The organism is Rhodopirellula islandica, from assembly GCF_001027925.1.
Lineage (GTDB): Bacteria > Planctomycetota > Planctomycetia > Pirellulales > Pirellulaceae > Rhodopirellula > Rhodopirellula islandica.
Window position 1 is genome coordinate 230,687 of sequence record NZ_LECT01000006.1, and the last position, 57,671, is coordinate 288,357.

48 protein-coding genes (2 of these 48 running past the window's edge) are annotated in these 57,671 nt (G+C 56.9%); 32 read left to right on the forward strand and 16 right to left on the reverse strand.

Annotated elements, in window-relative coordinates; genetic code table 11:
• From RISK_RS02335 to RISK_RS31265, 4 genes are all read right to left on the reverse strand, one after another.
• Positions 1 to 2,938: the 5' portion of a hypothetical protein gene (locus tag RISK_RS02335; protein WP_047812614.1), read on the reverse strand. 131 nt of this gene lie to the left of the window's left edge; the window shows 2,938 of its 3,069 coding nt (coding positions 1-2,938); it begins with the start codon at positions 2,936 to 2,938; its stop codon lies beyond the left edge, outside the window.
• Positions 2,939 to 2,965: 27 nt separating this feature from the next.
• Positions 2,966 to 5,164 (reverse strand): C1 family peptidase, encoded by a 2,199-nt coding sequence (locus RISK_RS02340; RefSeq protein ID WP_047812615.1) that lies wholly within the window; start codon positions 5,162 to 5,164, stop codon positions 2,966 to 2,968.
• Between the two features lie 33 nt (positions 5,165 to 5,197).
• The gene (locus tag RISK_RS02345; RefSeq protein ID WP_047812616.1) at positions 5,198 to 6,421 is read right to left on the reverse strand and encodes a S8 family peptidase; all 1,224 of its coding nucleotides are present in this window, start codon (positions 6,419 to 6,421) and stop codon (positions 5,198 to 5,200) included.
• An 86-nt stretch (positions 6,422 to 6,507) separates the two neighbouring features.
• Positions 6,508 to 6,801: a hypothetical protein gene (locus tag RISK_RS31265; RefSeq protein ID WP_150122467.1), complete on the reverse strand. Its 294-nt coding sequence runs from the start codon at positions 6,799 to 6,801 to the stop codon at positions 6,508 to 6,510.
• A gap of 85 nt (positions 6,802 to 6,886) precedes the next feature.
• Here RISK_RS31265 and RISK_RS02355 point away from each other — a divergent pair, with 85 nt between their 5' ends.
• Positions 6,887 to 7,492, forward strand: a complete 606-nt coding sequence (locus RISK_RS02355) for an RNA polymerase sigma factor (RefSeq protein ID WP_047812618.1) — start codon at positions 6,887 to 6,889, stop codon at positions 7,490 to 7,492.
• The gene (locus RISK_RS02360) at positions 7,489 to 10,053 is read left to right on the forward strand and encodes a serine/threonine-protein kinase (protein ID WP_053061042.1); all 2,565 of its coding nucleotides are present in this window, start codon (positions 7,489 to 7,491) and stop codon (positions 10,051 to 10,053) included. The genes RISK_RS02355 and RISK_RS02360 overlap by 4 nt, the downstream gene beginning before the upstream one ends.
• A 183-nt stretch (positions 10,054 to 10,236) precedes the next feature.
• Here RISK_RS02360 and RISK_RS02365 read toward each other — a convergent pair whose 3' ends face one another.
• Both RISK_RS02365 and RISK_RS02370 read right to left on the reverse strand, forming a co-directional pair.
• Positions 10,237 to 11,400, reverse strand: a complete 1,164-nt coding sequence (locus RISK_RS02365; protein WP_047812620.1) for an AAA family ATPase — start codon at positions 11,398 to 11,400, stop codon at positions 10,237 to 10,239.
• A complete protein-coding gene (locus RISK_RS02370) occupies positions 11,397 to 12,359 on the reverse strand; it encodes a methyltransferase family protein (RefSeq protein ID WP_047812728.1) in 963 nt (320 codons plus the stop codon). The genes RISK_RS02365 and RISK_RS02370 overlap by 4 nt, the downstream gene beginning before the upstream one ends.
• Before the next feature lie 344 nt (positions 12,360 to 12,703).
• Between RISK_RS02370 and RISK_RS02375 the strand changes: the two genes are divergently transcribed.
• From RISK_RS02375 to RISK_RS02385, 3 genes are all read left to right on the forward strand, one after another.
• The gene (locus RISK_RS02375; RefSeq protein WP_047812621.1) at positions 12,704 to 13,303 is read left to right on the forward strand and encodes a sigma-70 family RNA polymerase sigma factor; all 600 of its coding nucleotides are present in this window, start codon (positions 12,704 to 12,706) and stop codon (positions 13,301 to 13,303) included.
• Between the two features lie 15 nt (positions 13,304 to 13,318).
• Positions 13,319 to 13,576, forward strand: a complete 258-nt coding sequence (locus tag RISK_RS02380; RefSeq protein WP_047812622.1) for an anti-sigma factor family protein — start codon at positions 13,319 to 13,321, stop codon at positions 13,574 to 13,576.
• Between the two features lie 130 nt (positions 13,577 to 13,706).
• Complete coding sequence (locus RISK_RS02385) at positions 13,707 to 14,420, forward strand: Crp/Fnr family transcriptional regulator (RefSeq protein WP_047812623.1); 714 nt, start codon at positions 13,707 to 13,709, stop codon at positions 14,418 to 14,420.
• A gap of 25 nt (positions 14,421 to 14,445) precedes the next feature.
• On the opposite strand, the gene RISK_RS02390 is transcribed toward RISK_RS02385, so the two are convergent.
• From RISK_RS02390 to RISK_RS02405, 4 genes are all read right to left on the reverse strand, one after another.
• Positions 14,446 to 15,231 carry a glycosyltransferase family 2 protein gene (locus tag RISK_RS02390; protein WP_047812624.1) on the reverse strand — a complete coding sequence of 262 codons (786 nt, stop codon included), beginning with the start codon at positions 15,229 to 15,231 and terminating at the stop codon, positions 14,446 to 14,448.
• Between the two features lie 160 nt (positions 15,232 to 15,391).
• Positions 15,392 to 15,952: an anti-sigma factor family protein gene (locus RISK_RS33480; protein ID WP_083434726.1), complete on the reverse strand. Its 561-nt coding sequence runs from the start codon at positions 15,950 to 15,952 to the stop codon at positions 15,392 to 15,394.
• A 241-nt stretch (positions 15,953 to 16,193) separates the two neighbouring features.
• Entirely contained in the window at positions 16,194 to 17,921 is a 1,728-nt protein-coding gene (locus RISK_RS02400; protein WP_053061024.1) for an LTA synthase family protein, read from the reverse strand.
• Between the two features lie 173 nt (positions 17,922 to 18,094).
• The gene (locus RISK_RS02405; protein WP_047812730.1) at positions 18,095 to 18,946 is read right to left on the reverse strand and encodes a DUF547 domain-containing protein; all 852 of its coding nucleotides are present in this window, start codon (positions 18,944 to 18,946) and stop codon (positions 18,095 to 18,097) included.
• 406 nt (positions 18,947 to 19,352) lie between these two features.
• Between RISK_RS02405 and RISK_RS02415 the strand changes: the two genes are divergently transcribed.
• Positions 19,353 to 20,528: a methyltransferase domain-containing protein gene (locus RISK_RS02415; RefSeq protein ID WP_047812731.1), complete on the forward strand. Its 1,176-nt coding sequence runs from the start codon at positions 19,353 to 19,355 to the stop codon at positions 20,526 to 20,528.
• Between the two features lie 95 nt (positions 20,529 to 20,623).
• Positions 20,624 to 21,691 (forward strand): arsenosugar biosynthesis radical SAM (seleno)protein ArsS, encoded by a 1,068-nt coding sequence (gene arsS / locus RISK_RS02420; protein ID WP_047812732.1) that lies wholly within the window; start codon positions 20,624 to 20,626, stop codon positions 21,689 to 21,691.
• Between the two features lie 151 nt (positions 21,692 to 21,842).
• Here arsS and RISK_RS02425 read toward each other — a convergent pair whose 3' ends face one another.
• Positions 21,843 to 22,322, reverse strand: coding sequence for a hypothetical protein (locus RISK_RS02425; protein ID WP_047812627.1), 480 nt, complete (start codon positions 22,320 to 22,322; stop codon positions 21,843 to 21,845).
• Positions 22,323 to 22,704: 382 nt separating this feature from the next.
• On the opposite strand from RISK_RS02425, the gene RISK_RS02430 reads away from it, so the two are divergent.
• Positions 22,705 to 23,379 carry a hypothetical protein gene (locus RISK_RS02430; RefSeq protein ID WP_047812628.1) on the forward strand — a complete coding sequence of 225 codons (675 nt, stop codon included), beginning with the start codon at positions 22,705 to 22,707 and terminating at the stop codon, positions 23,377 to 23,379.
• A 117-nt stretch (positions 23,380 to 23,496) separates the two neighbouring features.
• Here RISK_RS02430 and RISK_RS02435 read toward each other — a convergent pair whose 3' ends face one another.
• The 3 genes from RISK_RS02435 to RISK_RS02445 all read right to left on the reverse strand — a co-directional run bounded on the left by RISK_RS02435 (position 23,497) and on the right by RISK_RS02445 (position 26,252).
• Positions 23,497 to 24,051, reverse strand: coding sequence for a sugar O-acetyltransferase (locus tag RISK_RS02435; RefSeq protein ID WP_047812733.1), 555 nt, complete (start codon positions 24,049 to 24,051; stop codon positions 23,497 to 23,499).
• A 280-nt stretch (positions 24,052 to 24,331) separates the two neighbouring features.
• The gene (locus tag RISK_RS27835) at positions 24,332 to 24,808 is read right to left on the reverse strand and encodes a PepSY domain-containing protein (RefSeq protein WP_053061025.1); all 477 of its coding nucleotides are present in this window, start codon (positions 24,806 to 24,808) and stop codon (positions 24,332 to 24,334) included.
• 169 nt (positions 24,809 to 24,977) lie between these two features.
• Complete coding sequence (locus RISK_RS02445) at positions 24,978 to 26,252, reverse strand: SGNH/GDSL hydrolase family protein (protein ID WP_047812629.1); 1,275 nt, start codon at positions 26,250 to 26,252, stop codon at positions 24,978 to 24,980.
• A 416-nt stretch (positions 26,253 to 26,668) separates the two neighbouring features.
• On the opposite strand from RISK_RS02445, the gene RISK_RS02450 reads away from it, so the two are divergent.
• The 3 genes from RISK_RS02450 (at position 26,669) to RISK_RS02465 (ending at position 31,483) form a co-directional block, all read left to right on the forward strand.
• The gene (locus RISK_RS02450; RefSeq protein WP_236695963.1) at positions 26,669 to 28,204 is read left to right on the forward strand and encodes a TolC family protein; all 1,536 of its coding nucleotides are present in this window, start codon (positions 26,669 to 26,671) and stop codon (positions 28,202 to 28,204) included.
• 544 nt (positions 28,205 to 28,748) lie between these two features.
• Positions 28,749 to 30,077 carry a sensor histidine kinase gene (locus tag RISK_RS27840; protein WP_053061026.1) on the forward strand — a complete coding sequence of 443 codons (1,329 nt, stop codon included), beginning with the start codon at positions 28,749 to 28,751 and terminating at the stop codon, positions 30,075 to 30,077.
• Complete coding sequence (locus tag RISK_RS02465; protein ID WP_047812631.1) at positions 30,062 to 31,483, forward strand: sigma-54-dependent transcriptional regulator; 1,422 nt, start codon at positions 30,062 to 30,064, stop codon at positions 31,481 to 31,483. The genes RISK_RS27840 and RISK_RS02465 overlap by 16 nt, the downstream gene beginning before the upstream one ends.
• Positions 31,484 to 31,610: 127 nt before the next feature.
• On the opposite strand, the gene RISK_RS02470 is transcribed toward RISK_RS02465, so the two are convergent.
• Entirely contained in the window at positions 31,611 to 34,700 is a 3,090-nt protein-coding gene (locus RISK_RS02470) for an efflux RND transporter permease subunit (protein ID WP_047812632.1), read from the reverse strand.
• 97 nt (positions 34,701 to 34,797) lie between these two features.
• Complete coding sequence (locus RISK_RS02475) at positions 34,798 to 36,333, reverse strand: efflux RND transporter periplasmic adaptor subunit (RefSeq protein ID WP_047812633.1); 1,536 nt, start codon at positions 36,331 to 36,333, stop codon at positions 34,798 to 34,800.
• A 345-nt stretch (positions 36,334 to 36,678) separates the two neighbouring features.
• On the opposite strand from RISK_RS02475, the gene RISK_RS02480 reads away from it, so the two are divergent.
• The 21 genes from RISK_RS02480 to arsA all read left to right on the forward strand — a co-directional run.
• On the forward strand, positions 36,679 to 37,032 hold the full coding sequence (locus RISK_RS02480) for an ArsR/SmtB family transcription factor (RefSeq protein WP_047812634.1): 354 nt from the start codon (positions 36,679 to 36,681) through the stop codon (positions 37,030 to 37,032).
• Positions 37,033 to 37,142: 110 nt separating this feature from the next.
• On the forward strand, positions 37,143 to 37,688 hold the full coding sequence (locus RISK_RS02485) for a rhodanese-like domain-containing protein (protein WP_047812635.1): 546 nt from the start codon (positions 37,143 to 37,145) through the stop codon (positions 37,686 to 37,688).
• Positions 37,676 to 38,500, forward strand: coding sequence for a sulfite exporter TauE/SafE family protein (locus RISK_RS02490; RefSeq protein ID WP_047812636.1), 825 nt, complete (start codon positions 37,676 to 37,678; stop codon positions 38,498 to 38,500). Before RISK_RS02485 ends, RISK_RS02490 begins: the two co-directional genes overlap by 13 nt.
• A gap of 31 nt (positions 38,501 to 38,531) precedes the next feature.
• Positions 38,532 to 39,956: an MBL fold metallo-hydrolase gene (locus RISK_RS02495; RefSeq protein ID WP_047812637.1), complete on the forward strand. Its 1,425-nt coding sequence runs from the start codon at positions 38,532 to 38,534 to the stop codon at positions 39,954 to 39,956.
• Between the two features lie 52 nt (positions 39,957 to 40,008).
• Positions 40,009 to 40,782, forward strand: coding sequence for a DUF1641 domain-containing protein (locus RISK_RS02500; RefSeq protein ID WP_047812638.1), 774 nt, complete (start codon positions 40,009 to 40,011; stop codon positions 40,780 to 40,782).
• 1 nt (position 40,783) lies between these two features.
• Positions 40,784 to 41,968: an NAD(P)/FAD-dependent oxidoreductase gene (locus RISK_RS02505; RefSeq protein WP_047812639.1), complete on the forward strand. Its 1,185-nt coding sequence runs from the start codon at positions 40,784 to 40,786 to the stop codon at positions 41,966 to 41,968.
• A gap of 58 nt (positions 41,969 to 42,026) precedes the next feature.
• Entirely contained in the window at positions 42,027 to 43,100 is a 1,074-nt protein-coding gene (locus RISK_RS02510; RefSeq protein ID WP_053061027.1) for a cytochrome-c peroxidase, read from the forward strand.
• A gap of 76 nt (positions 43,101 to 43,176) precedes the next feature.
• Positions 43,177 to 44,310 carry a DsrE family protein gene (locus RISK_RS02515; RefSeq protein ID WP_047812640.1) on the forward strand — a complete coding sequence of 378 codons (1,134 nt, stop codon included), beginning with the start codon at positions 43,177 to 43,179 and terminating at the stop codon, positions 44,308 to 44,310.
• A 1-nt stretch (position 44,311) separates the two neighbouring features.
• Positions 44,312 to 44,935, forward strand: coding sequence for a c-type heme family protein (locus RISK_RS02520; RefSeq protein ID WP_083434729.1), 624 nt, complete (start codon positions 44,312 to 44,314; stop codon positions 44,933 to 44,935).
• 35 nt (positions 44,936 to 44,970) lie between these two features.
• Positions 44,971 to 45,513 carry a rhodanese-like domain-containing protein gene (locus RISK_RS02525; RefSeq protein ID WP_236695964.1) on the forward strand — a complete coding sequence of 181 codons (543 nt, stop codon included), beginning with the start codon at positions 44,971 to 44,973 and terminating at the stop codon, positions 45,511 to 45,513.
• Entirely contained in the window at positions 45,513 to 46,673 is a 1,161-nt protein-coding gene (locus RISK_RS02530) for an FAD-dependent oxidoreductase (RefSeq protein ID WP_047812641.1), read from the forward strand. Before RISK_RS02525 ends, RISK_RS02530 begins: the two co-directional genes overlap by 1 nt.
• Positions 46,673 to 47,803 (forward strand): efflux RND transporter periplasmic adaptor subunit, encoded by a 1,131-nt coding sequence (locus RISK_RS02535; RefSeq protein ID WP_047812642.1) that lies wholly within the window; start codon positions 46,673 to 46,675, stop codon positions 47,801 to 47,803. The genes RISK_RS02530 and RISK_RS02535 overlap by 1 nt, the downstream gene beginning before the upstream one ends.
• Positions 47,796 to 51,143: an efflux RND transporter permease subunit gene (locus tag RISK_RS02540; protein WP_047812643.1), complete on the forward strand. Its 3,348-nt coding sequence runs from the start codon at positions 47,796 to 47,798 to the stop codon at positions 51,141 to 51,143. Before RISK_RS02535 ends, RISK_RS02540 begins: the two co-directional genes overlap by 8 nt.
• A 5-nt stretch (positions 51,144 to 51,148) precedes the next feature.
• On the forward strand, positions 51,149 to 51,391 hold the full coding sequence (locus RISK_RS02545; protein ID WP_150122468.1) for a hypothetical protein: 243 nt from the start codon (positions 51,149 to 51,151) through the stop codon (positions 51,389 to 51,391).
• A 29-nt stretch (positions 51,392 to 51,420) separates the two neighbouring features.
• Positions 51,421 to 52,533, forward strand: a complete 1,113-nt coding sequence (locus RISK_RS02550) for an efflux RND transporter periplasmic adaptor subunit (protein WP_236695965.1) — start codon at positions 51,421 to 51,423, stop codon at positions 52,531 to 52,533.
• Positions 52,530 to 53,741: an ABC transporter permease gene (locus RISK_RS02555; RefSeq protein WP_047812646.1), complete on the forward strand. Its 1,212-nt coding sequence runs from the start codon at positions 52,530 to 52,532 to the stop codon at positions 53,739 to 53,741. Before RISK_RS02550 ends, RISK_RS02555 begins: the two co-directional genes overlap by 4 nt.
• Positions 53,738 to 54,484 carry an ABC transporter ATP-binding protein gene (locus RISK_RS02560; protein WP_083434730.1) on the forward strand — a complete coding sequence of 249 codons (747 nt, stop codon included), beginning with the start codon at positions 53,738 to 53,740 and terminating at the stop codon, positions 54,482 to 54,484. Before RISK_RS02555 ends, RISK_RS02560 begins: the two co-directional genes overlap by 4 nt.
• A complete protein-coding gene (locus RISK_RS02565; protein WP_053061028.1) occupies positions 54,481 to 55,230 on the forward strand; it encodes a class I SAM-dependent methyltransferase in 750 nt (249 codons plus the stop codon). The genes RISK_RS02560 and RISK_RS02565 overlap by 4 nt, the downstream gene beginning before the upstream one ends.
• Positions 55,231 to 55,432: 202 nt before the next feature.
• Entirely contained in the window at positions 55,433 to 56,272 is an 840-nt protein-coding gene (locus RISK_RS02570; RefSeq protein WP_047812647.1) for a c-type cytochrome, read from the forward strand.
• 325 nt (positions 56,273 to 56,597) lie between these two features.
• The gene (gene arsD / locus RISK_RS02575; RefSeq protein WP_047812742.1) at positions 56,598 to 56,969 is read left to right on the forward strand and encodes an arsenite efflux transporter metallochaperone ArsD; all 372 of its coding nucleotides are present in this window, start codon (positions 56,598 to 56,600) and stop codon (positions 56,967 to 56,969) included.
• Between the two features lie 35 nt (positions 56,970 to 57,004).
• Positions 57,005 to 57,671: the 5' portion of an arsenical pump-driving ATPase gene (gene arsA / locus RISK_RS02580; protein ID WP_047812648.1), read on the forward strand. It continues 1,115 nt past the right edge of the window; 667 of the gene's 1,782 nt are visible here — the first part of the coding sequence; the start codon lies at positions 57,005 to 57,007; its stop codon lies off the right edge, out of view.

Below are 57,671 nucleotides of genomic sequence, written 5' to 3' on the forward strand. Positions count from 1 at the left end.
CCTCTTGTTCAAAGAGCGTCAAGAGATCCGTGTCGTACTGCTCTGCTGAGGCATCCCGACGCCGCCGAGCTTCCCGCAAATAGCTCTGAAGCTTCTTGCCTGCGGCAAGCTTTTTCTTCAGGGGAGCGTCCGGATCCGTGTTTGCGATCAAGTTGACAGGCATCCCCGCCGGGAAGGGTCCCACGCGAATTTCTCCGCCGCGTCCGGAGAGAAACGTTCCAACGCCGAAGATGAACACCACGCCGATCAGAAGGCTGGCGACACCTGCGTAATTTGCTTGGCGACGCTGTAGATTTCGAAGCGGGAGCTTGCTGTGTATCACCCAGTAAGACGCGAACGCCAAGAGCATTGCGAACAAAACCACTTGGCTTTCGACCCAGTAGAACCGCCATTCAAGAATCTGCTCCCATCGACGGATCGTCCAGAAGAACTTGACAAGTCCAACAAGGACGCCGATGGAGGCGAACGCCAAGGCGGCAGCGACGATCCACTGCACCGCGGAGATTGCCGGTTGTAGCCACTGCTTTTTTCGTTTGAGACGATGCAAGAAGGCGCGGATGGAATCATTCAGAATCAGCAGCACGCCGATGGCGATTGCAAAGAGTGCCGGAACCCAAGGGATCCACGCCAGCACAGTTGGTGGCCAACCGGTGAAACCCGCCAGTGTCGTTGGAATCTGAAAGTTTCGGATGTGCAGATAGGAATCCGCTGACGTCCGCCAAATCAAACCTTGGTCATTGGCATAGTCCGCGGCGGCAACCGACTGATCAGAACGCAGCGCATTGCGGTCGTGGTCTGCTCTGCGATGCGGCCAAAGTAGTTTTTCGATCGCATCGTCAAAGGCGGCGACCCTCCCGGCAACCGAGGGGTCGTTGTTGAAATCGCCCAGTCCATTGTTGTGAAAGAAGGGGGCTGTGGCCCATGCCCCAATCAGTGTGGGGACTCGGTAGTACCCGGGGCCACCGGACGGCGCAAGGTAGGACTTGTCGACTTGTGCAAACGGATCGCGGTAGTCGACCAAGCCGACGGTCTCGAGACCTTTGTAGGTCTCGGATGCGAAGTCTTCCCAGATGTTGCCGTGGATCGCGTTGGTGGCCAGCGCGCGAGCCGAGTTGGTGCGAAGCATCGTGACGGGAAGGCGGATGTCAGCGGAGAGATAGTTTTCTCTCCAGAACTCAGGTTGTTCGACCGCTCGTTCTGCCCAGCGTTGATACTGGACCGGGAGTTTTCCATCGCCCCGAGTGAGTCTCCAGCGATCGTTCATGGTCAGCGAGAGAACCTCTCTTTCGCTGACGAGTGGTGCGTTCCCGGCCTCCGCGATCGCTTGGTCGATCAATGCTTCCAGGCTCGGGTCATTCCCCGGTTGAATGCTGGAGTGGCACGCAATGCAAGTTCGTGCGAAGACTTGTCGTCCGGATTCCAACGCAGGGTCACTCGGGACGCCTGTGCCGAGTACCAATTCCTTCCCATCGGTTTCGGCATCCTTGGCAGCTCGGAGTCGGGTGGGATCGCTGCTTTTGAGAAAGAAGGCGGTCATCGGGTCGACACGCAGCAACGTGCCATGCCAGTTCACGGAGTTGGCTTCCGCGTCGGCCAGTTTGAACGGTTCTTGTTTTCGAAAGCCGAGAATCGTGTTGTGGCGTCGAATCCAGTTTTGATGGTAGGAACCGATGTTGAAATAAACGCGAGCCAACGCAACCCACGAACCGACGCTGTCGCTTCCGTCCACCAAGACCCTTGGAACCGATCTTGGATTGCCTTCGAATTGCGGGCTGGCGTCGCGAAACTCCTTTGAAAAGATGGACGGCGGGTACTCCGGTTCGCCCCAAACCCCGGCGTAATGCTCCGACTCGGGGCCGATGGTTTCGGACGGGTTGTGAAGTGCTCGCCGGACACGCCATGACAGCCCGTAAATGGCATTCATCGTGTTGGCGTTGTTGATGTTGTCCGCTGCGATCAGGGAGGTGTCGATCGTTCCGGGAAGCTGCGAGTCCAAGACATGGTAGAAATAGTTGTCCGGTTCGAGTGTGTTGCCGAACGTCTCGCGCACCCGCAAGAACTGGTTTCCAATCGTGCTGGAGAGGTTTTCCCAAGCGGGGGATTCGAAGTCGCTGGGTGGGTTCAACGGGTGCGGCGCGACGTGACAAAACGCGCAGGACATGCCCACTCGAAAGGGCCGGATCGTCTTGGGGTGAGCGGCATATTCGAGGTCCGTGTAGTAGCGTTCCGCATCCCATCGCCGCCGAGCAGCACCGTCGAACTCGGGGTTCGGAAAGAGCCTGAGACCAACGACCCCACTGGAATAGCCATAGACTCGTGGATCAGGTCCATCGGCAGGGTCATAGCCCGACTTGGTCCCGTGCTTCGGATCGTCGGTTGAGGCAGGTGAGTCGGAGGTTCTTGCAGAGGCGGTTTCCTGCTTGGACGGGCCAGCGTAACCAATGGCTTGATCAAGATGCCGGTCGTAGTAGATTCCGTGAGCGAGTTTGGCTTCGCGGTCGGTGGAGGAACGCATCCCAGGTTCGTTGACCATGCCGGCGCGAGCGAAGCGATCGCTTCGATGACGGCTGTCGATGACCTTGAGGAAATCAATCGTGGCATAGCCGTTGCGAGCCAACCAGTCCCAGAAGGCTTCGTTGCCACCGGTCCACAACAACCAAGCGTTGCGTCCTTTGATCTCCTCTGGTGACAGATCGAGGTCGACCACATTCCCGTCAGCATCTTCCTGCTTGTCCATGCCGTGGAAGTAGTCGCGTTCGGCGAGCGGGAAACGATCCAGTGCGCCTTGACGGTTAGCGGGATACCCTTCGAGTTTCGGTTCGTCTGGAGGAGCCTCGCGAGAGCATCCGGTGGAGAACGTGAGGCTTGCCAAGGCGATCAGAACCCAAGTCGTCGCGATCATTCGATCACGTTGACCCTTGCATGCAATTGGTGTCATGTGCGTCACCTTCCAGGGGATCTTTGGTTATTGATCGTGTAAGTCAGTCACCTTCGGATTGGCTTCCTTGCCCCTGATCTGAGAAATGCATTTCGTCAGCAGACCGATGTTGTTGTCGAAGGAACCGTGGGTCTGTCGGATGGTGTCTGATGTCCCGTGTGAACCCACGCGAGTCACCACATCGGTTTCGGTGTGCACGGTGATGTTCTTGGTCGGAATCAATGGCAGGAAGTTTTCTTGCCAACGCTGGACATCTGGGTTGACTCGATCGCCTTCTCGGCGCGACATCGGAATGTGCCAAAAGTCGTTTGGCACCTGGGCGGGATCCGTTTGGTGGAGGTATTCCAAACCCAGCAATGGTTCCTTGTGGTTGATCTCGAGCGCACGAGAGACGAGATAGAGCAAGGACTTTCCATAGCGAGAGATGTTGTCGTCCCGTTCGAGTTTGTCCGACAACACGTGCAAGTAGAAGTCATCCGGTGACAGCACCTCTCGTTCAAAGGCGCGGCCGAAATGGTCGTTTGCGAAATCAGTTGTGCAGGCGGGAGCGAAGAGTCGGCAGGATTGAACCGACATGGATCGCGTTTGCAATCGCCGCAACAAATGGCCAATCGGAAGTGATCCGGCTGAATGCCCGATCAAATGAAGTTCTCCTCCGCCCAGTTCTCCGAACAGTTTCTCGATGGACTGTGCAACCAAGTACATTCCTCGATCACGTGCGATCGCCGCTTGGGCATTCTGCTTCATTTGCGTCCAGATCGGCTTGACGAGCAACTGTTGGCACGCGACTTCGATCGCGCGGTCTGTGGCTTCACTGACCTGTTCGCGAATTGCCTCTCGCCAGCCCAACGAATCCGCTCGGGTGGGCGGACGAAAGAATCGTTGCAGGCTGTCTTCCAAGATGCCGGTGATGGAATCCCGAAAGCTGGTCCGCCAGGTGATGAACAGGGGGTAAATTCCATTGGCAAGGAAGTAAGGTGCCATCTTCTCGATCCGCCGCAGAGAATCGGTTTCGCTGTTCAGGCCGCCATGAAAGAAGACCATCAGCTTGAGCGTGTCCCCAAATTCTTCGCCGAAGTTTTGAAACCAACGCTTGGGCAGTTGGTGGACGATTTCCTCGAGGGCTTCTCCGACCGATTCAAAACCCACCCGTCTTCGCAGTGGGCGACCATCGTTCTCAAGGACAACCGTGAGACCGTAGGCTTCTTCCCGGCTGAGTGGTGAGACCGTGCGTTCGCCGGAATCACTTCGCCCCCAGAACCAACCTGGGTTTCGAGTGGTGGCGAGCGACAGCGAGTCCTTGCGATAACTATGCAGCGTCATCGCTTGCATGACACCGGTGTTGGTGGTTTCATCGTCGACATGGTCTGCCGCCACGGACGTCGGCGCGCCCATGACTGCGACCCAAGCATCGAGCGCGGAGTGCGCCCAGTCGTCGTAGGGCAAGATCGCGAAGCCGTAGTACCCCCAGTCTCCGCCCCAGGAATTTTGGACGATGAACCCGCGCGACTCGTAGCCGATGATCGCGAAGGAGTGAGCGCCGATGTGAGGGGCCATTGGGGCTCGACGGATGACCGGCAATTTGTCTGGCGAACTGGAGAGCTTCCATCCCCCATGCACTTTTGCCGAAGCGTAGACCGCACCGACTTCGTAGATCGCAGCTTGCAAATCATTGATCGAGAGACGGTCAATGCGGTAGTAAGCCCCCAAGGGCCGCGAAGCCGCGTCGGCTTGCCAGAGGCTCCTCGCCTCTCCCGTGGGTGGCTTCTTCTCCGGCCACAACGATTTCAAGCACGCACCATGTTTGTGGTAACCTTTGACCGCCCCCCGGCAACTGCTGCCTTCATAGTCTTCGCCTTCCCATTCATCGTAGGTGCGTGCCAGGTGGTAGAGCTGGTAAGGGCTGACCGCTGGCGAGATGGCCTGATCCAGGTCGATTGCCAACAGACCGCGATCGCTGCGTGGCAGTCGCAAGACCGTGTCTCGCCAGATGACAAAGTTGATGACGGCGGCGAGCCCGAATCCTGTGCAGGCACCCTCGGTTCCCTGGTCGTCGACCAAGGCGGAGAAATAGGGCAGCGCCAGCGCAATGTCACGCTCGGTTGGCCAACGACTCGGCAGCGATATCAGCGGTGGCTGATAGGGGCGGTCGCGATGATCGATGCGATCGGGGCGCGCATCGAGCACATAGTCGGTGGAGTCCAGGGAGATTTCATTGCGAGGCATGGCGTGAAGCCCTCGTGCAGATCAAGGGAGAGTTCAGGGGGCGACAACCAATCCGGTCCCAACATCAGCTGCCAACAGTCCAGTCGGAATCGAGGCATTGCCGACTAGTTTTCCCATCAGATCGCCGGCATGGATGCGACCGGTTTGTTGAAGAGCTTTTTGAGCCCACAGCGCCGCCACGCCAGCGACATGCGGTGTCGCCATGCTGGTTCCATTGAGCGATCGAAGTCCGCCACCTGGCCAAGCAGAGACAACATCCACGCCAGGGGCCGCGACGTTCGCTCCCGTATTGGAAAAGCTGGCGACTTCAAATCCCGAGTGATTGGAATTGCGTCCAATCGCGGCCACGGAAAGGAAGCCATCCGCGTTGGATGGTGGTGCGGCAGCGATCTCGTAGGCGGGATTGCCGTCGCGAGCGCTTTCATTCCCGGACGCCGCCACAACGATGCATCCCGACGGACGGAATGATTGCTGAGCACGGATGGTGTTGGCGAGGCTGTCATACAACCGAACGTTGGCTCGGTATCCCTGCAATGCAATGCTGGTCGCTGCCAAGGTTGGGATCCCGCGAGCGACAAGGTTCTCGCGATATCGTTGGAAGTCCGTGCCAAGCGACATGGAGATCACATTGGCACCCTCTTCCATTGCCCACAGGATGCCATTGACGATCCAGTTGGTGGCTCCGCCGGATTGCCCAAGCACTTTGCCAACCAACAACCGACTCACGCCCGGGGCAACGCCAATGCGTGTGCTGCCAAGATTGCCACAGACGGTCCCCGCACAGTGGGTTCCGTGACCGTGGTTGTCACCGTCGCCCTCTCCGGTGAAGTCACGTTGAGTGATGGACGTGGCGGCGAATGCCGGGTGCCCTGCATCGATGCCAGTGTCCAATACCGCGACGGTGATTCCTTCACCAGTGAAGGCACTGGACGTTGCCCGCACGGCTTCGATGCCCCAGGTCGCACCGCCGGACGAGGCGGATGTTTGGGGATCGAGTCCATTCACGGCGACCGATGCCACTGGTTCAATCAACCGCATCGGCATCACGGGAGCGATCGCTTGGACGTTTCGCTCCTGACTTCGTTGGACCACTTCTGGCATCGTCATCTCGTCCGTGTCGATCGAGATTCGATCTTCCAACGAGGCTTCCGAGATTGTTGCCGGCACCGAAAAGGGATCACCCACGCGAGGTGCCATGTTTTTCAGCACCACGTAAGCGTCCTTGAAACTTGCTGCTTGCCCCTGATCACCGTTCATTTTGCCTGTTCCCGTTTGCGTGATTGAAAGGCAGCCCAGGCACAAGTGACACGCGTCCCAATCGAAAGACCGAAGCGGACGGATGTTCACCCCGCAGAGGGGTCTGCTACCCACTCACTGTACGCTTGGGATACGAGATGGTCAAACTTTTTCTGATCGAAATTCGTTTTTCGATGTGCAAGCAAAAGCTGCTGGTTCACGCCTTGGTTATCAACATGGAAATGCAGCAGGTTCCAATCGATTTCAACCGTGGTTGAGAGAACCGAACGACGATTCGTCCGAGAAAACGCTTCGGAACGCTTCCTGCAAAGCGTCGAGTTCAACGATCCAAACTCGCCAATCAGGAGTGATTTGATGGTCCAATGTTCGATGTGCTGCACGAACATTCACTGGTCGATGAGTCAACTTTCGGGATTTGCATGTGACAAATCTCGAAACGCTGTGTTTGGCTGGTAGGAGAAAAGAATGTCGCAAGGTCCGGAAACACGAGCGTCGCTGATTGGCAAGCTGAATGAGCCGACTTCGGAAGAAGTTTGGACGGAGTTTGTCACGATCTATCGGCCGCTGGTGGTTCGGGTCGCCTTGGCGAAAGGGTTGCAGCACGCGGATGCGGAAGATTTGACGCAAGACGTTTTCGCGGCGGTGCGACGGTCGCTGACCAAGTTCGAGTCGCGTGGTAGCGGTTCGTTTCGTGCTTGGTTGTTCCAAATCACTCGCAACTTGGCCCTCAATCATCTGACGCGTTCCAAGGGACCGGTCGGATCGGGTGACAGTCATGTTCAACAGTGGTTGATGCAGCAACCCGAACGAGAGAACGAAACAGCCACCTTGTTCGACCACGAACTGCGTCGTCAGCAATTCCAACTCGCCGCTGATCGTGTGCAACCGCATGTGGCACCCGCGACGTGGCAATCCTTTTGGATGACGGCCGTCGAGGGCAAATCCATCTCCTGTGTCGCGGAATCGCTCGGGAAGTCCGAGGGATCCGTGCGAATGGCAAAGTGCCGCGTGTTGGCTCGTTTGCAACAAGAAGCTCAAGCAATTTCTGGTCAGTGGGAGACGGAAGCATGATCGCACGCATTCGAGATGAGAAGCACGACGGTGGGCTTCACTACGATCGGGAAACGCTCAACGATTATCTCCACGACCGCTTGGACGCGGACACGCAAGAGGTCACCCAGCACATCGAGGTCTGCGAGCAATGTCAGGCTCACGTGGAGCGTTTGGTCACCGATGACGTGACGTGGGAGGAAGTCGGCGAGTTGCTTCGGGAGCCGATTGCGAACGGCGGCGAACACCGCTCGGACGACTTTGAATTCGAGCCCGAAGCCAAGGATCGCTCGAGTTGGATTCAGTTCCTTCAGCCTTCCGACGCGCCCGGATCCATCGGCCGTTTTGCACGGTTCGAGGTTCATCAAATCCTTGGCCGCGGCGGGATGGGAATCGTCATGGAAGCGACGGACACCTCGCTTGGCCGGCGCTGCGCGGTGAAGGTTCTCGCACCTGAGTTGGCCACGTCCGCCGCCGCCCGCAAACGTTTTTCGCGGGAAGCCAAAAGTGCCGCGGCGGTGGTTCATCCGCATGTGGTTCCAATTCAAACGGTCGACGAACACGAGGGACTGCCCTACTTGGTCATGCCGGTTGTGGATGGCCCGAGCCTGCAACAACGAGTCGATCGCGACGGCCCGTTGTCCTTGATCGAAACCGTCCGCATCGCGTCGCAGATCGCCGATGGCTTGGCCGCTGCACATGAGCAAGGTTTGGTGCATCGCGATATCAAACCCGCCAACGTGTTGCTGGAAAATGGCGTCGAGCGAGTCCAAATCACGGACTTCGGTTTGGCTCGAGCGGTAGACGACGCCAGCATGACTCGCAGTGGCGTGATCGCGGGAACGCCGCAGTACATGTCTCCCGAACAAGCCCACGGGGATTCGATCGATCATCGCAGCGACCTGTTTTCGCTGGGTAGCGTGATCCACTTCATGCTGTCTGGTCGCAGCCCGTTTCGAGCGGAAACGACGATGGGAGTTCTCAACCGGATTGGCAACGACCAACCAAGATCGCTTCGACAAATCAACCCAGATGTTCCCGAGTGGCTTGATACGATTGTGGCGAGATTGCTGAGCAAAGATCCCGACCTACGCTACCAAAGTTCTTCGGAAGTCGCTGAGTTGTTGATAGCTTGGCAAGCTCATTTGCTGGATCCGGCCAACGCCAGAGCACCTGAGTCCGCACCGCATGCCAAGACGCTGGCAAGTCGTTCCGGCATCGGCGGGCGTTTCAATGGCAAGCTGCCTTGGGTTCTTGCCGCCGGGATGTTTGGTTTCTTCGCTTGGGCCGCGACCGTCATCATCCTGCAGACCGACCAGGGAACACTCCGGATCGAAAGCTCCGCAGACGCAAACGTGCCGATTGTGATTCGCAAAGGAGGCGAGGTTGTTGAGGAATTGACCGTGACCAGCGACGGTGCATCCGTCGAAGTGAAGGCGGGCGAGTACGTGATCGAGATCGCCGGTGAAGCGGACGGGTTCGAGGTGTTGGACCAGTCCGTCGTCATTCAACGTGGACAGACACAGGTGGCAAGGATCGCGTTGCTTGCATCAGAAGCCTCCGATCGACCCAGCGCGGGCGACTGGCGAATGGAAGGCAAAGAACCGCCCAAGATCTCTCCGTTCACTCGGATGGAATATGACCACGGAAAAGTCTTGGTTGAATTCGAGTCCAAGACCTATCAGCTGTCAGGTGTGGATCAGTTCACCATCGCAAACCTTGTTCTGCAATCGCGAGCACTTTACGGTCGTAAATGGAAAAAGCGATTGAGTGAGGACTTGGTCGAGTTGCTTTGGGAAATGAATCACTTTCCTGGGGACACGGTGGATCTTCACCTGAAGGATCTAGAAACAGGCGAAAGGAGGACAATCGGAGATGCGAAAATGACTGAGGAAAATCGAAGTGAGCTGTATCGGGACAACGAGCACAATCAACCGGAGAATGACGGCGATGTTAAGTCAACCGACCCACTCGAGAATCGGTTCCCAATGCACTGGGGAGGCGGTCCTGCTGGGTACCAAGTGCTAGTTGATCAGTCAGTCAAACACTCTGGTGAGTTCAGTGCGTCGTTGGAAAGCACCAGTCAATCGTGGCAGCCAAGTTTCGGGACGATCGTCCAAGCGATTCAAGCTTCCGAGTACACCGGAAAGCGGATCCGTTTCAGCGGTTTCATCAAGACAGACAAGACGGAGGCTGCCGGCTTGTGGTTGCGAGTCGATTCTGCCGAGCGTGGGACAGTCGCGTTCGACAACATGCAGTCTCGCCGAATCGAGGGAACCAATGACTGGCAGGAAGTGCAAATCGTTTTGGACGTTCCCAAGGATGCATCGGTGCTGACGTTTGGTGCGATTCTCTCTGGGGCTGGTCGCCTTTGGGTGGATGATTTGTCGATCACGGTTGTTGATCAGGATGTTGAACCCACGCGGCCACCAATGAAGGGGAAGAAACAGGAAATTCAAGTCGCTGAGGGGCTGTCTGAAAGCCCGCTGAATCTTGATTTTGAGTTGGGGGTTGGTTTGGTCCTCATTCGATCCGGCACGAAGAGTGTTTTCGAGCGAGTGTCGGAGGTCTTTTCAGGATAGAATGATTTTCGGGCAGATTTTGAACCGAAGTGATGTTGGGTTCAGTTGAGCGTCGGACCTACGAGTTCCCGCAAAAATGTAGAACAATTGTCCCCAATTGTTCCACGACGCCCGTCAATTCGCACCCGATCTCACCGAATCAACAAAGCGTTCTGCCGCGTCATCCACCCACAAAGGCAACGCCTACCGCGCCGGCCACTTCCATCCGTGCTGGCTCAGCAAGTCGGTTCCTTCGACGATGGTTTCACCCGTCTCCTTGTTCAGGCGCACCGGCACACAGATGTCATCCCGTTCCAGTTGGGCAACGAGATGTTGATTATGACTGACGACAATGACTTGGCTTCGCTCGGCGGCTCGGCAGATCATGTTTGCCAGCGGTCCGATCAGGTCCGGGTGCAAGCTGGTTTCGGGTTCGTTCAGCACCAACAACTCCGGTGGTCGCGGTGAGAACAATGCGGCCAGCAATAGCAGATACCGCAGCGTGCCATCGGACAATTCTCTCGCCGTGAGACCACGCAGCATGCCAGGCTGAGTCAGCACGACTTGCATGCCGCTCTCGCCGGATTGCACGTGAAGTTGCGATCCAGGGAAGGCTTCTTCGATGGCTTGTTCGACAATGTGGCTGTCGCCGATTTCACGGATCGTTTGCAGTGCCGCGGCCAAGTTGGATCCATCGTTGGCCATCACCGGAGTGAACGTCTGAGGCGATGGCAGTCGAGCGGGCGCGTGCGAGTCACATCGGAACGTGTCGTAAAACCTCCATCCCCGCAACTGCTCCTTCATCACGATGATCTCGGGAGCCGCGAAAGGATCGGCGTACTCGGTCATCAGGCTTGTCCCGCGAGACAAATGCAAATCGATGTCTTGCCATTTGCCTTTCCCCGATCGGCATCGCAAGTTCGCTCCTTTGCGATCAACGCACAGCGATCTGGCGTCCGGCGTCGGCCCCGTCCAGATGCATTCGCGTTTGATCTCAGGGTCACCATCGAACATGGACTGGGAGGGAACCGGGATCCCAAGGTCGATGCAGTAGCTCATCGGATCGGCGGAGAAGGCGAGTTTCAATGCGATGGGTTTTCGACGCAAGGTTCCTTGCAAGGGAACCTCACCCCGTTTCATTTCGTTGGGGATCGTCTCTGGGCCAGCCCAAAGGACCGATTCAAATCCGCCTTCTTCCGCCAACGATTGGTTGAGGTTGCCATTGGCTGCGGAGGCGATCAAACGCAGCGAACGATACAGATTCGTTTTGCCGCTTCCATTTGGTCCGGTGACCACCGTCAACTCACCCAGTCGCACGGTCAGCGAGCGGATCGAACGGTAGCCGGCGATTGCAATGCGGTGGATCAAGAGAAAGGCACCGTGGGGATCCAGAGTCGGACGTGTTTCTGGTAGCGATGATAGTCTGCCCCGAACCGAATCTGAAGATCGCGTTCTTCGACGGGACGCACAAAGACGTGCCAGACCACTGCCCCGCACAGGGCGTAAACAATGACAGGAAGGCTGCCGAGAAACCATCCCACCGCGATGCCTTGAACGATGCCCGCGAGTGCCATCGGGTTGCGCACGTAGCGGTACGGACCGGCGATCACCAAACGAGGTGCGGTGGCCGTGGGCAGAGGCGTGCCATCGCCGCGAATCGCCATCGTGATGCCGCTCCATAGCCCAAGCGACGATGCAACAAGAAACAAACCACCGGACAATGGTGACTGCAGCGGATGTTGAAACACTTGCCATCCGAGTCGAAGTTGCAGTTCAACGATTCCCAGCGGCAGCACCCACAGAAACGTCCCCCAGAAGATCACGGTTTGCACCAGAGTCAACGCGGTTGCCACAGCGGAACTCATCGAAGCAACGCGAATCGTGGCGGGAGATTGCGACGTGTTTCCATGGATCGTTGCCATGGAAAGCGACAACCCAGCCATGCAAACCATCATCGCCGATGCGATCCAAGCTTCTCCGGTTTGCAGGCTGGTCGCGATGCACACCAAGGTTGGGTACCAAGTGATCGCTGCAACAATCCAAACCAAAGTGGTGGCCGAAGACGCTTGACGCCACACGCAAATCGCGGCCAAGAGTGAGCCAGCGATGATCAACACGAAGTCCGCCATCCAAAACGAAAGCAGTGCACCATTCGGCCAAGCGGCGGGCTGAAACCACGGGATGCTGGCCGGATAGACAAGCAACAAGATCCACCACGCCAGCGTGCCAATGGCTTGCACGACGAGATAGGCGGAGACAATCCGAACGGGAGTGTCTCTCACCGTTGTTTCGCGGTTGCTCGGTTGCCGATCGTCACTGTTGGTCACGTTGACTCCGACGGACGAGAAATGATCCCATGAGAAGTTGTTCGCCGAATGGAATGGCTTGACGCAGCCGTGTCCAGGGATGTCGCTGGAACTCAAACGTGCTGAGCAGGTTGGCAGGAGTCTTTCAGCGTTTGGACCGTTTTGGTAATCGCTGTTGTTCCCACGTGCAACCGGGGCGAACGCCCAAACGGCTCGCGTGGTTATGCCCGCTCATGTCTGCCGGCCTGCTTGGCCGGACGTGGGAAGGCGTTGACCTGATCAGGCTTAGTTGTGAAATTGCTCACAGAAGCATGGGACGTTTCTGCTAGGATCGTCCGAAGTGTTTTTCTCGTGTTTGGAATCGAATGGAACAATCTGAATTGCCCGATCCCAACCTCAGTCGCGATCCGTCGGCTTGGGTGAACGAGTATGGCGACGCTCTGTTTCGCTATGCTCTGTCGCGGCTGCGCAATCCGGAATTTGCTGAGGAGGTTGTGCAGCAAACATTCCTGGCTGGGTTGGAGCATCAGGACCAGTTTTCGGGTGTGGGATCACAGCAGGGATGGCTGATGGGGATCCTGAAGCGGAAGGTCATCGACTTCGTTCGGCAACGGAACCGGTCCGCTCAGCCTGAGGGGCAGGCTGATCCACCGGACACACGTGATCAATGGGACACCTTTTTTGACCGCAGTGGGAAGTGGAACCCAAATGTCCGGGAAACCTTGCTGGAACCACTTGATGCGGTTGATCGGCAGGAGTTTTGGCCCGTTTTTCAAACGTGTCTTCACTCGCTACCTGACCGTCAGTCTCGGGTTTTTGAGCTGCGAGAGCTGGAAGGACTGGAGACGGAAGAAATTTGTAAGGAATTGGAGATCAGTGCGTCGAATCTATGGGTGTTGCTGCATCGCGCACGTCTTCGTCTCGCCAATTGCATCAAAGTGCGTTGGCTTCAAGAAAAGGTTTAGCCGAACTGGGCCGTCATGTTGTCGTGCAAAGAAGTCTCCCAACTCGTGTCGGAATCGCTCGACCGTCCCTTGCCCATTGGGCAGCGGATTTCGGTTTGGATTCATCTGCGCATGTGCCGGCTTTGTTCCGCCTTTCGCCGTGACCAGATGGTCCTTCGAGAGCGACTTTCCGAGCAACCCGAGCCTTCGCCTGATCAAGAGATGTCCAAAACGGTGGAGTTGTCCGCCGCCGCGAAACAACGAATCGTGGACGCCATGAAATCGCGAGGTTAGGCACTCAGCGGGGAATTTCTTTTTTCTGTAAGGAAACGCACGTTGGCTCGTCTATCGAGGAACTTCGCGAGCATCAGGTCATAGCGTGTGACTTGGTCGGCCGAAGCAACTTGGTGGAGAGGGGACCAGCGTGCCGCAGCAAATCTGGCATTTGAAAACGAATGAGCTGTTCACAAAGCTGAAACCAAGCCAATTGGAGCAACTCGAATCGCGATGTCGGTCGCGAGCATTTTCCGCTCGGAGTCCTGTCTATCTGCCGAGCCAGGCCGCGGACTGCGTATTCTTGCTGGCCAGTGGGCTGGTCAAGGTTTGCAACCTGACCAGCGATGGAAAGCAGTCCATTCTGGCGTTCGTTGAGCCGGGTGAGCTGTTTGGTGAGCTGGTTCTTTTCGAAGCGGAGCAGCGGGAGGAATACGTCGAAGCGGTGGAGAAGTCGACGGTGGTGATGATCCCTGCCACCGCGATTCAAGAGTTGATGGTCGCCAATCACGATGTTTCGATTGCTTTGACAAAGATGATCGGATTGCGTCGGCATCGCGTTGAACGGCGTTTGAAGAACCTGTTGTTTCTTTCCAATCGAGATCGCTTGGTTCATCTGTTGCTGGATCTGGCGGAGCAATTTGGGATCCGCAATTCAGAGGGCATTCACCTTCGCATCAAACTCGCTCACCAAGAAATCGCGAATTTGATGGGCAGCACTCGCGAAACCGTCACCATCTTGCTCGGTCAATTGAAGTCGGAGGGGATGGTCGACTTGGGACGGCAACGCATCACGTTGATTCAAGCTGATCGATTGGCAGAGTCCGTGCACCGCAAAACGCCAACGCACATGGGGGCGTGCTGAGCGCGGGGACGAAATGCGAGCGGTCTCAACGTTCGGTTGAGCAGGGCATCGCGGATTTCGGGAGCGACACCCGTGGGAAGCTCGAACGCTGCAGGAAGCCATGTTTCGCGATTGTGAACAGGATTTTGTATCCCGCTTTGAAGGTGCCGCTCCAAGTGCCGCTGATTTTGCTGGTCCCAACTCGAGTGCGATATGGCACTGGGATTTCAAGCGAACGCAGCCCAAGCCTCGAGGCTTTGATTTGCATTTCGATTGTCCAGCCAAAGTTTTGGTCTTGCATCTGGAGTTCACCGAGACGGCGGTAGTCGATCACGCGAAAGGGGCCAAGATCGGTGTGCCGAATGCCAAACAGCACTCGCATCAAAAAACAGGCGAGTTTGTTTCCGAAAACACTCTGGGGAGGCATGGCGCCTCGTTCGCGTTCGCCCAGCAGTCGGGATCCAAGAACGAAGTCCGCGTCCGCGTCTGCGATCGGACGGACCAATTCCGGCAAGCGATCGGAGTGGTCGCTGTAGTCCGCGTCGACGAAGGCAACCGATTGGGGGTTCGCTTTGCCTTCACGGACCATGGCGTCCAGTTTTGCCAGGCCCTGGAGGCAGGCCGCGCCGTACCCGCGTTGCGGTTCCCGCACCACCAACGCACCGGCTTGCTCAGCAATGACGGCCGTTTGGTCCGTGCAACCGTTGTCGACCACGATCACGCCGGCGACGCAGGGCAAGTCACGCAAGACCAGTCCAATGGATTCTTCTTCATTGAGTGCTGGGATGACGACCCAAACCGATTCTCGCAGGTAGCGGTCGAGCTCGTTCATCTTCTCAGCTTAGGCGATGGGGATGTGTTTGATTGCAGATCGCTTCATCCTCGCAGGCGGGCAAGTTGAGTTCTGTGAGGTCCGTCACACTCATGCTGAATGGCATGAACCGAGGAACGTGTGCAACCTTTGGACCACTGACCTTTGTGGTCTGCGAGTGTCAATCTAAGTTGGAAGCAAGCAGGGATCTGTGAGTTTGGGAACGGATGGCTGGATTGTTTCGATTCTGTTTTTTTGCGATGGGCGTGCTGGTCGCTTGCATTGCATTCAGTTCGGCTTGGCAAGCGGAACACTGTTGGAGATGAGCGTTGAGCTGGTTGTGTCGGGCGGGTGGAAGTTGTTTGGCAGCGAACTGAGTCATGGAAGCCTGGAATTCGCTGCATCGAATCCCTTCGAAATGAAACTCTTGAATTGGTTTTTCTGACCGGAATGAACGGACGGATTCACGGGCGGTCCCAACGCTGATCGCGAGCAGCAGCACGGTGGCGATTGGAATGCCAATGCCAACTCGGGTCTTGCGCCATCGTGCGGCTTCGAGTTGATTTTGCAAATCGCTGAGCGTACCTGTTGCGCATACGCCCCATTGGGAAGACGACTCGGCGTTTGGGCGGGCTCTGTCTTGGCGGGCCATGAACTCATTCCTCAATGGTGTGGGGTGTGGCAGGGAGCCTTCCTGAGAGCGATCACTCTTCCAGCGGCTGTTGCAATCCTCGCCGCGCATCGAACAGGCGTCTGTGCAGAATCTCACAGGAGCGAGGGACTTGGTTCATGCGTGGCTGCGTAGCATCGACAATGAGTCTCCACTGTGTGTGGTTTGCTGACCGCATTGCGGTGGAAGTGGTTCTGACCGCGGTTCGTCATGAGGGAACCTTCTGAATGGCCAGGAGAGCTGCTGCTCATCGTTCGCTGGGTGGCGAGGATTTGCATTCCGGGCGTGGGGTTGGCCGACCGAAACCGTCGCTTCAGTGCGATTGACAGCGCGTTCGCCGAGGGAGGATGGAAGCACGTGTCGATTTCAGATGGAACCGAATCAGAAACCCCATGGCCAAGGCCACAAACCAGGGACCAAACTCGATCCAGGTGACGACGAAATCAAAGAAGGCTGCTCCGGTGTAAGGGGAACGAAGCACCGCGGTCGTTGGGAAGTGAGCGTCCAGCCAGAATCTCAGGTAGTAGAGGAACACAAGGCCGCTGAGCGCGAGCCACACACGGCTTCGGGTGAACGGCAGCAGGGGCAGAGCCCATGTCCAATACCAGGGGTTCAGCGTCGGGCAGAGCAACCAAAACCAAGCGATGGTCAGGAACGCGGACTCACAGAAACTCTTGGGATTTTGGGGCGTCGATCGCCATGCCAACGTGACGGCGATGATCATGAAAATCGTCGCCGTGATGGCACGTGAGATGAGGAACGGAACCTCAGCAGGAGCCAGGTTGAGTTGTGCGCTGACTGAGTCCACCATCGATTCGCGAGCCGATTCGGGGATCACAGTGAACCATGCGGTTTCATGTGGCCCTCGTTGTGCCGTTGGTTTCAGGTTCTCGATGACGATTAAAAACAGGAAGTCGTTCATTTCCCATCGCCGAAGAAACGTCACGACGCCGAGACTGGGATCGTGAGCTTGTGATTCACCGGCAGTCGCTGGTTGGGAGGGGACGATTGGCGAAAGCAAGGCCAGGGTTGTGATGATGAAGGTGGCTGCGGGAACGAGCGTGAAACGCCAGCCTCGTCGACGGACCAAGGCAAGCAGGATCAGGGGTGCCAGAACGATGGGGTACAATTTCGCACCGACCGCGAATGCCAACACAACGCCCGCGAGCACGGCGTAACTCAACCGTCCTGGATCGATCAATCTTCGGCCGGATTCAGGGACCGCTTGGCAGCCGAGGCAGCGGACGAACATGTACACGCTCAGTGTTGTCAGGAACACTGCGATGGCATCCAAATGCCCACTGTTGGCCACCTCCTTCAAAAGCAACGGGCACCAGGCATAGATCACACACAGCCCGGTGGGGAGTGCTAGTTGACGCAGGAGTGCTATCACGACCAGCAAGGTTGCCAGGTCGAATCCGATGAACCATGCCTTCATGACAAACAATCGCGTCAGCAGCGACGAGGAGGAAGGCGTCGTGAGATTGGCCGCGGCAAACACCGCTTGACTGGTGGGAGGGTAGATCGTCGGCAGTTCAGAGAAATGCACTCGGTGCAAAATTTCTGCTATTGCTGGATCTTCCTCTCGCATCTCGGCCAGTCGCCGGAGAGCGTTCTCCTCTTGGGGCGAAGATTCGGTAAGCCGGACTTGTTGAGGGCTGTAGCGAAAAGGACTGACACCGGCAGTGCTGACCGCACCGTCCCACAGGTAGCGATAGATGTCGACTTCTTGAATTGGCAGTGAGAACAGCATCACGACACGGAACACGATCGCGGAGCCGATGATGAGTTGGAGGGTCCGTGGATCCGACTGGGGGCGCCACGCAATCCGAATCGCTCCGAGGTAGCACGCAAACCCAACCGCGAACAGGCAAAGCACGGCCACGATCGGGCGATCGGTCGGGATGCTGTCAAAGTCGAATTGCCAGCTCAGGATCGCGATGATTCCGTAAAGGCAAGTCGACCACCCTGCGAGGATGACCAACAGGCGAAAGTCCTGCTTGGATGTTGCCTCCTCCGTTTGTGTTGATTCGCCCGTCAATTTTGTGCTCTGAGTTCTTGCGCTGAGGAACCGTGCCAGGTCCGTGAGCCGCCTCGTCGGATTGGCGAGGCGGCGAGAAACCAAGTTGGGGTGGGACGGCGTGGGGCATGCTTGGCCCGGTGTGGTCCCGAGCGGACCCCACACGCGTCAGTGGATTCACCCGAGCCAAATGGTCAACGGCGTGCGTTGGATGAGGAGGCTTGGTCGTTCAGTCCCCAGTCATAGTCCAAGTACCGGACGGTCCCGACGCCTGCCGCCGCCGCGGTGGCTGCCTGTTGAGACGGAAGGTAGGGAGAGATCCTGCGCAGTTGGGCCGCTTGATCGCTGCCAAAGTCGCTGCCGAACCAGTCGAGGATGGAAGACAACCGAAACAGTTGCTGTGCCGGATCGTACTGAAAGTTGTTGGGGTTGGCGAAGAAGACTTTGGTGTTGGTAGTCAATTGTGCTTCCAGGCGAGTGGCGGTGTACGCTTCGTTCAGCAGTCGCGGGCAACCGCGAGATGCACAGACGATTGCAAAGTGGATCCGCGGTTCACCCATTTTGCGTAGCACCTCGTGCTCCATTTGGTTCAGCGAAAACGGCTGGCCTCCAACCGTCAACAGCAGGTCATTCCAAATGTTGTAACCAAACAGTTTTGCGGTGTGATTTTTGATGCTGGTGGTGGGGTATTCTCGGAGAATGCCTCGGACGGTCACCGCGTTGTAGGCATTGATCCAGAATGCCAACTTGGCGGGAACACTCGCCTGCGCGTTGGGGTTGGCGGATGACAAATGAGAGAGGAACGCATCCAGGGTTTGCATGTCCTCCGCAGATTGTTTCCAGGCCGCGTAGTTGACCTCGCCCTTCTCATTGACGTATTTCTTCAGCAAGGCATCCCATTGGCTGGGAGTGATTTCGTCCATCGAGATCTGCTGCCGTGCCGGAACGTTTTGTCCGACGTTCACCTTGGCTCCAGCCAAGCTGTTTTCGGTGGACAAGATCGTCGCCATGGTGAAGAAGGCGAACAACAGCACTGACTTTTTCATCGGAAGGACTCCATTCATTGAGGGGGCTGAGGCGAATTCCAAGATCGCCATGTCCCGTGGAATGACGACTGGAATCCAATGTCCGCCCCACAATGGCATCGGAATCCCCGTGTGTCTGTGAGAGTCACCACACTTCGATCCAACAGGACGGTCGGGGATGCTTTGGATGGCATGTCGTCGCCGAGACCGATGGGGCTTTTGTTGTCAGGCCAGACGATGCACCCACCGAAGACGGGGTGAGTTGGGAGGTCCTCGATGGGCTGGGGTTGCGATGAACCTGAGCGACCGTAGGAAATCTTTTTCTGGATCGTGTAAGGAAGTTCGGGCGTCACCGTCTTCCTCGGCGAATGGCCTGCTCTTGTTGAGCGTGGCAACTGCAACTCGCATCCGAAAGGAAGTCGGCACGATGAAAGCGACATTGTTGGACGCAACCCAGGGCACCGAGTCATCGGTGTATGAGCGGTACGCCGCTGCTGCTCAGGCTGTCGAGCCAGCGCTCTGCTGCCCGGTGACCTACTCGGCTGATTTGCTGAAGGTGATCCCTGAGGAAATTATCGAACGAGATTATGGTTGCGGTGATCCGACACCGTATGTTCGGTCAGGAGAAACGGTGTTGGATTTGGGCAGCGGGGGTGGCAAGTTGTGCTACATCGCGGCTCAATCCGTGGGCGCTAGGGGACGAGTCATTGGGGTGGATTGCAACCGCGAAATGCTGGGGCTTGCTCGAAAGCATGCACCAACTGTGGCGGAGAAAATCGGGTATGCCAACGTGGACTTTCGTTATGGTTTGATTCAGGACTTGGCACTGGATTTGGATCTGTTGGCCGACGAATTGTCAGGCAACCCGGTCAGCGATCCGGCGGGCTATCTCGCTCTTCGTCACACGGAAGAACGCTTGCGTCGCGAACGACCACTGGTCGCTGATGAATCGGTTGACTGTGTGCTCTCCAACTGTGTTTTGAATCTCGTCCGGCAACAAGATCGTCGAGAATTGTTCCGCGAGATCTTTCGTGTTTTGCGGAACGGTGGGCGGGCCGCCATCAGCGACATCGTCAGCGACGAATCCGTGCCCGAACGATTGCAGCAAGACCCAGAGCTTTGGTCGGGTTGCATCACCGGAGCGTTTCGAGAAGACGAATTTCTGAAAGCGTTTGAAGAAGCTGGCTTTCACGGCATCGAGATCGTCAAGCGACAAAGTGAACCGTGGCGAACGGTGGAGGGAATCGAGTTCCGTTCGGTGACGGTCGTGGCCTACAAGGGAAAGCAAGGTCCCTGTTGGGAGCGTGGGCAAGCGGTTGCGTATCGCGGGCCCTTCAAGAAGGTGCAGGATGATGATGGTCACACCTACTTTCGCGGGGAGCGGATGGCTGTGTGTGACAAGACGTACCGCCTGCTTCAGCAAGAACCGTATGTCAACATGTTTGACGCGATCGCACCTCGTGAAGAGGTCGCCTTGGAAGATGCCCCGCCGTTCGACTGCGGACGCAACGCACGCCGTCATCCGCGAGAAACGAAAGGGTTGGAATACCACGCCACCACGGAAGAGACAGGTGACTGCGGTGGGGAAGACCGTTGCTGTTAGTTCGTGCTGATGGCTGTCTCCCGGTTTTCGAACCAGGGCTCATTGCCGCCGTTGATTGTCCCAAGCGAAACGTCTCGTTCACCAAGGAAAATACCATGCAACTGTCACTTTTACGAAGCAAGAGCGAACTCGCCAACGCAGCGATGCAGCGAGAAATTCTGGAGGGAGAGGGGACGCCTCGGCAGCCCACCTTCAACCAGAAAATGCAGGCCAGCGGATTGGGGAAGCTTCGCGCCACCAGCATCGAAGTGCTGCAAATCAATGTTGGGAAATTGTGCAACCAAACTTGCACTCATTGCCACGTGGATGCCGGTCCAGACCGTCGCGAGAGCATGTCACGAGAAACGGCGGAGCAAATCATCGACGTGCTGGCCAGCCATGACATCCCAACGCTGGATATCACCGGCGGCGCTCCAGAAATGAATCCCCATTTCCGTTGGATCGTTGAGCAGGCTCACAAGCTCGGTCGACGTGTGATTGACCGTTGTAACTTGACGATCTTGATGGCCAACGGATTCAAAGATTTGCCTGAGTTCCTGGCCGATCATGATGTGGAGGTGGTGGCTTCTTTGCCCTGTTACCTGGAAGAGAACTGTGACAGTCAGCGTGGCGACGGTGTGTTTCGACGATCCATCGATGCCTTGCGCCGTCTGAACTCACTGGGGTATGGCATTCCTGGATCACGCCGGAAGTTGTCGCTGGTTTACAACCCCATTGGGCTCGCCTTGCCACCGCTGCAAGATGAATTGGAAGCAACGTATCGACGTGAACTGAAGTCTCGCTACGACATTGTGTTTTCAGAGTTGCACACGATCACCAATTTGCCCATCAGCCGATTCTTAGATGACCTGTTGAAGCAAGGCAAACTCGACGAGTATCTGCAGACGTTGATTGATCAATTCAATCCGCTGACGGTCGATGGGGTGATGTGCCGATCGATGGTGTCGGTGGATTGGCAAGGGCGACTGTTTGATTGTGATTTCAATCAGATGTTGAACATTGAACTGGAACCGGGGATGCCCGGGACCATTCACGATTTCGATGCCGAACGGCTCACGAGTCGGACGATCATGACCGGGCGCCATTGCTTTGGGTGCACAGCGGGTTGCGGCTCAAGTTGTCAGGGGGCGGTGTTGAAACCGCAGTCGGAGTTTGCTTCTTGATTGACTCACTTCGAGCGTCCCGGGGATTTGCAAAGCAGGCTTGGACACCTCGGTCCCCGCTGGTCCAGAAACCGTCGGGGACACTGTTCAACCCAACACACGATCGCCTCTGACGATCGCGTTTTAGGGGGCCATTGCAAGCGTGCGGCACTCAGCGGCGTTGGCGATAAACTCGATTCGCAGAGCAGTTGCCACCGGAACAAGTTGGTGCCGAGTAGGTCTGGTATCGGGCACCTTGCCATGAAGTGGCGGGCACGGACGAGACAGGCACACCCTGGGTGGCCTGATAGCTCGGGGCGTAACTGGTGTGAACCGAGTTGACTGTCGCCGAGATGGGCGTCGAAACGGGGGTCGAGTAGTGGATCGTTGGCTGGGCAATGGAGTGGGATGTGACAACGTTGCCACCGCAGTTGCCCGATGCACAACCTGATCCAACCGCAATCGGTGTTGCTTGAGTCGACGTGTACATTCTCGTCGTCGAAGGTGTGGAATACATCACCTGGGGCGACACCGTCCGTGCCGCGGCACAGGCGGCTCCACAGGACCCGCTTTGTGCACTGACATCACTGCTCATGGCACAAACCAACAGAGCCGCCAAAGCGACCATCGAGTACTTCCATCCAAATTTCATCTTCGTTCCTTATCGACAAGGGTTCCTCTGGGACACAGCTCCATGTCCCGTGACTTAACTGATGCGGATTCTGGTTCGCCATCCGCCGCGAGGATGTGAGTGATGTCACAGTTCTTGAATCTTTTCTCAGCGAAAGAACCTCTCTTTCGGGTGGGTCGTTGATGCACCGGAGAAGATGGGGAAGCAGGCTTTCACGCGTCCTGGAAGCATGTGCCGACGACTCGACGTACTTCCCCCCCTCTGAACGCTCGCTTTCTACCTTTTTCTATCCTGAAGGACGGAGTGCGAAAAAAAACAGGATTTCCGTGTAAGGAATCCACGGGCTCTTCGTCATCGACGCAGGCAAGAAACCCCTTCCTTTCACAAGTCAAAAAAGAAAGCCATGAACACAAGTCACTCGCTCGGCAACGGAATTCAGATCCGAGGCATCCTGATCGCAGCGTTGGCGTTGCTGCCAGCCACGATGGCAGCTCAGACCGCGGCAGCTCAGTCCGGAACCCGAACCGCTCCGCCTCGCGCCGCGGGAAGCGGGACAAAAGTCGCCGGGAATCACGCCGCAGGAAATGCGGTTGGTTTGCAAGGCTACTGCCCTGTTTGCGTGATCAAGATGAAACAGTGGGTCAAGGGTGATCCGCAGTTCTCGGTCAAACATGATGGAAAGACCTACCTCTTTCCAAGCGAAGAACAAAAGAAAATGTTCTTGAGCAACCCAGCTCAGTTCACCCCTGCGCTGGGAGGCGATTGTGTGGTGGCCTTGGTCGAAATGCACAAACGGGTTCCTGGCAACGTGCAGTTCTCCAGCATGCACAATGATCGCCTCTACTTGTTCGCCAATGAAAAAGCGAAGGCGATGTTTGAGGCCGACAAGGCCAAGTACGAGAACGCGGACCTTGCGTTGGACGGGAAATGTTCCGTTTGCAAAGTGGAAATGAATCAGGACATGGCAGGGAATCCAGCTTTCACGAGTTTCTATCGTGGGATGCGTTATCAATTCCCAGGCGAGAAACAACAGCAGATGTTCAACCAGAACCCAGCCAAGTACGACGTGACCAAATAGGTGACGCACTGGTTGATCGGTGGTGGATCCATTCATCGTTTAAGTGAACGGTGGATGGATGGATGGATGGAGGCATGGAGGTCGATCGTCGCGATTCAACGCAGAGAGAAGATCGTGCTAAGTGATTGATCGGATCAGCTTGGCTGGATTGCCAGCGACCAGGGATCCAACCGGCACGTCTTGGGTCACCACGCTGCCGGCACCGATCACGCTGCGGTCGCCGATGGTGACGCCCGGACATAAGATTGCTTTCCCGCCGATCCAAACGTCGTTCCCGATGGTGATTGGTTTGCCATACTCTTGGGTTCGTCGCAGGTGTGATTCGAGAGGATGCGTTGCCGTGTAGATGTGGACGCCAGGAGCAATGAAGACAAAGTCTCCGATCCGCACTTCGCAGACATCCAGGATCACGCAATCGAAATTGAAGTAGACCTGCTTGCCGAGATGGATGTTCGTCCCGTAGTCGCAGTGAAACGGAGGTTCCAACCAGACGGAATCGCCACCGCTGGCGAACAGTTTCTTCAGAATGCTGCGGCGAAGTGCTTCTTCGCGAGGCGAGCTGTGGTTGAGCTGATGGCAACGTTCGCGAGCGACCATGCGGGCTTCCGCCAACTCAGGGTCGTTCGGGTCATACAGCTCGCTGGCGAGCATTTTTTCTCTCTCGGATTTCATCGGGGCATGTCTGTTTTCGAGGGAGTTTTTTTGGGGGATGGATCCCTTCCCGGCGGTGTTCGCTTCGCTCGACCGCCGGCTACCCTCTGCATTCCCTCCGGGAAGTCGCAATGACAGCATTGGGTAGTGGACGAGGCAACGAGTCCCTTGCGTGGGGAAGGATTCGTTGCCTCGTCCACTACGGTTCGCGTCCTCAGAGAAGGACGCGTCGAAAACGTTGGCAATGAAATCGATATCTCCCGGGAAAGAAGGTGTGTGGCCTCTTTCGAAAGAGGCCGTGTCAGTCATCGATGCGATCCGCGATGATTTTGGCTGTGATCGGATCAACATGCAATTCTCGCTTTTGCCCATTTCGGAACGCTTCGATTTCCCAGTAGCGGCGTTCGAACGAGACTTCGTGGATCGGTTGAGTGTTGCTGTTCTTTCTTACCGTTTTGAGCAACTTCGACAGCGGCATCGCGCCCGCGGGTGGCGGTGTGTCGGGATCGTCGTGATGTTCAGAAAGCACTTTGCCGCTGTAGGGATCGACCATCAATTCAACGGACTCGTTACCCTTGTGCGTTTCGACTTCCCAATTGCCGTCATCCCTCGAGAGTTCCGTGAACGGACCGTATCCATCTTTTTCTAGATTCTGGACAATTTCGATCACCGAGAGCCGCGTGCTGCCAGCGAATTGTCCGTTGACAACGTTGGTGGTGGTCAAGCCGAGCGGGACGAGCATTGTGGCGACGAGAGAACTCAGCAGTAGCAATTTCATTTTCTGACTCCTTGAATGGGAAGTGAATTCCAGCGACTGCGAGAACAGGGGATTCCGGTTCTCCAGTCGACGGAAGAAAATGGTATGCAAGCTGAATGAAGTGTGGCTGAAGCGAAGTTAAAGTTTGCTTCAGCTTCCTTGGCAGGCTGGTTGAGCTGCCGATCGCGGCTCACTTCAAGTCGCCGATCAACATCACCGAGGAGGCATACCAGGTGTGGTCCTGGTACTTGTCGGGCTTGGCATCGAAATCGCCTCGGTTGCGTTCAAAGAGGATTTCGCGTTTGTCGAGTTGCTTCGGTGTCAGTTCGATTTTGACGGTGTGCTGGCCTGGTTCCAATTCTGAGCCAACGTTCAGGGTTGCCATGCGGTGGTAGGTGCAATAGCCATCGATTCGATTGCGGGTGACTTCCTTGCCATCGAGAAAGACGCGGACTTCGCCGCCGTCCGGACCAAGGAGGTCGAACACTCCCGCGTTGGTTCCCTCAAACACAAATTCCAAACGGGCACCGGGTTCGTTGGCTTGATAGAGCTCGGGCATGTTTCGTTGAAAGCGTTGGGCCAAGGAGTGATCGGAGGGGAGCTTGGTCCAGTTCCCGGTCAACATCTGGGGTTGGATCGCCACCATCTTGGCTTGTTCCCAGTTGTCCTCGCGGAGTGGGTTTTCGATCGCATGAGGCTTTGCGTCTTGGCTTGCTGCGGTGATCTGTGGCCAACAGCGGGCGATTGCCTCGGTGTAGAGACGATGCCCCGTTTCGACATGGGGGTGGACGCCATCGGTCGAGAAGACCATCGGTTCCGTGGCCATGTCGGCAGGCTTCGGAGCTTTGAAAATGAGTTTGCCCGCTGATTCCAAACGCGCGACTTCGACGCCGAAGTGAATGGATGGGATCGAATAGTGATCGGCCAAATCTTCCATGGCACTGGCGGCGCGAGGCATCTTGCCAGCTTTCAAATCAGGCAGCATGGGCTGCGTGAGCGTGTAAACAAAACAGATGTCCGTCGAAGGGTTGGCAGCCCAGGTTTGCCGGATGATGCCTTCCATGGAACGGTGGATTCGCTCCGGCGCAGCTCCGCCATCGTTGACGGCGAACTCCACGAACAGCAAATCCGGGTCGTGTTGCAACGCATCCCGCTGCAGACGAAACACACCCAGGTCCGATCCCGTTCCACCAATCGCGGCATGGATCTCATTCACGGTGGCGTTGGGGAATTGTTCTTGGAGCCACTCACGCGATTGAATCCGCCAACCGGGAGCGGCTGTGATGCTGCCACCGAGGTAGGCCACGCGAACGGTCTCGCCTGCCTCGACTTTGGCGATGAAGTTTGGCAGCCCAGCCCGTGGATGACATTCGACTGCTTCGCGAAGAGGGAAGTCCCCGTGGGCCTGGACCGCGGGGACAGAGAGAAACGTCAGGAGACCGAGGAGGCGAATGATTGGGGGCATCGACAAGGTGGGGGCAGGAGGGAGGAATGACTGGAGGGCGTCAAAGGCAGGTTGCACATCTTACTGGAACGGAATTCTGCTCGCTGGTGATCGCTCATCTCAGCCGGGTGGAACGCACTGGAACCACATGTGGAAGCAGCCAGGGCAGGCTTAGGAGGCCGTGTTCACGCAGCTCTTGGCAAAATTTTCTAGCTGCAAGGGTTTTTCTAGCTGGAACAGCTGCTTCAGCTGCATGGGTTCGCCGGGCCTCTCAGGGGTGTTTCAATCGTTTCGATCGTCCTGTTGCAAAGGTTCGCAGCGGTTCAACCGATTGATCCCAACAAGGCATTCACAACAAACACAACGAAAATCCAACCAGCATGGAAGCGGGGGCGTTTCGCTGGTTCTCAATCACTCTCTTGCTGTGCACGGATGCCATGACCAAGCTCACCTTTCCAATCACGCTCTCATGCCTGCTGGCGATTTCTGGTTGTGCGGGAGTGAACGTCCCGTCCAAGCATGTGGTCCGTCAGGCGAACATCGAGCCTCTGCCTTCGCAGGTTGTGTCGGTGGATGATGCCGCACCACCCTCGGTCGAAACGGTCGCGTACTTCGACGACGAACAGGTTGATGTGAGCGGCGAAGGTGATGCGGACTCGCACACTGGCGATCCGCCATCGTTCCCGACATTTGTCATTGAGCGGGCTGAGCCATGGGAAGCCGAGGGCATGTCCAACGAGGGCGAGGTCTCCGATGCGGCGGTCTACACACTCGCTGACATCGAAGCGATGGCCTTGGGCAACAACCCTGCCATTCAATCGGCCCACGCAACCACCAGCAAAGCGGCTGGTTTGCGTTCGCAGGTTGGGACTCGCCCCAACCCGACGCTGGGATACTTTGGGCAGCAGATTGCTGACCGGGGCACCGACCAACACGGCATCTATGTCGAACAGGAATTTGTGCGAGGCAACAAGTTGGGGCTCAACCGAGAAGTGCTCGGTCACACCCAACGAGCTCAGGCGGCTGAGGGTGAGACGCAGCGGTACCGTGTTTTGACGGATGTTCGCGTGCGTTTTTTCGAAGCGATCGCCGCCCAACAACAAGTCGACGCGACGCGGCAGTTTGCTGGTGTGGCACTTCGTGGTGTGCAGGTCGCCGAAGACCGTCAGAATGCGGAAGAAGGCACGTTGATTGAAACGCTGCAAGCACGAACGCTGCTGAGCGAAGTCACGTTGGCGGCAGAACAAGCTGAGGTGGCATACCAGGGTGCATGGAAAGACTTGGCCGCCATCGCTGGGCTGCAAGTGTCGACGCCCGCCAGATTGGTGGCCGAACTGGACACTCCACTGACGACTCCGGACTGGGAAACCACCTACCAGGAAATCTTGGCGCAGAGTCCAGAGCTCACCGCCGCCCAAGCGATCGTGTGCGAGAAGCAAGCCCTCGTGCGGCGTCAAAAGGCGCAGCCGATCTCCAATGTGACCGCTCAACTGGGAGCAGGCTACGACGAGGCGACCGAACACGGGATGCTCAACCTGCAGTTGTCGGCTCCAATTCCGGTTTGGAACAAGAACTCCGGGAACATTTCCGCGGCGTACGCTGACTATGTTCGAGCGACTCAAGAAGTCCAACGCATTGAACAATCCATCCGCTCGCGTTTGGCCCGTGCGGCACAGGAATTTGACTCGGCGATGAAATCGGTTCGCAAGTACGAAGATGAAATCATTCCGCAAGCGAAGAAGAGTCTGGAACTGTCCGAGGAAGCCTATCGTGCTGGCGAGCTGGAGTTCTTGCAGGTTCTGATTGTTCGACGCAGTTATTACGAGTCTTCGATTCGTTTGATCCAGGCCCGCGGGAACCTGGCCCAAGCCGCCTCCAAAATGGACGGTCTGTTGCTGACCGGCGGACTGGATTCGCCAACCGACTACACCGACGGGGATGGCATCCGCGGTGCATCCTTCGGCGGGCAGTAGGCAAAACCAAAGTCTGCTTTCGCGGTGTTCGGAGGACTCCTGCAGCGAGTCACCCGGGGCGGGCAAGTCATGAACGTCGGCTGAATCGCGCTCAGCCGACGTGGAGTGTTGGGAGACAAAAGCTGTTCACGCCCATGGACAGAAACTTTCCAACGCTCGTCGGTTCACAGCCAAGGCAACGGCGTGATCCTTTGCATCGCCGGCGCGCCAGATGCCCGTTTGAGTGGGCCATGCCGGCCCGTCCACTGCTGAACGGCGGCTGGCATCATGGAGCGGCACATCGCTTGCTTGAAGGGTGGCATCGAAGCGAGAGTGCGTGGGTCTCGCTGTCACAACCTCGGCCGGCATCCTGATTGGCTGGCCGCTATCGGCGAGATGTTGAGTGTCGAAATCATTGGTAGAATGGCAGTCGTCGAGTCGATTGGAGCAGGCATTGGACCGCGGGGTGACAATCCCAGCGGATGTTTGTGGCGAACATCCGCCCCGTCTGAGTCACTCATCCAACGCGACTGCCCGCTTTCCTCGCTTCGATCAGTTTTGGCGTATGTCCGACCGTGTTTCCGCTTTGTCCTCCATCCTGCGTTCGCCGGCGAGGATTCTGGGCATTGTGTTGATGCTGGTGTTCATTGCCGAGGTCGGCGTGATGTTGGCGTTACCGCATGTGATGCCGGACTTCCTAGGCGAGACCGGCACCGCGGTCCTGGACGCCGTGTTGTTGACGCTGGTGTGCGCGCCTGTCCTGTGGTGGGTCATCATTGGTCCACTGCGGCGAATTGCGGTTCAAGAACACGGTCGCAGCGAAACGATTGTCGCCAACGCCAGCGAGGGCATTCTGACGTTCGACCATGACGGAGTGATCCTGTCGTGTAATCGTGCGGCAACGGAGTTGTTTTCGACCGAGATGGATCTGGTGGTGGGCACGATGACGAGCGCGTTCCTGGAGGAGTTGCCCCAGTCGTTCGAGTCCTTGCCCGCCTCCTTCCGACTCAGTGCCAAGCGACCTGATGGCAGCACGTTCCCAGTCGAAGTGTCGGTGAGCGAATACCCGTCGGAATCCAAACGGCTTCGCATCGCGATCATTCGTGACCTGACAGCGGCGGAGTTGGCTGAATCGGAACGGTTGATGATGGCCCGCGAAACCGAAGCGTTGCGAGCACAGCAAATGACCACGCTGGCTCAATTGGCCACCGGGGTTGCCCATGAGATCCGCAACCCGTTGACGTCGATCAAGATGCTCATCCAGGTCAATCGCAGCAAATTTGCTGAGGAAGGGTTGCCGACCGACGACCTTGAATTGGTGGAGCAGGAAATCCGTCGGATGGAGCGCAGCGTCAACGGCCTGTTGGATTTCGCACGTCCAGAACAAGGCGAACAGTCGGTCTTTCCAATTCAAAATGTGATCCAGAAAACCACACAGTTGGTCGAAGGCCGTTGTGGGCAGCAGGGTGTGAAGCTCACGGTCGAATGCGATGAAACTCCTCTTCATATCGAAGGTGACGCATCACAGCTCCAGCAGCTGTTGCTCAATCTTTCCCTCAATGCACTGGATGCCCTGCCCGACGGAGGCGAAGTGACCATTCGTGCCGTTGCCAGCAACGGGGAACTCGAAGTGTCGGTGGTCGACACGGGAGCTGGGATCCGGGATGACATGCTGGATAAATTGTTCACCCCGTTCTCGACCAGCAAACCGACCGGCGTTGGTCTCGGGTTGGGGATCTGCCGCCGAATCGCCAACTCGCACCATGGAACGCTGACAGGGGAAAATCGAGCTCAGGGGGGCGCGGAGTTTCGACTGACGCTGCCGTTGGCCGATCAATCCACCAACCGATCGAATGACTCATCGATTGACAAGGTCTCATGCAAAGTCTCTTAGTCATTGATGATGAACCCTCGATCTGCAAAGCGTTCGAGCGAGCTTTCTCGAGCGATACCATTTCGGTGTTGACCGCGAAAGACGGTGCCGAAGGCGAGCGATTGTTTACGGATGCAAAACCGGACGTCGTCGTAATTGATTTGAGCTTGCCCGATGTCAGTGGGTTGGAACTCTTCAAGCGTCTGCGTGAACTGGACGCGCGAGTTCCGTTCATCTTCATCACGGGGCACGGAACGGTTCAGTCCGCCATCGAAGCGACCAAGTTGGGAGCGTACGACTACCTTTTCAAACCACTCGAACTGGACGAGATTCGGACGCTGCTCGACAAAGCGTTCAAACTCAGCCGGATGGTCCGCGTTCAACCAGTGCTCGCCGAATCGGACGCTGAAAAAGAGTCGACGGGCGATGCGATCGTCGGTCGCTGCAACGCGATGAAGGAGGTCTACAAGGCCATCGGCCGGGTGGCGTCGCAGAACTTGACGGTGTTGTTGCTGGGCGAAAGCGGGACCGGCAAAGAGGTTGTTGCCCAAGCGATCTACCATCACAGCGCTCGGTCCACCGGACCGTTTCAAGCGATCAATTGTGCGGCGATCCCAGACGCATTGCTGGAAAGCGAGATCTTCGGGCATGAAAAAGGCGCGTTCACCGACGCACACCGGCAACGCATCGGGAAACTTCAGCAGGCAGATGGGGGCACCTTGTTCTTGGATGAGGTCGGCGATATGTCGCCGATGACTCAGGCCAAGTTGCTGCGAGTGCTGCAGGATCAAACGTTTGAACGTGTTGGCGGCAACACACCCATCCAGGTCGATGTCCGGATCATTGCCGCCACCAATCATGATTTGAAGCAGTTGGTTTCCGAAGGGCTGTTTCGATCGGATCTGTACTTTCGACTGAGTGTGGTCACGATTCAGTTACCACCGCTGCGAGAACGCGAGGATGACCTGCGAGTGTTGGCCGAGTACTTTCTGCGCCGCTACAGCAATGAATTCGGAAAAGACATTCGCACGATCGCGCCAGAGACACTGGAAGTGCTGGGGGCCTATCACTGGCCTGGGAATGTGCGTGAACTCGAAAGCGTGATGAAGCAATCGTTGCTGACCGCTCGCGGCAATGTTCTGTTGCCCGATTTCTTGCCGCCCCTGGGGGACGTACGCGGACACGCCGGGGATTCCTCGGGGCCCGAGTTTCTCTCGGAGAAATTTGTTGTTGAGCGGCTCGAGGCTGGCACCGACAACTTGTACGCCGAAGCCATTTCCATCGCCGAGCGTCAACTGTTTCGTCAAGTGCTCACGCACACGGCCGGCAACCAGCTCAAAGCGGCGACTCTGCTCGGGATCAGCCGCGTGACCCTGCGGAGCAAGCTGAAGTCGCTGGGGATCGAAGCCGCGGACTTCGCCAACTGAGCTCCGCCGCCGTCTGAGCGGGGCGGGGGCCGGCGGACGTCACCGGTGTGCAAGGTGGCGGGCAGGGGCTTTCGCCCACGAACCTTGTTGAGAAGGCATTCACAAACAGGTTCGTCGATCAATGAAGTCAGGGATCGCTGCCCACCTTGTTGTCATCGAGGCCTCGGGCAAACCAAGGGTAGATCGTGGGGATCACGAGCGAGGTCAGGAGCGTTGAGGTGATCAGACCACCGATCACAACGGTCGCCAGAGGACGCTGCATCTCGGCACCATCACTGGTCGAAAGGGCCATCGGCAAGAACCCAAGGCTGGCCACGAGTGCCGTCATCAAGACCGGACGCAAGCGAACCAGAGCGGTGTCGTGACTGACGTCTTGCAGTGGCATCCCTGATTGGCGGGAATGCTCCGCCGCACTCACCCACACCAAACCATTGAGCACCGCGACGCCAAACAAGGCGATGAACCCGACGCCGGCGGAAATGCTGAACGGCATTTCGCGAAGATACAACGCAATGATTCCGCCGGAAGCCGCCATGGGAACCGCCAGGAAGATCAGCAGCGCCAATCGCATCGAACCAAGGCTGGTGTGCAACAACAGCATGATGATCATCAGCACGATCGGCGTGATGATCGCCAGTCGTTTGCTGGCGGATTGTAGGTTTTCAAAGTCACCGCCCCACCGCACTTCGTATCCTGGAGCGAATTCAACTTGTTCCGCAACCGCGGTTTGGGCTTCGGTGACGAAGGTGGCGACATCGCGTCCCCGAACATTGGCCGAGATGAACGTTCGTCGACGGTTGCCTTCGTGTTCAATGGTGGGCGGGGTTTCTTCCAATCGAATGTCGGTCAGTTCCTTCAGAGGGACCGATTTTCCGTTGGAGTCCGCAACGGGAACTTGCTCGAGCAAGTCGAGGTTTTCTCGCCACTGCTGCGGAACACGAACCATGATCGGGTACCGCGCACGTCCTTCGAAGACTTGACCAACTTGATGTCCCCCCAGTGATGAGACGACGTCCAACACGGTTTGGGCATCAATGCCGTATTGGGCCAGGGCCTGAGGTTTGGTTTTGATCGTCAGGGTGGAAAGGTTGGCTTGGTAGTCTGCTTTGACATCCACTGCACCAGGAATGGAACGCAACACCGCTTCGATTTCCTTGCCTTTCTCGCCGAGCACTTCCATGTCGTCGCCGTAGAGCAAAACGGCCACATCGGCTTTGACGCCAGCGACCAGTTCGTCGACTCGCATTTCGATCGGTTGCGTGAACCCAAACGCGACGCCGGGAACGTTCGCATTGAGTTCTTCGGACATCTGTTCAATCAGTTCGTCGCGTGTCTTTTGTTCCGGCCAATCATGCACCGGTTTCAACAGGACCCAAACATCGGTTTGGTGAACACCCATCACATCGTTGGCGATCTCGGGGCGTCCCGTTTTGGAAAACACCGTTTCCACTTCGGGATACTCTTTGAGGATGTTCTCAATTTGGGTCGACATTTCGATCGAACCTTCCAGTGTCGCGCTGGGTAGCCTCAAAGCCTCCACCAACAGGTCTCCCTCTTCCAATCGAGGCATGAATTCTGCCCCCAAGTGTCGACCCATTGGCAGACTGAGTGCGAACACGGTCAGTGCGATGGCAACCGTGACAAAGGGATGCTTGATCGCGCGGGTGACCAACGGTTCGTAAAAGAATTTGACGATTCGCACCAACAGCACATCTTCTTCCTTCATCTTCTTGGGCAAAAAGATGGAGGCCATGGCGGGCATGAATGACAGAGACAGGATCATCGAACCGCCCAGTGCGAACAGCACTGTCAGAGCCATCGGGCGAAACAGTTTGCCCTCGGTGCCCTCCAGCAACAGGATCGGCAGGAACACCACGGCAATGATCAGTTCGCCAAACATCGTCGGCTTGCGAACTTCGACGGCTGCGTCGCGAATCACGTCTTCGTGTTTGGCATCGCCGTTGTCGTGGGAGAGCTTGCGGATGCAGTTCTCGACCATGATCACGCTGCTGTCGACGATCAGTCCAAAGTCGATCGCACCCAGGCTCATCAAACTGGCCGTGACGCCGGTGTAGGCCATGACGTTGGTGGCAAACAGCATGGACAAGGGGATCGCGAGCGCCACGATGATCCCGGCTCTCAGGTTGCCGAGCATCAACAGCAGCACGACAATCACCAACATGCCGCCTTCGGTCAGGTTGGTCAGCACCGTTTTGAGCGTGCGGCCGATCAGAGCGGCACGGTCATAGGTGACCTCGAGACGCACTCCCTGGGGCAATGTGACTTCGATCTCTTGCAGGCGTTCTTTGGCGAGTTCCACCACTTCGCGTGAGTTTTCGCCAATCAACATCATCACCAAACCCGTCACCACTTCGCCACGTCCGTCGCGAGTCACGGCACCTTGCCGCGTCATCGGCTCGATGCTGACTTTCGCGATGTCACCGAGCAGAATGGGGTTCCCGTCCGGTTCCCGACGAATGACCACGCTTTCAATGTCAGCTTCGTTTTCCAGCAGCGAGACACCGCGAATGAAGCGTTGTTCGCCGTGATGGATGACGTAGCCACCGCCGGAGGTGTTGTTGTTGGCTTGCAATCGTTGGAAGAGCAACTCCATCGGGATCCCATAGCTGGTCATTCGATCGGGATCAGGCTGGACTTCGAATGTTTTGTAGTAACCCCCGTGTGTGTTGATCTCCGTGACACCGGGAACCTGACGCAGTTTGGGGGAAATCTCCCATTCCAACATCGTCCGCAGTTCCATCGGTGAGTGGCGGTCGCTGCGAACTTCAAACTGCAAGATTTCGCCGAGCGCCGTCGTCAGGGGACCAACCGTTGGTGTGCCGTACCCGGGCGGAATGTCGGCGGCGGCATCGCCGAGTCGTTCTGTCACGAGTTGGCGAGCGTGGTAGATATCGGTCCCTTCTTGGAACACAATCGTGACGACGGAAATTCCGAATTTGGAAACGCTGCGGAGTTCTTCCACGTCGGGCAGCCCGCCCATCGTGTTCTCAACCGAATAAGTGACGTAGCGTTCCACTTCGACGGGAGACAAGGAACCTGCGTCGGTCACGACTTGAACTTGCACGTTGGTCATGTCCGGGACGGCATCGATTGGCAGATGCAAAGCCGAGTACAAACCCGCGGCCGCCATCAGCATCGTCAGGATGATGACGAGCCCACGATTGAGGAGCGAGAGTTCAATGATCTTCGTGAGCATGATGAAGTCGTTCGAGTTGCTGAGACGCTGAATGGACTTTTAGCGCCGTGGAGTGAGAGGACGGGGAGTGAGGGAAAGGAGCGGGCGAGCAAAATCGCTATTCGCCTTCCCCTTGGAGTAGCAACTCCGACTTCAACAGAAAGGCGCCTTTGGTGACCACCGACTGGCCTCGCGACAATCCTGCTGTGACCTCCACCCAATCATCGGAAGCTTGTCCCGTGGAAACGTTCACTCGTTGGAAAGATCCGTTGCCCAGATCAAGGAAGACGAACTGTTCGTTCTCGTGTTGGAGAAGCGATTCCGGTTTGATTGACAACGCTTGACGCAGTTCGCCGATTGGGACGGTGACTCGAACGAACATGCCCGGACGCAACAAGCCTTCGTTGTTTTCAATGCGTGCGATCAGTGGGACGGAATTGGTGTCGGCTTGGACTTCGCGTCCGAAGTACCTCACCTTGGCAGGGAAGACGCGTTGATCCAGCGCGGGCACCATGACCGACACTTCCGCACCAGGTTGCAAATTCACAACCGACCAATCGCTTTCTCGGATGCTGGCTTCAACGGAAAGTGAGTCGGTGTTGGCAAGCACAATCAGGGCATCACCTCGCATCACGCGTTCGTTGTTGGCAAAGCCTTGTGACTCGACGCTGCCGCCGAATGGCGCTCGGACTTCCAATCGCGAAAGGGCTTCCTCGTTGCTGAGGTTGACTGTGTTTTTGTCTTCCTTGTATCCCAGCAGCGTTTCCAACGATTGCCAAGCCAGGTTGAGTTGTCGATTCGCTTCGGCCACATTGGCCTCCGCTTTCATTTGGGATTGCTCGATCTCGAACGAGGCTTGATCGCGAGCGGTTCGGAATGCGGTCTCGGCAAGCTGGCGTTCACCCTCTCGTTCTCGAACCGTCCGACCGGAAACAGAACCCGAGGCGACCAACGGGCGAAGTTTAGCGAGCAGTTCGTCGGCCAGCAACATTTTGGAATAGGCCGACAAGATGTCTTGGCGATACACCCCGAGGGCACGATTGGAGAACGCCGTCTCGATCGCATCGACGGACTGGCCTTGATCGAGCATGTTGGAGACTTGTTGCAGATTCTTTGCCAGCGTCAGTTCACGCTGCAGGATCTGCTCGGCGATGTCACGCTCTTTCTTCCGCTTCAAGATTTCGGCACGTGCCTGACCGATTTCGGGGCTGCGAAGCACCGCGATCAGATCGCCGGCATTCACGTGATCTCCGGGGGTCACGACCAGCTCGGCCAAGATGCCGTCCATCGGTGCCTTCACATCGACATGCTTGGTTTGGTCGTACCGCAGTCGACCCGGCACGGTGTGAACATGTTGGATGTTCTGAGGCTGTGCAGGGATGCTCTTGATCTTTGCGACCTTGAGTTTGCCCTCGGGCAAGTTCAGGGTGTCACTGGACACGGGTTCTTGGGCGGTCTCCACCATCGCTTCGGTGCTGCTGCCACCCGAGTTGATTTGGTGCATCACCATCCAACCGCCACCCATCACCACCAGAACCAACAGGGTTGGCAGGCCCTTCAGTGCCGACGCGACCATGCCTGTCTTGGTACCGGTGAGATCCGCAGCGGGTTCTCCGGCCGAGGAAGGGGACGTCGAAGTGTTGGTGACTGTCATCGGTTTGCAATTGGAAGTTGGTGGGGAGCGATGGGCGTCCATCCTGATTCGTACGAGTGGTTAGCACGGTCCGTGCCAACGCTTGAAAAGAGCCGTTTTTCCAGTGTTGCAGCCATTTTTGGAGGTGAGTGGGTGAGACGACACCTTGGCAACGGAAAGACATTCACCACGTCGGTGGACAGATTCTGTCCACTCCCCGTTGCCCAGGAACGGCGGCCGAAGAGGCGATCTTGGACCGGCATTGATGACGAGACTGCCGAACGCTTTCAGCGAAAATCGGAAGAAAACATGTGTTGACACATCGTGAGGTGACGATATGATGATTGAACACCTGATGGAGAAACCATGGCAATCAAAACAACCAAGCCGAAGACTTCCGAAACGCTGAGCAAGCCGCCCGGCCAAGTCGGGGATTTTGCGGACGCGGCGGAATGCTTGAGGACGTTGGCTCACCCTGTCCGACTGCGGATCGTGCAGCTTTTGCAGCACGGTCGCTACACCGTGGGTGAATTGGCCGCGGATTGTGGCATTCAAGACAACGTGGGATCGGAGCATCTCCGGTTGTTGCAACGCTGTGGCTTTTTAACCAGCCAACGCGAAGGGCGACGGGTTTACTACAGCGTCGCCGAGCCTCACCTGGAGCAATTGATGGCTTGCATTGAGGGACGTTTCCTGCCTTCTGATGAGACCGATCAGTGAACCATTCACGGTCCCAGACCGTTTTTTTGCGACGATACATCGTCGAATAGAGACATTACGAACTAAAGAACTTTCAAGCATTTCAACGCAACGAGCAGAAGGAGTTTCTGATGCAAACCATTGATGTGAAACAACTCGCCGACAAACAGGCCAACGGCGCCATTGAGCTGATCGACGTTCGGATGCCGACCGAATACCGCGAGGTCCATGTCGAAGGCGCGGTCAACGTGCCGCTCGATTCACTCGACCCCAAGGCGGTGTCTGAGTCACTCAGAAGCGACTCGGAAAAAGCGATCTATGTCATTTGCCGCAGTGGCAATCGATCCAGCAAAGCGGTCCAGAAGTTCTTGGACGCTGGCATCGAAAACATCGTGAACGTGGAAGGCGGGACGACGGCTTGGGTGCAAGCTGGATTGCCAGCGGTGCGTGGCAAAAAGGCGATCTCGCTGGACCGTCAAGTCCGTATCTTGGCCGGGTTCCTGGCGCTGCTGGGTGCGGTGCTCGGCTACTTCGTGCACCCGTACTTCGTTGGGATTTCTGCCTTCATCGGTGCAGGGCTGATGTTTGCTGGGATCACTGACACATGCGGCATGGGCATGATGCTTTCCAAGATGCCCTGGAATCGTTGTGGAGTATCGGGGTCATGTTCGGTCTAGCCATTCTTTTCGGCTGCATCGTTGGCTTTGCACTGGGGTTGACCGGTGGGGGCGGCGGAGTCTTTGCAGTGCCCTTGCTGGTCTACGGATTGGCAGTTGCCCCGCGAGAGGCCGTCGGGATTTCCCTGGCTTCCGTGGGCGGGACGGCTTTGTTCGGTGCGGTGCCGCGGTTGGTGCGAGGGGAAGTGGAATTGCGAACGGGGTTGCTCTTCGCGGTGGCTGGCATGATCGGCGCACCGTTGGGGTCCTATCTCTCGACGCTGATCCCCGAGCAAGTGCTGCTGGTGATGTTTGCGGTGTTGATGTTGGTCGTCGCTCAGCGGATGTGGGCCAAGACCAAGAACCCCAGGTTGCCGAGTGGTGTTTGCAACACGGAGACGCTGCCGGGCCGTGATCGCAGCGCCTGTCAGCGGGACGAAGACGGGAAGCTGCGTTTGACTTCCAAGTGTGCAAGGTTGCTGATTTTGGTCGGGCTGATGACGGGTGTGTTGTCAGGCATGTTCGGCGTCGGAGGTGGCTTCGTCATCGTTCCCGCACTGGTGTTGTTCAGTGGGATGGCCATTCATCAAGCGGTTGCGACGTCTTTGTTTGTGATCGTGTTGGTCAGTGTCAGTGGCGTGGCGTCGCATCTGGCCAACGGAAATGAATTGTCTTTGGAAACAACGCTGCAATTCCTGGTGGGAGGTTTTGCAGGGATGTGGTTGGGCGGGATTGTCGCCAAGCGATTGAAGGGGCCCACACTACAAAAAACGTTTGCTGTGGCCGTCGTCCTGGTCGCCACGTTTGTCATTTTTAAGTCACTGGTTTTATAAAGCTCGTTCACTTTCACAGGGGAATCGAATCATGTTGCTCAAATACTTTTACGATCAAAAGCTGGCCCACGCTTCCTACTTGGTTGGGTGTCAGAGAGCCCAGGAAGCTCTCGTCGTCGATCCGGGACGCGACATTGACCAGTACCTCGAAATGGCGGATCGCGAAGGGCTGAAAATCACCGGCGTCGCGGAGACGCACATTCATGCGGACTATGTTTCCGGGGCACGGGAACTGGCCGACCGCGTGGGTGCCAAGCTGTATGTCTCGGATGAGGGACCAGCCGATTGGAAGTACCTGTATCTTGAACCATACGATCACCAACTCCTTCATGACGGTGATCACTTCATGCTTGGCAAGATCAAATTCGATGTCTTGCACACGCCGGGACACACGCCTGAGAGCATTTCGTTTGTGCTGACGGATGAAGGCGGTGGGGCAGACGAACCCATGGGCATCTTCACCGGTGACTTTGTCTTCGTTGGTTCCATCGGGCGTCCGGATTTGCTGGAAGAAGCCGCCGGAATCGCGGGCACCGCCGAACCAGGGGCTCGTGATTTGTTCCGTTCGGCAGAGCGTTTCAAATCCATGCCCGACTACTTGCAAGTCTGGCCCGCTCACGGTGCGGGAAGTGCCTGCGGCAAGGGCCTGGGGGCGATCCCGTCATCGACTGTTGGTTATGAAAAACGGTTCAATCCAGCATTGCAGTTCACGGAGGAGGAAGAATTTGTCCGGTACATCTTGGCGGATCAACCGGAGGCCCCGAAGTACTTCGCGGTCATGAAACGAGTCAACAAGGAAGGGCCCAGGGTTTTGGGCGCCGGGCATCATCATGCGATGCTGGATGTGGCCAAGTTGTCGTCGGCGATCAAGGACGGAACCGTTGTCGACCTGACACCCTCCGCCGACTTTGCTCGGGGGCACGTTCCCGGTTCGATCAACATCCCACTCGGCATGTTAGCGGCATGGGCTGGGTGGTTGGTCGACTACGACAAGCCAACTCATTTGATTTGCAAACCTGATCAACTCGAAGAAGCCGCTCGAGTTCTGCACAAGATCGGTGTCGAGGAGATCGTCGGTGGCTTTGGCGCGAATGAGGTGCGTGCCGCTGGAATGGCCAGTGAAGTTTATGCCACGGGGACTCCCGCGGATTTGTCGACGGACATTGAGGCTGGCGAGGTGAAACTGATTGACGTTCGCTCCAACGACGAGTGGAACGAGGGGCATATTGAGCAAGCAGAGCATCGTTTCCTTGGGCGGTTGCCCGACAACCTCAGTGACCTTTCTGGGGACCAAAAGATTGTGGTGCAGTGCCGCAGTGGTGCTCGGTCGGCCATCGGCGTCAGTGTCTTGCAGGCCGCCGGAATCAAAAACGTGGTCAACATGACGGGCGGCTACATGGCTTGGAAATCGGCTGATCTTCCGAGCGTGAAATCGGAGGAAATGGTGACCGGGTAAGCGAGCCATCCCAGTTTCCGAAAACGTTCCCCGAAACACCCCACTTCATCCAATGAACACAACTCTTCAACACCCCTCTCTGGTCGATCGACTGAACGATCCTGCGACCGCTGAAGTTTTGCACCGTTTGCTCGACCACGCGGAATCGTTGGATCAAGTTCTGCAGGTCGCGGGCGATCTTCCAAACTTGCTGGCCATCGCGGTGGATTTCTTCGACGCGATCAGCCGCAAGGCGTCGCAGGAAGGCATCGACATCGAACACCGAGCGACTCAGCTAGTGAAGTTGGTCGTTCAGGTGACTGAACCGAGCAACATGCGGGCGATCGAGCGACTGGTTGCCCGCTTACCGAAGTTGGAAGAGGGGAGTGCTCTTCTGGATGAAGTGCCGAATTTGATTGCGACCGCCATGGACGTGTTCGATGAATACGCCAGCGATTTGAAGTCCGAAGGCATCGATTTGGAACAGAGCGTTCGGCAGGGATTGCACGCCGCACTGTACTTGGGGAGTCGGATCAACGAAGAGGAACTCGATCGAATCGGTTTCTTGCTCAAGTCCGATGTCTTGAACGAACATTCGGTCGAAACCGTCGGCATGGCTGGTTCTGCCCTGTCGAGCTGTCGACGCGGAAGTTGCGAGCATCCCGTTCCCAAACGAGTCGGGCTGTTTGGATTGCTGAACTCGATTCGCGATCCCAATACCCAGCGAGCATTGTCGTTCGGTTTGCAATTTGCCAAGTGCTTCGGCGGTGTCTTGGATGAAACAAGCCAAGCCAAGGAAACGACTTCCCCTGAGATCACTTCCAACACTCAAAACAGAGGTCATTGAAATGGCACATCATCAAGTTCTTATCGTCGGCGGGGGAACCGCTGGTATCACCGTCGCCGCTCGATTGCGGAACGCCGATTCATCGCTCGACATCGCCATCATTGAACCGTCTGACAAACACTACTATCAACCGCTTTGGACTTTGGTGGGTGGCGGGGTTTTTGAGCCGGAAGAATCAGGCCGGGAGGAAGCGGATTTGATCCCGTACGGGGTTCAGTGGATCAAGGACCGCGTCGATTCGTTCGATCCAAACACAAACAGCTTGACGACGCGTGAGAGCGGGACGATCACCTACGATTACCTGATTGTTGCACCGGGCATCCAAATCAACTGGGACCAAGTGAAAGGGTTGAAAGAGTCGGTTGGCAAAGATGGAGTTTGCAGCAACTATTCCATCGACACGGTTGCCAGCACTTGGAAATTCGTCCGCGAACTGAAACAAGGCGTGGCTCTGTTCACGCAGCCCGCCGGCGCGGTCAAGTGTGGCGGCGCACCGCAAAAGATCTGTTACTTGGCCGAAGATCATTTTCGCCGCAGCGGTGTCCGCGATCAGATCGAAGTCATCTTCACCTTGGCGGGACCGCGTCTGTTTGCGGTCGATCGCTACCGCGAGGTGCTTGAGAAGGTTGCCCAGCGGAAAGGCGTCGAACCACGTTTTCGTCATAACTTGGTCGAGATCCGCTCCGCTTCCAAGGAGGCCATCTATCGGCACATGGATACCGACGAGGAAATTGTCATCAAGTACGACATGATCCATGTGACGCCCCCGATGAGCGCACCGGATTTTGTCTCCAGCAGCGAACTGGCCGGCGAAGGCGGATGGGTTGATGTCGACAAGCACACGCTTCAGCACACTCGTTTCGCGAATGTTTATGCGTTGGGCGATGCGTCCAGTCTGCCAACGTCCAAAACCGGTGCGGCGATTCGCAAGCAGGCACCGGTCTTGGTTGCCAATCTGCTGGCAGCGATGAAACATCAGCCAGCACCGGCGAGCTATGACGGCTACACCTCGTGCCCCGTGGTGACTGGCTACGACTCGTTGGTGCTGGCTGAGTTTGACTACAGCGGGCAACCTGCCGAAACGTTTCCGTTTGACCAGGCCAAAGAAAGATTCAGCATGTTCATGCTCAAGAAGTTTGGGCTGCCGGCACTCTACTGGCACGGCATGTTGCGTGGCCGCGTCTAAATCCCAACCCGTTTTCCTCTTGTCAACGATCCGCTCGTGTGACGTGCGGCCTCAAACAATGAACGTCTCTCAAAGATCCAAACTATGGCACTGCATCCTCGTCTCGTTGTTGCTCTGCAACTCGCGGGTGGATGCCCAGGACTTTGTTCCCCTGCCCACGACCACTGCCCAAGCGGGTGACACACCTGAGAAAATCGAGTTGGGAAAGAAGTTGTTCTTCGATCCGCGGCTATCCGCGACGGGAACCGTGTCGTGCAACAGTTGCCACAACTTGATGGAGGGGGGCGACGATGGGCGTCCCACTTCCATGGGCGTCGATGGATTGACCGGACCGCGAAACGCTCCGACCGTATGGAACTCTGTGTTTCAATCGTCCCAGTTCTGGGACGGTCGCGCCGCAACGCTGGCTGAACAAGCCATGGGGCCGATGGTCGCGGATGTTGAAATGGGGATGACGGGTCACGATCAAGTGATCCGTCGGATCAAGAACATTCCTGACTATGCCGACGAGTTCGAAAGAATCTTTGGCCAGACCGGAGCAATCACGATCGAAAATGCGGTGGATGCCATCGCCGCGTTTGAACGCACGTTGATCACGCCGGATTCCGATTTCGATCGCTTTCTGGCAGGAGATCAGTCCGCGATCAGTGCCAAAGCGATCCGCGGCATGGAATTGTTTGAGTCCATTGGTTGCACGGAGTGCCATTCGGGACCGGCGCTGAACAACTGGACGGGACCCGACGATGTTGCCGAGTTCGTCGATTTTCCTCGCGATGCCGATTCGCCACTCGTGGATCGTTATGATCTTGTGAGCGACCTGGGACGACAACAGGTGACGGGCGATGAAAGCGACGCTCATCTCTTCAAAGTACCAGTGCTGCGAAACATCACGTTGACGGCTCCTTACATGCACAATGGAAAGGTGCCCTCGCTGGCGGAAGCTTGCCGAGTGATGGCGAGCACCCAACTGGATGAAGACCTGGCAGATGAAGAGGTTTCTGAACTGATCGCATTCCTGTCCACCTTGGAAGGTCGGTTCCCCGAAATCACGCTGCCGAGACTTCCTTCCCGCTCCGGCGAATCGGTGATTGATCCAATTCCCACGCCAGACAACGAACCTCATCAAAACTGAGATGACTTGAAGGACGCAAACGTTTTGTGTCATTGAATTTCTCGACGAATACCAATCCTTTCGCCCCGGTGCTCCTATGAAACGCTTCATCCATCTGTTCGTCGTTGGTTGCCTGGGGGCCATGTTGGCGGGGCCCGTGTGGTCACAAAACGATCCCGGCAACGGAAACGGTCCTGGGATGGGCCGCGGCCAAGGTCAAGGCCAAGGAATGGGGCGCGGTCGCGGGATGGGCCGCGGCTTGGGGGCTGGTCGGCAAGCGAGCGAAAACGGGCCGGCTTCTGGGCACGATGAACAAGCCGGGGGTCAGCACGGGCACGATGATCGCCACGATGCGGATCGTGAAGTCTTTCAGTTTCTGTTGCAAAACCATGAACAGATCACACGGACGGTCAAGGAACTGCCCAACGGTGTGGAGACGCTGACGGAGTCGAATGTGCCGGAGATCGCGGACAAAATCAAAGAACACGTGGAGTGGATGGAGTACCGGATCGAAAACACGAATCCGATTCGCATGCGGGACCCGTTGTTTGCTGAGATCTTCCGACACACCGACAAGATCAAAATGGTCCACGAGGACACTGAAAAGGGAGTGAAAGTGACCGAAACGTCGGACGACCCCTATGTTGCGAAGTTGATCCAGGCTCACGCGAAAACGGTGTCGGGATTTGTCGAGCATGGCTTTGCGGAAGCGATGAAGAACCACGCGGTGCCAATGGATGCTCCAGCCAAGAAGCTCACGCCAACCTCTCCTGTGATCGCGGGGCATGGGTCGGTGGTGCAGTTGCCGAATGCTGCGATGCAGCCTCGAAGCGGCACGAAGTTGTTGGTCGATGTCACTCGTGGTGGTGACCCCGCGAAACTGAACACTGCAATCGAAAACGTTGCCAAGTACTTGAACATCTACGCTGGCGGCGGTGCCAAGCCCGCGGACGCGAAGATTGCGATTGTCTTTCACGGAGGTGCGACGCTCGCAGTGCTGAATCCCGAGGCCTATGCAAAACGGTTCGGGACATCGGAGAATCCAAATCTGAATCTGCTGAAGCAACTGCATGAAGCGGACGTGGAAATGTACGTCTGCGGCCAGTCACTGACTTCCCTGGGAGGCGATCCCGAGGACGTGGTGGTGTTCGTTGAGACGGCCGTTTCTGCCCTGACCGCTGTTGTCAATTTGCAAGCCGACGGCCACGCCTATCTACCACTGGGGAATTGAGATGAGAATTCAATGGACCGCATCAGCCGGGATCCTGGCGATCGCAGGAACGTTTCTGCTGGTGAACCTGGGGTGTCAAAAGAGTGCGCCACCGGTGACAGAGGATGTCTCCGAACAAGACGCTTCCGCTGTGTCGATCGTGGAAGGCGAAACACCTTCCGAGGAACAGAAGCAAGCGATGCTGCAGGCCAAGGACGCGTTGTTTCAGAAACTGTCAGGTCGATTGATGGAAGCCATGGGCTCCCAAGGGCCGGCGGGTGCCATCGCTGTGTGCCAAAAGGAAGCCAACCAAATCGCGACGGATGTCGGTGACCAACACGGGGTGATGATTGGACGAACCGGGGTCCGGCTGAGGAATACCAAGAATCTGCCGCCATCGTGGGCGAAATCAATGACCGAAGCGAAGGTCAGCACGCCTCAGTTTGTGTCGCTGACCAACGGCCACGCGGCGGCGTTGTTGCCGATTCAATTGCAATCGCAATGTTTGATGTGTCATGGACCCACGGAACAGATTGCTCCTGTGATCAGCGACCAACTCACCAAACTCTATCCCAACGACCAAGCCACCGGATTTCGCGAAGGTGAATTGCGAGGTTGGTTTTGGGTCGAAACGCCTGCCATTTGATGATCCATTCCGTTCTCGTTCAAACAAGGTTCCACATGATGATTGCACCCTTTCGACTGCTCTTCGGTTTCGTGGCTGTGTTGGTGTCGACGTCGATTCAATGTCAGACGGTCTCCGCTCAGTTCGGCGGACTCTTTGGTGGCCCCAAAGTGGAAACCATCGACACGCAGACGGTGCGGCAGTTACTGGCCAACCAGAAGAAGCAAGACGACCAAGCGAAACAAAACGGTTCGGAGGTTTCCGATCCGGGATTCGTGGTGGTGGATGTGCGTTCGGAGAAGGAAACCCAGGTGTCTGTGATTCCCGGTGCGATCACGAAAGCGATGTATGAGAAAGATGCTGCCAAGTACCGTGGCCGACTGGTGATTCCCTACTGCACGGTGGGCGGTCGCAGTGGTGCGTATGCCAAGCAGTTGGTGGGAAAGGGCGTGAAGGTCAAGAACTACAAAGGCAGCATTCTGAAATGGGTGGATGCGGGATTGCCGCTGGTCACACTCGAAGGTGAGTCGACCAATCGTGTGCACACTTACAGCGATCGGTACAAGATTCCGTCGAAGTATGAGCAAGTGACGGAGTGATGATGGCCAAGAACCTCGTTCTATTGGGTGTCGGTCACACGAACGCTCACATCGTTCAGCAATGGGAAACCAATCCCATCGAAGGCTGTGAACTGACGTGCATCAGCAAGTTCGCAACCGCGACCTACTCAGGGATGTTGCCGGGAACTCTGGGTGACCAGTTCACCGACGGGGAGATGCGAATTGATTTGAAAGCCTTGTGCAAACGGGCCGGTGCCCGGTTGATTTTGGCAGAAACAAGCGGCCTCGATTTGAAAACGGGGAAGGTGTTGTTTGCCGACCATGAAGCCGTTGCCTTTGACGCGTTGTCGATTGGCGTTGGATCGATGCCCGCCGGGTGGGAAACGCATGCGGAGGCAGCATCGCTGGTTCCGATCAAACCGATGCAGACATTTTTGCCGCGGTTGAATCAACACCTCGCAACGGCGCAAGCGGATAGGAAGCGGCCGTCGAAAGTCGCGATTGTTGGTGGTGGGGTTGCCAGTGTCGAAATCGCCTTGTGTCTGTTGCAGCATTGTGAGCGACAAAAGCTGAGTCGCCAGGTTTCGATTGAGATCTTCACCAGCAGTGAGACCGTTGCCGAGGGCATGACACCACGCAGTGTCCGCCGCATTGAGCAGATCCTGGCGTCACGGGGGATCCAGGTGATTGCCGGGCAACGAGTCACCCACGTTGGGGACACGTTCTTGGAAACCGAAAATGGCGACCGGCACGAGAGTGAGGTCGTGATTTGGGCCACCGGTGCCGCGGCGCCACCGGTGCTGTCGAAGTTGGGGTTGCAGACTGACGATCGAGGTTTCATCGCGACATCGAAAACGCTTCAGTCGCTGACCGACCCGCGCGTTTTCGCTGTTGGCGACTCGGGAACGATCCTGGAATCCCCGGTGCCCAAAGCAGGGGTTTATGCCGTCAGGCAGTGTCCAGTGTTATCGCACAACCTTCAAGCATTCTTGTCGGGCGGTTCGATGGATGCATTTGACCCCCAAAGTGACTTCTTGAAGTTGCTGAACACCGGTGACGGCAAAGCACTTCTGCAGTACGGCTGCATCACGGCCCATCGTCGTTGGTGTTGGCAGCTTAAAACATGGATCGACAAGCGATTCGTTTCTGAATTTCAAGTTGACCGTTGCGTCGATTCATCCAACCAGGAGGCAAACTGATGAGCGGGCAAGCATTCAAGAAGGTGTTCTCGGGCCTTTCCAAGCTGATTGTGGCAGGCGTCGCAATGGTCGTTCTGTTAGGCACGATCGCGTGGCTGTCTGGCATGCTGGAGGAAAAGGTCGAACCGGGGTGGAAGGCTCCTGCTGATGCGAAGCTCGGGGACCAGCCAACCGACACGGTTCACGAAGTCGAGAAGCAAACGATCGAGGAAGCCATCGGAACCCTGAAGGCGTCCAGTCGAACGATCGTGTCGGCCAAGTTGATGGCAACGATCGATGAGATCACGGTCGTGGCCGGTGATCAGGTCGAAAAAGGGCAAACGCTGATTCGCTTGGATGACAAGGAATACCAAAGTCGTTTGGCACAAGCTAAACGGGGATTGGAAGCTGCCACGGCGAACCGGGAGCAAGCGGAGAAGCATTTCAACCGAGTGAAGCTATTGCAGCAGCAGAACGCCGCTTCGCGATCGGACTTTGACAACGCCAGTCGCGATGTGCAGGTGACCATTGCCGAGGAGGCGAGAGCAATGCAAGCGGTTCGTGAGGCGGAGGTGATGCTTTCGTACGCGACCGTGACCGCAGCCAAGAGCGGGCGAATTGTTGATCGCAGTGCCGAGCCTGGCGACATCGCCCAGCCTGGCCAGCCGATCCTGACGCTCTATGACGAGACCTCATTGCGACTGGAGGCTCCCGTGATGGAGCATTTGGCAGTGAAGTTGCGTGCGGGTGACGAACTGGACGTCAAAGTGGATGCTCTCAATCGTGTCTTTCGAGCAACGGTGGATGAGATTGTTCCTCAGGCGGACGCACCCAGTCGATCTTTCTTGGTCAAAGCCAGCCTGCCGAAATCGGAGGATCTGTACGAAGGGATGTTCGGTCGATTGTTGATTCCATCGGGAACCCGCCGGCATCTCTGTTTGAACACGGAGGCCGTGGTCCGGATCGGGCAACTGGAGTTTGTCGATGTGGTGCTGCCCGACGGGGTCGTGGAGCGTCGCTTGATTCAAAGTGGCAGCCTGGGAATGCCCGGGCGGAAAGAGGTGCTCAGCGGCGTGGATGTTGGCGAGCGAGTGGTGCTGCATCCCGAGGCCGGAACGGTGAAGACGGAAGGAGCACCCGATCATGAGTGATCCCGTCGTTCAACCGGATGGTTCGCCCCTGCTGACTCGGATTGTTGAGGTGTTCCTGCGTGGCGATGTCGCGATCATGTTGATCGTGGTGTCGTTGATGCTGGGGGCGGCTTCGTTGATTCTGACTCCTCGTGAGGAAGAACCTCAAATCGTTGTGCCGATGGCCGATGTGATGGTTTCCGCACCGGGGCTTTCCGCCGCGGAGGTGGAACGCCAAGTCACCGATCGTATCGAAAAACTGCTGTATCAAATCGATGGGGTGGAGTATGTCTATTCGATGTCCAGCCCTGGATCGTGCATCGTCACGGTGCGGTTCTTCGTTGGCGAAGATCGGGAAGATTCCCTGGTCAAGCTTTACAACAAAATCAATTCTTCCACGGATTTGATTCCACCATCGGTCGATGCTTGGGTTATCAAACCGATCGAAGTCGATGACGTGCCGATTGTGATCGCGACGTTGTGGTCCGAGCAACCGGAACGCTATGGCGATCATGAACTGCGACGGATTGCCGAGGAACTGCAGCATGAGTTGCAGTCGATTCCGAATACCAACCGAGTGGACGTGATCGGGGGAAGGCCTCGACGCATCAATGTGCAATTGGACGCGCAACGTTTGGCGGCGCATCAGGTCTCGCCGCTGGACGTTGCCGCGGCCATGCGAGTCAGCAACGTGACTCGCCGCAATGGTCAGTTCGAACAACAGAACCAGTCCTTTCATGTGGAAACGGGCACGTTTTTCCGCAGCGTCGATGAACTGAGCGAGATGGTGGTCGGTGTCAACGGAAACCGGCCGGTGCACTTGAAGAACGTGGCGACGGTGATCGATGGACCCGCCGAGTCCGAAAGCTACAGCTGGATTGGTTTTGGTCCTGCGGACCAAGAGCATGCTGATGCGGATGCATCGGTGTTTCCGGCCGTCAATCTTTCGGTTGCCAAACGCAAAGGCAGCAATGCGGTGCATGTTGCCGATGCAGTGCACGCCAAGATGGAAGCACTGGCCGATTCCCATCTTCCCGCCGGTGTGAAGTATCGCATCACCCGTGACTACGGTGAAACAGCGAACGACAAGGTCAACGAACTGGTCGAAGGTCTCGTGGTGGCGGTGTTGACCGTCATTGGATTGATTGGGCTGACGATGGGGTGGCGTCCGGCGCTGGTGATCGCCTTGGCAATCCCGGTGTGTTACAGCTTGACCCTGTTCATCAACTTGATGGTGGGATACTCGATCAACCGGGTCACGATGTTTGCGTTGATCCTGGCACTGGGTTTGTTGGTGGATGACCCGATCACCGATGTCGAGAACATCGCCAGGTATTACGCGATGAAGATCTTGCCGCCTCGTCAATCGGTTCTGCGAGCGGTTCAGGAGGTGCGTCCCGCATTGCTGCTCTCCACGTTGGCGATCATTGCAAGTTTTTTGCCGCTGGCATTCATCACGGGCATGATGGGACCGTACATGGGTCCGATGGCGTTGAATGTGCCTCTGACGGTGACGATCTCCACGTTGGTGGCGTTTGTGATCACGCCCTGGTTGGCCATGGTCTCGTTGAAACAGCTGGATGACTCGCATCACGTGAATGAATACGACGTCACCACCACACCTCTTTACCGACTTTCGCGATGGGTTCTGTCACCGATCTTGAAAGGGCGTTGGATGGCCACCGGCGTGTTGCTGGCCATCGGCGTGATGTTGGTCGCCGCGATGATGCTGCCGGTGTTCCGCAAGGTCCCCGTGAAGATGCTGCCGTATGACAACAAGAATGAATTTCAACTTGTCATCGACATGCCCGAAGGCACGACCCTGGAACGCACCGACGCAGTGGCTCGCCGGCTGGGAAGCTACCTCGGCGGGTTGTCAGAAGTCCGTGACTACGAGGTGTTTGTCGGACTCAGTTCGCCAATCGATTTCAACGGGCTGGTGCGGCACTATTTCCTTCGGCAGGGCAACCATGTCGCCGACATCCGTGTCAACTTGGTCGACAAAGATCATCGGATTCAACAGTCTCATGAATTGATCCTGCGGATTCGTGACGACATCGATCGCTTGGCCGATTCGATGGACGCGAATGTGAAGTTGGTCGAGGTGCCACCGGGGCCGCCTGTTTTGTCGTCGATTGTGGCGGAGGTCTACGGGCCACCGGAAGGCAACTACGCACATCAGATCTCGCTTGCTCGGCAAGTCAAAACGCGTCTGGGATTGGAGCCCGGCTTGGTGGACTTGGACGTCAGTGCGGAAGACGATCAAGTGCGGTTTGTGTTTGAGACTGACAAACCCAAGGCGGCGCTCTCAGGGATCTCCACGCAAACGATCGCTGACACCGTCGAAGCGGTGTTGAGTGGAAGCAAGGCCACGGTGTTGCACTTGCCTGACGAGGTCGAACCGTTATGGGTGGAGTTGAGACTTCCTCGGGAACGTCGCTCAGCGCTGGATGATTTGGAAGAGATTTATGTGCGAGGCAGCGGTGGCCAAATCGTGCAGTTGGGATCGTTGGGCAAGTTTCGCGAAACGGTGGAAGACAAAACGATCTATCACAAGAACCTGCGGCGGGTCGTGTATGTCTACGCCGAAGTGGCTGGTCGACCACCCGCGGATGCGATCATGGACATTGAGTTCGACCGTGTCGATCAGCGGGCTGATGTGGGACAAGCAAGTGATCTGGCGAACACGGGCACGCCCGCTCCCGCCATCACGCCCATTCCGCTTGAACAACGTTCTTGGCTGTCGATGGGGGGTGGTGTGCCCTGGTCCGTTCCAAGCGGTTACAGCGTGGTCTGGTCGGGGGAAGGTGAGTGGGACATCACGTTGGATGTTTTCCGTGATCTTGGTCTGGCCTTTGCCGCCGCGTTGTTAGGGATCTTCGTGATCCTGATGTTTCAGACCGGTTCGCGTTTGTTACCGTTGCTGATCATGACCGCGATTCCGCTGTCCATGATTGGGATCCTGCCTGGTTTTTGGTTGTTGAATTTGATCATGGACCAACCCATCGGTGGGCACCCCAATCCGGTGTTCTTCACCGCCACGGCGATGATTGGGATGATCGCGTTGGCTGGCATCGTGGTTCGCAACTCGGTGGTTTTGATTGACTTCATTCACTTGGCCGAAGCCGAAGGCCATGACCTGCGTGAATCGATCATTCGCAGCGTCGCAGTTCGCACGCGGCCCATTTTGTTGACCGCAGGCACCACGCTGTTGGCCAACTGGGTGATCACGCTCGATCCCGTGTTTTCGGGGCTCGCGTGGGCCATCATTTTCGGCATCCTCACATCGACCGGCTTCACGCTGATCGTCATTCCCGCAGCCTACTGGTTGCTCTACCAACCGAAGGCCATTGCGAAATGAACAACATGCAAAACACTCCCTCTCAAGCACGCGGCGAAGCGGATTCCCGACTCCGCGAACGGGGCAACCAATCATTGAAGCGACTGGGGTTTGACCAAGCTCGTTTCGTGAGCGTGGAAGACAAGACGGTGAAGCTTTCGTGTCCCATTTTGGATCGCAACGATCGGTGCATCGTGAACGCCGCGATTCGTCTCTTGGCCGGTGTTTCCTCCGTCAAATTTGTCACGGAGGAGAGGCAAGACGCATGAGGAGGTTCCTTCCCTTTTTGAAGCTGGCTGTGGTCATCGTTGGCATTGCTGGAGCGGTTTACTGGTTTCGATTCAAACCCGTTGCAGTGCTTTCGCATCCCGTGCAACGAGGCACCATGGTCGAGGAGGTGATGGGGACCGGGACGCTGGAGGCACGTGTGTCGACCACGATCAGCCCCAAAATCTCAGGCCGCATCGAAGCTTTGTTGGTTGATCAAGGGGACCTTGTTTCGGCGGGGGACGAATTGGTTCGGTTGGACAATCGTGATCTGGAGCAACAAGTCGCGATCGCGGTGGCCAACGTGGAGGCGGCCAAGGCTGCGATTGAACGATTGAAAGCCGACAAAGAACGGGCAGCCGTGGTGCTGACGCAGGCAGAGAAAAACTACCAACGCATTGAGCAACTCGCCAAGCGGGATGCGACCAGTCAAGGCGACTTGGATCAATCCGCGGAGGCGTTGGGGGTCGCTGTGGCGGACGTGGCGCGGGCGGAGGCTGGGATCAACGAGGGGCAGAAAGGTCTGATTTCCGCACAAAAAAGTTTGCAGTATCAACAAGCACGACTCAGTGACACGGTCATCGTGGCACCCTTTGACGGAATGATCGTCAAGCGAAATCGAGAACCGGGCGATGTCGTGGTTCCCGGCAGTTCCATCTTGACGTTGATTTCAACACAAGAACTTTGGATTCGCGCTTGGGTGGATGAAACGGAGATGTCGAAGTTGGATCCAGGTCAAGCGGGACGCGTGGTCTTTCGGTCCGAGCCTGCACAGTCGTATCCTGCCGAGGTCGCTCGATTGGGACGCGAGGCGGATCGCGAAACACGTGAGTTCATTGTCGACGTGCGTGTTCTGGAGCTTCCCCGAAACTGGGCCGTCGGCCAGCGCGCCGAAGCGTTCCTCACCGTTGCCGAACCGCAAGAAGTCCCGCTGGTTCCGAAGTCATTTTTGGTCCGGCGAGACGGACGGGATGGTGTCTTTGTCAACGACAACGGCACGGCGACTTGGCGAACGGTCACGCTTGGATCAGACACGGCCGACACGATCGGGATCATCGAGGGACTGGAGTCGGGAGAAGTGATCGTGAGGCCCGTTTCCCCCAGCGGATCACTGGCGGATGGTCGGAGGGTTGGTGTCCAATGAATTTGGCCTTCAAAGACATCCAGCACAACTTGGGGCGTTTCGTTCTGACGTCCATTGGGATTGGCATGTTGTTGATGGTCGTGATGGGGATGGGCGGGATCTACCGTGGCATCATTGAGGATGCCACGCTGTTGGTGGACCGTGTCGACGCAGACATCTGGGTGGTTCAACGCGATACTCGCGGGCCGTTTGCCGAACTCTCTCGCGTGCCTCCCACGCTGGTGCATCGCGTGGCGTCCGTGCCCGGTGTCGAGTCGTCTCGTGAGTTTGTGTATCACACCATTCAGCGGGAGCGATTGGGGAAACCGTTGCGAATCGCCGTGCTCGGGTTGGATTGGCCAAACGATCGCGGTGAGTGGTTGCCGCTGGCTGTGGGGCGTTCGCTTCGTCAAGCTCACTATGAAATGGTCGCGGATCGTTCGCTGGGCATGGGGGTGGGTGAGAAGATCCGATTGGGGAAAGATGACTACACGGTGGTTGGCGTCACTGAAAGCATGATCAGTGCCAGCGGTGACGGGCTGGCCTTCTTTTCGATCGCCGACTCGCAGGCGATTCAGTTTGACAATCCTGGCGAAGCGGTTCGCTTGGAGCGAGCGGCCAGGCGTGCCCGCGGCGAAGCCTTTGAGGCAGTGGTTGGCCAGCCTGCACTGCTGGAGAATGCATCGAGGCCGACGGCAGAACTGCCCGGCGTCGCGCGGTCGCAGGTGAGTGCGGTGATGGTGAAATTGTCGCCCGAAGCCCGGGTGGATGAGGTGGCATCGAGCATTGAAGGTTGGGGGGATGTTTCGGTCTTCACCAGCGATGGCCAAAAGGAATTGTTGTTGCGTGGGACGGTCGAAAAAGCGCGACGTCAGATTGGGATGTTCCGGGTTTTGTTGACCGCGATCGCAGCGATCATCATGGCATTGATTCTGTACACCCTGACCTTGGACAAGATTCACTCGATCGCCTTGTTGAAACTGATCGGTGCATCCAACGTTGTCATTCTGGGATTGATTTTGCAGCAAGCCCTGGTGCTCGGTGCGGTGGGATACCTCATCGCTTACACGCTGGGCAGCCAGTTGTTTCCCCACTTCCCACGTCGCGTGATTCTTGCCGACGCGGATCTGGTTCAACTTGCCATGGTGGTGATCGGGATTTCGATTGGTTCCAGCCTGATGGGGATTTGGAAGGCCCTGCAAGTCTCACCCAACGAGGCTTTGGTATGAACGGACTGTCTTCCAGTGAACCTGCCGCCTCGGTTCAGCCCGCCATCGTGGCTTCCGTTTTGACCAAGCGATACGGTAGCGGGAACACCGAAGTGGTGGCGATGCGAGAGGCCTCGATGACGGTTCAGGCAGGCGAAGTCGTTGCCTTGCTCGGCCCCAGCGGCAGCGGCAAGTCGACGTTTTTGACTGCCATTGGGCTGATCAATCCTCCGACTTCCGGCACGATCGCGATTCGTGGGACGGTTGTTTTGGAAGGCGAATTGTCCCGCGTCAATTTGCGTGCTTTTCGCAGGGAACACATCGGGTACGTTTTTCAAAAATCCAATTTGATTCCGTTTCTGTCTGCCATTGAAAATGTTCAGATCGCGATGCTGCTCAATGGAGAATCCAAGCGAGCTTCGCGGAAGCGAGCGTTCGAGCTGATGGACTATCTTGGGGTCGCGGATCGAGCCGACAATTTGCCTTCGATGTTGTCCGGGGGGCAACAACAACGGGTTGCCGTGGCCCGTTCGCTGGCCAATCGCCCCAGTGTTATCCTGGCGGATGAACCCACTGCGGCGCTGGATGGTCATCGTGGCCGGCAGGTCATGGAGTTGTTTGCCAAGGTCGCTCACGAACAAGGTTCAGCGGTGATTGTTGTCACGCACGACCATCGTTCGCTCGACGTGTTTGATACGACTTACGAAATGGAAGACGGCGTCATTGCCAAATCACACCACTCTCTCTCGGGAATTTCCTCATGAAACGAATGTTACCTGTTGTTCTTTTTAGCCTCATGATCGCCTCGGCATGGACCGCGACGGCACAGGACAAGGGGCTTGCCGTTGACGTGTCCCCAGCCGACGTGGCGGGAGCTGCATCGGTCATTCCGGATGGCATCAACGACAAGTTCAAAGACCCGGAACTGAACGTCGATGAGTGGCTGGATCGTTTCGAGGTCGAAAGCCGCGAGGTTTATGGAGCTCGTAAACAAGTGTTGAAGGCGTGTGGGATCAAGCCCGGTGAACGCATCGTCGACGTGGGAGCTGGCACAGGGTTCTACAGCCGTTTATTCGCCAAGACGACTGGCTGGGACGGGTGGGTTTATAGCGTCGACATTTCACCCAATTTCTTGCAGCACATCGCCGCCAGAGCGACCGCCGATGGCATCGAGAACCTCACCACGGTTTTGGGGACGGACGTGTCGATTCGACTCCCCCCCGAATCGGTTGACTTGGTGTTCATTTGTGACACTTACCATCACTTTGAAAGCCCGCAGCAGTCACTCGCGTCGATCTATCGAGCTTTGAAGCCTGGCGGGCGATTGGTCCTGATCGACTTCGAGCGAATCCCTGGTGTGTCGCGAGAATTTTTGATGGGACATGTGCGAGCTGGAAAAGAAGTCTTCCAAAGCGAAGTCGTCGAAGCAGGCTTTGAATTCACTGACGAAGTCAAAGTCGATGCCTTCGAAGAAAACTATCTGTTGCGTTTTTCAAAGCCAGCCAAGTAGTCGCTGTCGTGGAGTCAGCCAGGCGGCACATCCTGCTGGCGACGGCTTCCGAAAGAATGGCGGCTCAGCACGGATCAAGGCCATCTTCATGGGGATGGCCTGGGCGTGTCGAGCGGAGTGTTTGCGGGCAACTCCAGGCTCCCGTTGCGACCATCCTTCTGAGCTTCATTTGATTGGGCTGTATTTTCAGAGACATGGAATCATGATCAAACTCACCTACCTTCGTTTGTCGCGTGACGCCATGGCATTGGCGGTCGTTTCGCTCATGATCGCTTCGGCTTGGCTGGTTTGGCAGCCTTGGGACCATGCCGTGCCGGCAACGCCATCCACGCCAGTTCCATGGGTTGCCAATCAGGCTGTCTACTCTGCGCAGGCGTACCCGCCCGGAAAACTTGGCGAAATCGTTCGGCTAGGGGAGACGTTGGTGAACGAAACCAACGAACACCCGCTGACGAAGCCGTTCATTGGCAACTCGCTCAAGTGCACCTCGTGTCATCTCGATGGGGGGCGGCATGAGAAGGCGGGTTCGTTCATCGGAGTCGCTGCTGCGTACCCGGCCTATTCCCCGCGTGAGCAAAGTGTGATCACGCTGGAGGATCGAATTTTGAATTGTTTCATCCGCAGCCAAAACGGCACACGACCAGCGAATGGTTCTGAAATCCCGGTCGCGATCGCGGCTTACATCACGTGGTTGTCCCAGGGCACGCCCTTGAAGATGAACCCGGAGAAACCGCTTGGTCCAAACCACATGACGCTGCTGAGCGGTTCTCCTGAACCGCCCAGCATCGAACGAGGTGAATCGATCTACATGGATCGCTGTGCCGATTGTCATTCGGACGATGGTTTGGGGACGGACGAAGGGCCACCGGTTTGGGGCGACGAGTCGTTCAACGATGGGGCGGGACTGGCGGGCGTGCCCAAGTTGGCGTCCTGGTTGAAAGTCGCGATGCCGCTGGACGACACGGATTTGTCCGACCAAGAAGCGTTTGATGTGGCCGCCTACATGAACTCGCACGGTCGACCCAAGTTCGAACCGAAGTAAGGGGCCGGCAGCGGGTTCGATGAGGGATTGGGGAAGGGGCTGGATTTTAGTCGTGCAAGCGGTTTTGGTGCCTCATTTGCATGAGTGCAAGAGGAGCGGAATTGACAGAAAAACTGCATTCCTTTATCGTGTATCGCCGATAAGCAATTTAAAGGGCGTTTGAGTGTCGAAAGTCGGGGCGCCGGCGAGCATTTCGAAGTGAATGATCGTATTTCGACGATGTGCGATGGTGTGCGAGGGAGCACACCGCAGTGAGCGGAAGAGGGCCAAGTCGTTTGAGTCCCATTCCGATTTGACAGTCCAACTCAATTTTGACGAGAAAACGATGAAAAACGTTCAGGTCTATGACAAGCCAATGTGTTGCTCGACAGGGGTGTGTGGTCCCGATGTCGATCCCGTGCTGCCAAAGTTCGCTGCGGATCTCGATTGGCTCAAGCAGCAAGGCCATCAGGTGGACCGCTTCAATCTGGCTCAACAGCCTCAAGCCTTCATTGAGAACAAGGTGATTCATCAACTGTTGAGCACCGCCGGAACAGATTGCTTGCCAGTGGTCCTTGTTGACGGGGAAGTCGTCAGCCAAGCCGGTTATCCCTCACGGGAAGATCTTGCGGCCTGGGTCGAAGGTGGTGCAGCCAAACAAGGCTTGCCGGTCGCGAGCTCCGATGGTGGTTGTTGCGGATCGAGTGGCTGTTGCTAGAGCGAACGAAGTCTGGTCTCCAAAGGAACTGAATCATGAAATTCTTAGATCATCCCACCCGCAATTTGTTCTTCACCGGAAAAGGTGGGGTCGGGAAAACTTCCGTGGCGTGTGCGACGGCAGTCAAGCTTGCGGATGCTGGCAAGAAGGTCTTGCTGGTTTCCACGGATCCGGCCTCCAATCTGGATGAAGTGTTGGGCGTCACGCTCGGCAACCATCCGACGGCGGTTCCGGAAGTTTCAACGCTGTTTGCGATGAACCTGGACCCTGAGAAGTCGGCAGCCGAGTATCGGGAGCGAATGGTCGGGCCGTATCGCGGTCTGTTGCCGGAGGCGGCTTTGAAGAGCATGGAAGAACAGTTCTCAGGATCGTGCACACTTGAGATCGCGGCCTTTGATGAGTTCTCACGCTTGCTTGGGGATCCTTCTGCCACGGCTGAGTTTGAGCATGTCATCTTCGACACCGCGCCAACGGGCCACACGTTGCGGTTGCTCACGTTGCCTTCGGCGTGGGATGGTTTCATGGAACAGAACACGACGGGGACCAGTTGCCTGGGCCCGCTGGCTGGATTGCAGGCTCAGCAGAAGCTGTATCAAGAGTCCGTGAAGGCCCTCGGCGATTCTTCGGCGACCACGCTGGTGTTGGTCGCGCGCGCCGAACCGAGTGCTCTGCGGGAAGCCGATCGAACCAGCGTCGAGCTGG

Excerpts from the sequence above, each read along its gene's own strand:
- RISK_RS02525 (WP_236695964.1), top strand. The coding sequence starts at position 44,971 with ATGATGATTGCACCCTTTCGACTGCTCTTCGGTTTCGTGGCTGTGTTG.
- RISK_RS02445 (WP_047812629.1), bottom strand. The coding sequence starts at position 26,252 with ATGCCCCCAATCATTCGCCTCCTCGGTCTCCTGACGTTTCTCTCTGTC.
- RISK_RS27840 (WP_053061026.1), top strand. The coding sequence starts at position 28,749 with ATGTCCGACCGTGTTTCCGCTTTGTCCTCCATCCTGCGTTCGCCGGCG.
- RISK_RS02475 (WP_047812633.1), bottom strand. The coding sequence starts at position 36,333 with ATGACAGTCACCAACACTTCGACGTCCCCTTCCTCGGCCGGAGAACCC.
- RISK_RS02450 (WP_236695963.1), top strand. The coding sequence starts at position 26,669 with ATGACCAAGCTCACCTTTCCAATCACGCTCTCATGCCTGCTGGCGATT.
- RISK_RS02355 (WP_047812618.1), top strand. The coding sequence starts at position 6,887 with ATGTCGCAAGGTCCGGAAACACGAGCGTCGCTGATTGGCAAGCTGAAT.
- RISK_RS02545 (WP_150122468.1), top strand. The coding sequence starts at position 51,149 with ATGCAAAACACTCCCTCTCAAGCACGCGGCGAAGCGGATTCCCGACTC.
- RISK_RS02465 (WP_047812631.1), top strand. The coding sequence starts at position 30,062 with ATGCAAAGTCTCTTAGTCATTGATGATGAACCCTCGATCTGCAAAGCG.
- RISK_RS02405 (WP_047812730.1), bottom strand. The coding sequence starts at position 18,946 with ATGAAAAAGTCAGTGCTGTTGTTCGCCTTCTTCACCATGGCGACGATC.
- arsS (WP_047812732.1), top strand. The coding sequence starts at position 20,624 with ATGCAACTGTCACTTTTACGAAGCAAGAGCGAACTCGCCAACGCAGCG.
- RISK_RS02490 (WP_047812636.1), top strand. The coding sequence starts at position 37,676 with ATGTTCGGTCTAGCCATTCTTTTCGGCTGCATCGTTGGCTTTGCACTG.
- RISK_RS02480 (WP_047812634.1), top strand. The coding sequence starts at position 36,679 with ATGGCAATCAAAACAACCAAGCCGAAGACTTCCGAAACGCTGAGCAAG.
- RISK_RS02485 (WP_047812635.1), top strand. The coding sequence starts at position 37,143 with ATGCAAACCATTGATGTGAAACAACTCGCCGACAAACAGGCCAACGGC.
- RISK_RS27835 (WP_053061025.1), bottom strand. The coding sequence starts at position 24,808 with ATGAAATTGCTACTGCTGAGTTCTCTCGTCGCCACAATGCTCGTCCCG.
- RISK_RS02540 (WP_047812643.1), top strand. The coding sequence starts at position 47,796 with ATGAGTGATCCCGTCGTTCAACCGGATGGTTCGCCCCTGCTGACTCGG.
- RISK_RS02425 (WP_047812627.1), bottom strand. The coding sequence starts at position 22,322 with ATGAAATTTGGATGGAAGTACTCGATGGTCGCTTTGGCGGCTCTGTTG.
- RISK_RS02535 (WP_047812642.1), top strand. The coding sequence starts at position 46,673 with ATGAGCGGGCAAGCATTCAAGAAGGTGTTCTCGGGCCTTTCCAAGCTG.
- RISK_RS02515 (WP_047812640.1), top strand. The coding sequence starts at position 43,177 with ATGAAACGCTTCATCCATCTGTTCGTCGTTGGTTGCCTGGGGGCCATG.
- RISK_RS02520 (WP_083434729.1), top strand. The coding sequence starts at position 44,312 with ATGAGAATTCAATGGACCGCATCAGCCGGGATCCTGGCGATCGCAGGA.
- RISK_RS02530 (WP_047812641.1), top strand. The coding sequence starts at position 45,513 with ATGATGGCCAAGAACCTCGTTCTATTGGGTGTCGGTCACACGAACGCT.
- RISK_RS02555 (WP_047812646.1), top strand. The coding sequence starts at position 52,530 with ATGAATTTGGCCTTCAAAGACATCCAGCACAACTTGGGGCGTTTCGTT.
- RISK_RS02565 (WP_053061028.1), top strand. The coding sequence starts at position 54,481 with ATGAAACGAATGTTACCTGTTGTTCTTTTTAGCCTCATGATCGCCTCG.
- RISK_RS02500 (WP_047812638.1), top strand. The coding sequence starts at position 40,009 with ATGAACACAACTCTTCAACACCCCTCTCTGGTCGATCGACTGAACGAT.
- RISK_RS02560 (WP_083434730.1), top strand. The coding sequence starts at position 53,738 with ATGAACGGACTGTCTTCCAGTGAACCTGCCGCCTCGGTTCAGCCCGCC.
- RISK_RS02495 (WP_047812637.1), top strand. The coding sequence starts at position 38,532 with ATGTTGCTCAAATACTTTTACGATCAAAAGCTGGCCCACGCTTCCTAC.
- RISK_RS02380 (WP_047812622.1), top strand. The coding sequence starts at position 13,319 with ATGTTGTCGTGCAAAGAAGTCTCCCAACTCGTGTCGGAATCGCTCGAC.
- RISK_RS02345 (WP_047812616.1), bottom strand. The coding sequence starts at position 6,421 with ATGAACGGTGATCAGGGGCAAGCAGCAAGTTTCAAGGACGCTTACGTG.
- RISK_RS02470 (WP_047812632.1), bottom strand. The coding sequence starts at position 34,700 with ATGCTCACGAAGATCATTGAACTCTCGCTCCTCAATCGTGGGCTCGTC.
- RISK_RS33480 (WP_083434726.1), bottom strand. The coding sequence starts at position 15,952 with ATGCGCGGCGAGGATTGCAACAGCCGCTGGAAGAGTGATCGCTCTCAG.
- RISK_RS02340 (WP_047812615.1), bottom strand. The coding sequence starts at position 5,164 with ATGCCTCGCAATGAAATCTCCCTGGACTCCACCGACTATGTGCTCGAT.
- RISK_RS02360 (WP_053061042.1), top strand. The coding sequence starts at position 7,489 with ATGATCGCACGCATTCGAGATGAGAAGCACGACGGTGGGCTTCACTAC.
- RISK_RS02390 (WP_047812624.1), bottom strand. The coding sequence starts at position 15,231 with ATGAACGAGCTCGACCGCTACCTGCGAGAATCGGTTTGGGTCGTCATC.
- RISK_RS02510 (WP_053061027.1), top strand. The coding sequence starts at position 42,027 with ATGAACGTCTCTCAAAGATCCAAACTATGGCACTGCATCCTCGTCTCG.
- RISK_RS02415 (WP_047812731.1), top strand. The coding sequence starts at position 19,353 with ATGAAAGCGACATTGTTGGACGCAACCCAGGGCACCGAGTCATCGGTG.
- RISK_RS02375 (WP_047812621.1), top strand. The coding sequence starts at position 12,704 with ATGGAACAATCTGAATTGCCCGATCCCAACCTCAGTCGCGATCCGTCG.
- arsD (WP_047812742.1), top strand. The coding sequence starts at position 56,598 with ATGAAAAACGTTCAGGTCTATGACAAGCCAATGTGTTGCTCGACAGGG.
- RISK_RS02435 (WP_047812733.1), bottom strand. The coding sequence starts at position 24,051 with ATGAAATCCGAGAGAGAAAAAATGCTCGCCAGCGAGCTGTATGACCCG.
- RISK_RS02505 (WP_047812639.1), top strand. The coding sequence starts at position 40,784 with ATGGCACATCATCAAGTTCTTATCGTCGGCGGGGGAACCGCTGGTATC.
- RISK_RS02430 (WP_047812628.1), top strand. The coding sequence starts at position 22,705 with ATGAACACAAGTCACTCGCTCGGCAACGGAATTCAGATCCGAGGCATC.
- RISK_RS02570 (WP_047812647.1), top strand. The coding sequence starts at position 55,433 with ATGATCAAACTCACCTACCTTCGTTTGTCGCGTGACGCCATGGCATTG.